This window comes from Shewanella sp. SM68, from assembly GCF_025653925.1.
Taxonomy (GTDB): domain Bacteria; phylum Pseudomonadota; class Gammaproteobacteria; order Enterobacterales; family Shewanellaceae; genus Shewanella; species Shewanella oncorhynchi.
The window spans coordinates 288358-341119 of record NZ_JAKKRU010000005.1 but is presented as its reverse complement, the minus strand read 5'-3'; the positions used below and the strand labels follow the sequence as shown (position 1 = coordinate 341119).

43 protein-coding genes and 1 tRNA gene are annotated in these 52762 nt (G+C 45.3%); 21 read left to right on the top strand and 23 right to left on the bottom strand.

The features are described from left to right. Nucleotides 1-754: 754 nt before the first annotated feature. Complete coding sequence (locus L5M40_RS11265; RefSeq protein ID WP_263256665.1) at nucleotides 755-5308, bottom strand: biotin carboxylase N-terminal domain-containing protein; 4554 nt, start codon at nucleotides 5306-5308, stop codon at nucleotides 755-757. Nucleotides 5309-5429: 121 nt separating this feature from the next. Here L5M40_RS11265 and L5M40_RS11260 point away from each other — a divergent pair, with 121 nt between their 5' ends. After that, nucleotides 5430-6341: a LysR family transcriptional regulator gene (locus tag L5M40_RS11260; protein ID WP_263256663.1), complete on the top strand. Its 912-nt coding sequence runs from the start codon at nucleotides 5430-5432 to the stop codon at nucleotides 6339-6341. Between the two features lie 163 nt (nucleotides 6342-6504). On the opposite strand, the gene blaOXA is transcribed toward L5M40_RS11260, so the two are convergent. Next, complete coding sequence (blaOXA, locus tag L5M40_RS11255; RefSeq protein WP_168826813.1) at nucleotides 6505-7329, bottom strand: class D beta-lactamase; 825 nt, start codon at nucleotides 7327-7329, stop codon at nucleotides 6505-6507. Nucleotides 7330-7659: 330 nt separating this feature from the next. Here blaOXA and L5M40_RS11250 point away from each other — a divergent pair, with 330 nt between their 5' ends. The 10 genes from L5M40_RS11250 (at nucleotide 7660) to L5M40_RS11205 (ending at nucleotide 19119) form a co-directional block, all read left to right on the top strand. Continuing rightward, entirely contained in the window at nucleotides 7660-8814 is a 1155-nt protein-coding gene (locus L5M40_RS11250; protein ID WP_263146804.1) for a hypothetical protein, read from the top strand. Between the two features lie 158 nt (nucleotides 8815-8972). Further along, nucleotides 8973-9632, top strand: coding sequence for a SprT family zinc-dependent metalloprotease (locus tag L5M40_RS11245; RefSeq protein ID WP_263146801.1), 660 nt, complete (start codon nucleotides 8973-8975; stop codon nucleotides 9630-9632). A gap of 129 nt (nucleotides 9633-9761) precedes the next feature. After that, a complete protein-coding gene (gene endA, locus L5M40_RS11240) occupies nucleotides 9762-10538 on the top strand; it encodes an endonuclease EndA (RefSeq protein WP_173913177.1) in 777 nt (258 codons plus the stop codon). An 8-nt stretch (nucleotides 10539-10546) separates the two neighbouring features. Next, a complete protein-coding gene (gene rsmE, locus L5M40_RS11235) occupies nucleotides 10547-11278 on the top strand; it encodes a 16S rRNA (uracil(1498)-N(3))-methyltransferase (protein WP_105251496.1) in 732 nt (243 codons plus the stop codon). Between the two features lie 93 nt (nucleotides 11279-11371). Beyond that, nucleotides 11372-12325 (top strand): glutathione synthase, encoded by a 954-nt coding sequence (gene gshB, locus L5M40_RS11230; protein ID WP_028759301.1) that lies wholly within the window; start codon nucleotides 11372-11374, stop codon nucleotides 12323-12325. 74 nt (nucleotides 12326-12399) lie between these two features. Next, nucleotides 12400-13722 (top strand): alkaline phosphatase, encoded by a 1323-nt coding sequence (locus L5M40_RS11225; protein ID WP_028759459.1) that lies wholly within the window; start codon nucleotides 12400-12402, stop codon nucleotides 13720-13722. A 183-nt stretch (nucleotides 13723-13905) separates the two neighbouring features. After that, nucleotides 13906-14949 (top strand): methyltransferase, encoded by a 1044-nt coding sequence (locus L5M40_RS11220; RefSeq protein WP_263176674.1) that lies wholly within the window; start codon nucleotides 13906-13908, stop codon nucleotides 14947-14949. 481 nt (nucleotides 14950-15430) lie between these two features. Continuing rightward, on the top strand, nucleotides 15431-17119 hold the full coding sequence (locus tag L5M40_RS11215) for a DUF342 domain-containing protein (RefSeq protein WP_263176673.1): 1689 nt from the start codon (nucleotides 15431-15433) through the stop codon (nucleotides 17117-17119). A 247-nt stretch (nucleotides 17120-17366) separates the two neighbouring features. Beyond that, on the top strand, nucleotides 17367-17744 hold the full coding sequence (locus L5M40_RS11210; RefSeq protein ID WP_028759298.1) for a DUF4144 family protein: 378 nt from the start codon (nucleotides 17367-17369) through the stop codon (nucleotides 17742-17744). A 232-nt stretch (nucleotides 17745-17976) separates the two neighbouring features. Next, on the top strand, nucleotides 17977-19119 hold the full coding sequence (locus tag L5M40_RS11205; RefSeq protein WP_263203707.1) for a site-2 protease family protein: 1143 nt from the start codon (nucleotides 17977-17979) through the stop codon (nucleotides 19117-19119). Nucleotides 19120-19233: 114 nt separating this feature from the next. Here L5M40_RS11205 and L5M40_RS11200 read toward each other — a convergent pair whose 3' ends face one another. From L5M40_RS11200 to L5M40_RS11185, 4 genes are all read right to left on the bottom strand, one after another. Beyond that, nucleotides 19234-20697: an efflux transporter outer membrane subunit gene (locus tag L5M40_RS11200; protein WP_173246784.1), complete on the bottom strand. Its 1464-nt coding sequence runs from the start codon at nucleotides 20695-20697 to the stop codon at nucleotides 19234-19236. A gap of 7 nt (nucleotides 20698-20704) precedes the next feature. After that, nucleotides 20705-22738: a MacB family efflux pump subunit gene (locus L5M40_RS11195; RefSeq protein ID WP_263176670.1), complete on the bottom strand. Its 2034-nt coding sequence runs from the start codon at nucleotides 22736-22738 to the stop codon at nucleotides 20705-20707. A 2-nt stretch (nucleotides 22739-22740) separates the two neighbouring features. Next, nucleotides 22741-23973 carry an efflux RND transporter periplasmic adaptor subunit gene (locus L5M40_RS11190; RefSeq protein ID WP_263256661.1) on the bottom strand — a complete coding sequence of 411 codons (1233 nt, stop codon included), beginning with the start codon at nucleotides 23971-23973 and terminating at the stop codon, nucleotides 22741-22743. A gap of 468 nt (nucleotides 23974-24441) precedes the next feature. Continuing rightward, nucleotides 24442-25221 carry a TOBE domain-containing protein gene (locus tag L5M40_RS11185; RefSeq protein ID WP_263176668.1) on the bottom strand — a complete coding sequence of 260 codons (780 nt, stop codon included), beginning with the start codon at nucleotides 25219-25221 and terminating at the stop codon, nucleotides 24442-24444. Between the two features lie 205 nt (nucleotides 25222-25426). On the opposite strand from L5M40_RS11185, the gene modA reads away from it, so the two are divergent. From modA to modC, 3 genes are read left to right on the top strand one after another with little or no spacing between them, the layout of a single operon-like run. Continuing rightward, nucleotides 25427-26218 (top strand): molybdate ABC transporter substrate-binding protein, encoded by a 792-nt coding sequence (gene modA, locus L5M40_RS11180; protein ID WP_263176667.1) that lies wholly within the window; start codon nucleotides 25427-25429, stop codon nucleotides 26216-26218. Nucleotide 26219: 1 nt separating this feature from the next. Further along, the gene (gene modB, locus L5M40_RS11175; protein ID WP_006083011.1) at nucleotides 26220-26957 is read left to right on the top strand and encodes a molybdate ABC transporter permease subunit; all 738 of its coding nucleotides are present in this window, start codon (nucleotides 26220-26222) and stop codon (nucleotides 26955-26957) included. Then, nucleotides 26951-28036 (top strand): molybdenum ABC transporter ATP-binding protein ModC, encoded by a 1086-nt coding sequence (modC, locus tag L5M40_RS11170; protein WP_263176665.1) that lies wholly within the window; start codon nucleotides 26951-26953, stop codon nucleotides 28034-28036. The genes modB and modC overlap by 7 nt, the downstream gene beginning before the upstream one ends. A gap of 87 nt (nucleotides 28037-28123) precedes the next feature. Here modC and L5M40_RS11165 read toward each other — a convergent pair. Beyond that, nucleotides 28124-28210, bottom strand: a tRNA-Leu gene (locus tag L5M40_RS11165). 146 nt (nucleotides 28211-28356) lie between these two features. Next, complete coding sequence (locus tag L5M40_RS11160; RefSeq protein ID WP_263176663.1) at nucleotides 28357-29946, bottom strand: bacteriohemerythrin; 1590 nt, start codon at nucleotides 29944-29946, stop codon at nucleotides 28357-28359. Between the two features lie 311 nt (nucleotides 29947-30257). Here L5M40_RS11160 and L5M40_RS11155 point away from each other — a divergent pair, with 311 nt between their 5' ends. Continuing rightward, nucleotides 30258-30389: a DUF3149 domain-containing protein gene (locus tag L5M40_RS11155; RefSeq protein ID WP_105251481.1), complete on the top strand. Its 132-nt coding sequence runs from the start codon at nucleotides 30258-30260 to the stop codon at nucleotides 30387-30389. Between the two features lie 141 nt (nucleotides 30390-30530). Here L5M40_RS11155 and L5M40_RS11150 read toward each other — a convergent pair whose 3' ends face one another. Next, nucleotides 30531-31142, bottom strand: a complete 612-nt coding sequence (locus tag L5M40_RS11150; RefSeq protein WP_105251480.1) for a superinfection exclusion B family protein — start codon at nucleotides 31140-31142, stop codon at nucleotides 30531-30533. A 168-nt stretch (nucleotides 31143-31310) separates the two neighbouring features. Here L5M40_RS11150 and L5M40_RS11145 point away from each other — a divergent pair, with 168 nt between their 5' ends. Then, nucleotides 31311-32936, top strand: a complete 1626-nt coding sequence (locus L5M40_RS11145; RefSeq protein ID WP_263256660.1) for an ATP-binding protein — start codon at nucleotides 31311-31313, stop codon at nucleotides 32934-32936. 85 nt (nucleotides 32937-33021) lie between these two features. Here L5M40_RS11145 and tcdA read toward each other — a convergent pair whose 3' ends face one another. Then, nucleotides 33022-33831, bottom strand: coding sequence for a tRNA cyclic N6-threonylcarbamoyladenosine(37) synthase TcdA (gene tcdA / locus L5M40_RS11140; RefSeq protein WP_263176661.1), 810 nt, complete (start codon nucleotides 33829-33831; stop codon nucleotides 33022-33024). Nucleotides 33832-34257: 426 nt separating this feature from the next. Between tcdA and L5M40_RS11135 the strand changes: the two genes are divergently transcribed. Both L5M40_RS11135 and L5M40_RS11130 read left to right on the top strand, forming a co-directional pair. After that, nucleotides 34258-35322: a porin gene (locus L5M40_RS11135; protein ID WP_263146725.1), complete on the top strand. Its 1065-nt coding sequence runs from the start codon at nucleotides 34258-34260 to the stop codon at nucleotides 35320-35322. Between the two features lie 435 nt (nucleotides 35323-35757). Beyond that, complete coding sequence (locus tag L5M40_RS11130) at nucleotides 35758-36816, top strand: porin (protein WP_105251476.1); 1059 nt, start codon at nucleotides 35758-35760, stop codon at nucleotides 36814-36816. 166 nt (nucleotides 36817-36982) lie between these two features. Here the strand turns inward: L5M40_RS11130 and parC are convergent, their stop codons facing one another. The 7 genes from parC to nudF are packed head-to-tail and all read right to left on the bottom strand — an operon-like array spanning nucleotide 36983 to nucleotide 44926. Beyond that, the gene (gene parC, locus L5M40_RS11125) at nucleotides 36983-39259 is read right to left on the bottom strand and encodes a DNA topoisomerase IV subunit A (protein ID WP_263176659.1); all 2277 of its coding nucleotides are present in this window, start codon (nucleotides 39257-39259) and stop codon (nucleotides 36983-36985) included. After that, on the bottom strand, nucleotides 39252-40424 hold the full coding sequence (locus tag L5M40_RS11120) for a PQQ-dependent sugar dehydrogenase (RefSeq protein WP_105251474.1): 1173 nt from the start codon (nucleotides 40422-40424) through the stop codon (nucleotides 39252-39254). The genes parC and L5M40_RS11120 overlap by 8 nt, the downstream gene beginning before the upstream one ends. A 52-nt stretch (nucleotides 40425-40476) precedes the next feature. Then, nucleotides 40477-42363 carry a DNA topoisomerase IV subunit B gene (parE, locus tag L5M40_RS11115; RefSeq protein ID WP_105251473.1) on the bottom strand — a complete coding sequence of 629 codons (1887 nt, stop codon included), beginning with the start codon at nucleotides 42361-42363 and terminating at the stop codon, nucleotides 40477-40479. Between the two features lie 56 nt (nucleotides 42364-42419). After that, a complete protein-coding gene (locus L5M40_RS11110; protein WP_105251472.1) occupies nucleotides 42420-42995 on the bottom strand; it encodes a YqiA/YcfP family alpha/beta fold hydrolase in 576 nt (191 codons plus the stop codon). A gap of 26 nt (nucleotides 42996-43021) precedes the next feature. After that, nucleotides 43022-43861 (bottom strand): 3',5'-cyclic-AMP phosphodiesterase, encoded by an 840-nt coding sequence (gene cpdA / locus L5M40_RS11105; RefSeq protein ID WP_263256659.1) that lies wholly within the window; start codon nucleotides 43859-43861, stop codon nucleotides 43022-43024. Nucleotides 43862-43876: 15 nt separating this feature from the next. Next, nucleotides 43877-44317 (bottom strand): DUF1249 domain-containing protein, encoded by a 441-nt coding sequence (locus tag L5M40_RS11100; RefSeq protein WP_105251470.1) that lies wholly within the window; start codon nucleotides 44315-44317, stop codon nucleotides 43877-43879. A gap of 6 nt (nucleotides 44318-44323) precedes the next feature. Beyond that, nucleotides 44324-44926, bottom strand: a complete 603-nt coding sequence (gene nudF / locus L5M40_RS11095; protein WP_028759445.1) for an ADP-ribose diphosphatase — start codon at nucleotides 44924-44926, stop codon at nucleotides 44324-44326. A 244-nt stretch (nucleotides 44927-45170) separates the two neighbouring features. On the opposite strand from nudF, the gene tolC reads away from it, so the two are divergent. Continuing rightward, nucleotides 45171-46478, top strand: a complete 1308-nt coding sequence (tolC, locus tag L5M40_RS11090) for an outer membrane channel protein TolC (RefSeq protein ID WP_105251469.1) — start codon at nucleotides 45171-45173, stop codon at nucleotides 46476-46478. Nucleotides 46479-46554: 76 nt separating this feature from the next. Here the strand turns inward: tolC and L5M40_RS11085 are convergent, their stop codons facing one another. Genes L5M40_RS11085 through L5M40_RS11075 form a run of 3 tightly spaced genes read right to left on the bottom strand, consistent with a single transcriptional unit; the run spans nucleotide 46555 to nucleotide 48757 of the window. Further along, entirely contained in the window at nucleotides 46555-47292 is a 738-nt protein-coding gene (locus L5M40_RS11085; protein ID WP_263176657.1) for a TIGR04219 family outer membrane beta-barrel protein, read from the bottom strand. A 2-nt stretch (nucleotides 47293-47294) separates the two neighbouring features. Then, a complete protein-coding gene (locus tag L5M40_RS11080; RefSeq protein WP_105251468.1) occupies nucleotides 47295-48263 on the bottom strand; it encodes a DUF2333 family protein in 969 nt (322 codons plus the stop codon). 11 nt (nucleotides 48264-48274) lie between these two features. Continuing rightward, entirely contained in the window at nucleotides 48275-48757 is a 483-nt protein-coding gene (locus L5M40_RS11075) for a copper chaperone PCu(A)C (protein WP_028761867.1), read from the bottom strand. 33 nt (nucleotides 48758-48790) lie between these two features. On the opposite strand from L5M40_RS11075, the gene L5M40_RS11070 reads away from it, so the two are divergent. Then, nucleotides 48791-49528 (top strand): enoyl-CoA hydratase, encoded by a 738-nt coding sequence (locus L5M40_RS11070; protein WP_028761866.1) that lies wholly within the window; start codon nucleotides 48791-48793, stop codon nucleotides 49526-49528. Between the two features lie 131 nt (nucleotides 49529-49659). Here L5M40_RS11070 and L5M40_RS11065 read toward each other — a convergent pair whose 3' ends face one another. The 3 genes from L5M40_RS11065 to dusA form a co-directional block, all read right to left on the bottom strand. Continuing rightward, nucleotides 49660-49860, bottom strand: a complete 201-nt coding sequence (locus L5M40_RS11065; RefSeq protein WP_113941528.1) for a PspC domain-containing protein — start codon at nucleotides 49858-49860, stop codon at nucleotides 49660-49662. A 151-nt stretch (nucleotides 49861-50011) separates the two neighbouring features. After that, entirely contained in the window at nucleotides 50012-50302 is a 291-nt protein-coding gene (locus L5M40_RS11060) for a hypothetical protein (RefSeq protein WP_263176655.1), read from the bottom strand. 209 nt (nucleotides 50303-50511) lie between these two features. Further along, nucleotides 50512-51531 carry a tRNA dihydrouridine(20/20a) synthase DusA gene (dusA, locus tag L5M40_RS11055; protein WP_411569083.1) on the bottom strand — a complete coding sequence of 340 codons (1020 nt, stop codon included), beginning with the start codon at nucleotides 51529-51531 and terminating at the stop codon, nucleotides 50512-50514. Between the two features lie 734 nt (nucleotides 51532-52265). Here dusA and L5M40_RS11050 point away from each other — a divergent pair. Further along, nucleotides 52266-52730 (top strand): chemotaxis protein CheX, encoded by a 465-nt coding sequence (locus tag L5M40_RS11050; RefSeq protein ID WP_105251417.1) that lies wholly within the window; start codon nucleotides 52266-52268, stop codon nucleotides 52728-52730. Nucleotides 52731-52762 lie beyond the last annotated feature (32 nt).

Genomic DNA, 52762 nt, shown 5'->3' with positions numbered 1-52762 from the left:
CACACAGATTTCTTGTTTTATCTTGTTAAAGAGCAACTCAATATTCGTAAGAGAACTTGAGTACCACACTGAGCGTCGAACGCTTCCAGTTGGCTAGGGCTGCGTATTCTACGCATTTCCCGTTTCGCGTCAAGGAGTTTTTTTCAACTTCTTGCTGCGATTGAATTAAGTGCTTAAAAGCGACTCAATTCAACCTAACCCGTCAGCTTGCTTTCGCTGTCTGCCGTGTCAGTGGATGCGCATTATAGGCAGCAGGAGATTTTGCGCAACCCCTATTTTCAGTAAATTTGCAGTTAATTCTAATTATCTAATCTAGCCACAAGATACCCACTACTTACCCCCAAAGTTATCCACGCTCCGCTCATTTTAGACTCAGTTTTAACTTAAAATGAGGTTTGATGAAACTCTATTACTACGAATAAAGCACGGAGATTCCGTTGATTCTCGAGGCCAGAGGTGGGTTCTTGATGCAGCTTGTTCTAATAAATGGGCAAACGACAGATTAAAGAAACTCTTTGCCGACTTAATCAGAGATACAGGTCGTATTGCACAAAGCTGATATTGGCCACTTGTTAGCGATGAGCTTATCTATTAAAGCTAAGTTGATTTATCAAAGACATCATGCACATTAAGAGTGTTATGTTCGCTTACCTATATTTAGTGACAGGATATTTAGTGGCAATAATTTAGAAGCAAAAAAATACCCGCCAATGGCGGGTATTTTCTCATTCAGCTATGGCGTTAAACGCTGAGCTTATTCTTCAACAGGAGAGACCACGAACAGTAAGTCGCCTTGAGACACTTGCTGACCATTGCTGTTCAGAATGCGCTCGATACGATACTTCTTATCTTCAGGGTACAGAATCGCACTCTGGCGGTTAAAGCCGGCTAAGGTCACTTGCGAGAACATCTTCATCGCTTCTGTTAGTGCTAGTGTTTGATCAACCGTGACTATGTCACCTTCTTTCACGAAGTCCGCTTCACCAGGTGCAGAAGAGGTATAGAAGATACCTGCGCCTTGGGCTAACACTTTCAGTTCGTTACTTTCGCCAACACGCAGTGACTCAGTGTCTACTTCCACAGTTTCAGCGGCAGCTTCCATTTCTGCTATCAACGCAGGAATGTCGAGCTCAGCCATTAAGCGTGGCAGATAGTTAGTGTCGTAAACACCTTCGTTGAAGGTACCATCTTTCAGGATCAGCTTGAGTAACGGAATGTTAGTCGCGATGCCTTTCAGCACTACACTGTCTAAGTATTCGTACAGTTTGGCAATCACATCTTCACGGTTTTCACCGCGCATGATGATTTGCGCAATCAAGCTATCGTAGTATGGCGATACTTCTTTACCTGGCGCAGCAATCGAAATGATTTCCACATCTGGATGATCTGGGAACACACACTCAGTGATCTTGCCTGGATTTGGAATCAGCTGCAGTATGCCATGGCTATCGAGCGCCGCTTTCTCAGCCGTCACACGTACTTCCATCGCATAACCAATTTCTTTAGGTTCTAACGCTGCAATTGAACGGCCAGCGGCAATATCAAACTGCGCACTAACGATATCAATACCTGAAGTCGCTTCCGTGACAGGATGTTCAACCTGCAGACGCGTGTTCATCTCCATAAAGTAGACTTCATTCGCATCTAAGTTATAGATAAACTCTACGGTACCTGCGCCCATGTAATCGGTCGCGTCGCCTAAGGCACGGGTATAGGCCAGCACTTGTCGCTTCAGCTCATCTGGCAACATAGTTGAGCCAGATTCTTCGACCACTTTTTGGTTATTACGTTGAACCGAACAGTCACGCAAACCTAATACTTTCGCATTACCGAACTTATCACGCAGTAACTGCACTTCGATGTGACGTAGTGATGTCACATACTTCTCTAAGTACAAGTCACCATTACCGAAGGCGGCAGCCGCTTCAGTTGCGGTTTTTTGGAATAAACCAATCATGTCTTCAGGACGTTTCACAACCTGAATACCTTTACCGCCACCACCTTGTACCGCTTTAAGAAGTACTGGATAGCCGATTTCGCTCGCCACATTTACGGCTTGTTCAGCATTGGTCAGAATACCGTGCGAACCAGGCACTACAGGTACGTTTTGCGCTTGCGATGTCTTAATTGCGTTCGACTTGTTACCCATAGTCGTCATTGAATGCACGCTAGGACCGACGAAGTTAACACCGTTATTCACACATAATGCAGCAAACTGCGGGCTTTCTGATAGGAAACCAATACCAGGATGCAATGCATCAACCTGTTCATATTCGGCCACTTTCAGCACTGAGTATGCGTTCAAGTAACTTTCGTCCGATGTGTTACCACCGAGACAAACTAACTTGTCGGTTTCTTTGAGCATGTCCGCTGGCACTGATGTCATATCAGGATCCGACGCCACTAATACCACATTGATATTATTGTCATGCGCCTTGCGAATAAGTTTCACCGCTGTACAACCACGGGCGTGAACCAATACTTTGTTAATTGGCTTCATTAACTTACGTGGATCGTTCTGCACGATCACTTCTTCTTCAACAGTAGCTTCAACCACTAAGGTCGACAGTGCATTGATGATCACGTCGTTAATTTTTGCCGAAGGCATTGGCATCAGAGGATCGATACCTGCTAACTGAGAGTCTAAATTGTCGCTGAATGGGTTATGGACTAAGCCCGCCATTGCGCCAGGTACTTTTGACAAGTAGTTAGACAGCGTTGCCGTTGATGGTAAGTAAGCTGGCACCACCATTTGACCTGCGAACGGCATGTTAGTACCAGACAGATAGTAAGTTTGCACCAATGGGTGAGTTACAAAACTCGCCTGCGCACCACCGGTACAGTCACCAAAACCAAACATCAGTACTGGCAATTCGTTATCACGAATAAAGCGCGTGATACGGTCGTTCACCACAGCCATAGAGAATAGCGCCGCAGCGCCTTCTTTAGTCTGCATACCACCTGAACTGATAAAGCACACAACGGGTAATTTACGCTTAGCACACTCGATCAATAGTGCAGAGAATTTCTCAGCACTAGCCATATCGAATGCACCCGCTTGGAATGCGGTGTTAGACACAGCCACACCCACACGCACTTTTTGACCTTTTTCTTTAAAGTCAGCAATACCTGTGATCAAACCACATGGGCGAATGCCTTTATCTAATGCGTCTTCAATCGATAAACGGAAGCCTGGGAAGTTGAGCAAGTTAGCCGACATTTTGTCGCCGTTGATCTCTTCGAAATGGGTAAAGAACTGCTTCACCACATTTTCCCAAGTCATGTTGCCTTTACGTTTTTCGTCACGTAGCACTTTTTGGATCAATAGATCTTGATAACCCATGGTCAAGCGGTTCCAGAAGTCCTTACGACGACCGATACGCACAGGGTTGATCGCACCAGTGTACTTGCTGGTATCGCTTTCACTATCGAAATACTCAGGCAGTAAACGCTCGAAGAAGTAAGTCAGTACCACGAATAGACTGTCGTTAAGTTGTGGGAAACCCACACTCTTCCACTGCTCTACTCGCACCAACAAATCGGCGCGGTTCGATTGACCCATAAAATACTTGAGCCACTTATAGAACTTAGCTTTGTCGTTCGAGGTATCTTGCGTCGACAATGCATGGTCAATTGACTTGTGCAACAGGTTGTTCACTGAGTTACGTGACAAACTCTTCGACATCATGGCTTCTTTCGCGATTGACGCTAAGCTGCCCACAACGTTGTCATACAAGGCATTAAAGATCAGAATGTTATGGCATTGCCAAATAAAGTCTTCACGCAGTTCTTCATTTACCACCACATCAAGCACAGTCAGCTGATTCAGCTCAGGCCATTTAGCTTGAGTCACAGACTTTGGCAAACTTTCTAAGTGCTGAATCAGCCCTTTAAAGTTGTTAGCCGCATTGCTCTTCCAGCGATGATACAAAGACCAGCTAATGTTGAATAACAACGCCTTACGTGCTTTTTTATAGTTCTCTTTTGGCTCACCCAAAATCAAACGTGTCAGCATGTTACGCTCGGTAGAGACTTCGTCACGTTTAGCGACAAAGTTAGTCCACAATTTATTCAAATCTTCGTCATAAACTAGCTTGTCAGGGTTAGACAACCAAGCTTGGAACACACGGTCTTGTTCCTGTTGAATACGTGCCAACAGATCACCTTCTGGCACGCTAGCACGTGACAGACGGCCATATTGCTCTTGAGAAATAGAATGGATACGGCTACGTAGCGTTAAATAACGCAAATAGCGATAGGCGCTACCGAACAAGTTATGGTGACTGGTCGGGCTCGTTGCCACAGCTAATTCTGCGTTCAGTTCCAAAGCCATCAAGTTTTTAGATGGATTAAGGAAACGAGTTAAACTGCGATCATAATGCTCACGTAAATCTTTAGATTCACGCACAAAACTCATCGCTGCACGCTCAACCGCTTCTACGCTGCTAATAATAGCGCGGCGCAGATTGTGCTGACGCTCGTCACGATCGCCCGGTGAAAAGTCGATGATACCGTCGATACAACCTGAGGTATAAAGCTCTTCTGGTGATACACCCACTGATTTCGCACATTCTTGCCAAGATAAGTTGTACTTACGGGCAATACTTTGCAGACCTTGTGGCTGGATCGTGTTGAAAATACCGTCACGCAACGACAACAGAATGTTCGCCGCCGCTAATGGAATTGCGCCACCAGAATAACCAGCACCAATTACGATACCGACTGTCGGTACGTCAACGTTGGCACTTTCTGCGATGGCTTTAGAAATTGAATGCGCTTGGTTTTGGCTGTTAGCGATTTCGCCAGCATCCGCCCCTGGGGTATCAATTAAATAGATAATAGGCATAGACAATTCGGCGAAATGACGAATTGCTTTACAAGCGGCGTAATGATGCTCAGGCATCCAAGCACCGTTAGCGGTAGTGCGTTCTTGGGCAATAAAGCCAATACGACGAGTGCGTGAACCAAAGTTCAGCTCGACCTCAGCACTGTAAAAAGAGCCCAAGTGAGTTTCCGTAATCAAACGACCTTTAAGATCGGCAATAATACGTTTTGCACCAGGACGACCTTTATCTTGGGTCGGCTGGATCACTTTAGCAACGTAACCGTCGACATCTAAAGATGCCAAGTCTTTTAAGTTTGCTTGAATAGCATCCTCATTTAAAAGACCTTTAATTTCTTCCGATAAACTCTGTTTACTGTGCTTAGGAAACAGAGAAAAATCTTTTGCCAAATGCTCGGCCTGTAAAAAAAGCGGATCGGGCGTTTGGGCTTGAGTCATGTGTTTGGGCTGATTATTGCTGGTCATCAAAAGATCCTCTGCTTAGCCTCTGAAAATTTTTAGCCAATAAATATAACTTTGTTATCCCGTCAAATGCCATTAAACTGCATAGGACGCTTTGTTCCAAATATGAGACAGTGGGAATAACATGCCAGATTTAAACGGTATGATGCTATTTGCAGCCGTAGTTAGAGCGAAGGGATTCTCCCAAGCTGCACGTGAAACCGGCCACCCAAAATCCACCATAAGTCGCAAAATCGCGCAGCTAGAAGAACAACTTGGCGTGCGATTACTACAGCGCGACACCCGTAATTTGAGTTTGACCCAAATCGGGGCACTCTTTTATCAACACTGTGATTCGATTCGCAATGAGGTAGAAGCGGCCAAGGCAGTTATCGAGAATACTCACGATGATGTGTCAGGATCATTACGCATTGCAATCCCAGTGTCATTTAGCCAAGAACTTATCGCTAACCTCTGTAGCGGATTTATGCGTTTATATCCCAATGTTGAATTGGATGTCCAGTTTACCGACAACGATATTGGTTTAGTCGGTGAAGGATATGACATAGCCATCAAATATGGCCCACTTCAATCGTCAGACTTAGTCGCAAGATTACTGTTTGAACGCCAGCCAATTTTGGTGGCAAGCCCTGCATACTTAAAACTCAAAGGCACCCCCGCGACCCCAAAGGAACTCAGCCTGCACAGTGGGATTTTATTGGGGACTTCTCGCTCAGCACCAATTTGGCCATTGGGTAAATGTTCGCGTAAAACCATGGCGAACTTTCAGCGTAAAGTGAGGGTCAACAGCCCGATAATGGTGAAGCAATTAGCCATAGATGATTTTGGCATCGCCATGTTATCCAATTCAGCCTGTAAGACTGAACTTGCTAATGGACAGCTAGTACCGATTTTACAAGAGTGGCCGATTGAACCTTTTAAGGTTTACGGGGTTTATTCGAGCAGACGCCAACTGGCCACCAACATCAGTGTCTTCTTAGATTTCTTTGTAAAACGCTTCAGCAGCCAAGAAAGCCTGCAATCCCTAATGGGTTAACGTTTCCCGTCGCATCAGGAAACCTGTTTCAAGAAAGTCCTATAAAAAAGCCTAGATCTGAGTCTAGGCTTTCAGTATCACGATTGATGTCAGCCAAGTAGGCCACTTCATACGCAATTCTCGCAAGGTTTAGATACGCTATGCTTACGCGACCTAGCATGGGCTAAGGAATAACGCGTTCCCGTTTTAAGATTTCCTTAGTAATGGCTTGACGCAATGGTAAACCTGCGGCGTCGGGAATATCCATATTCATCGCAAAAAACCATACATTATCATCGAGTTCAACCCAACCTACCCACCAGCCAATGCTTGGTTCTGCTCTGACTGCATAACCGGTTTTCGCACGGATAATATAGTCAGAATTCGCTTCAGTCAGCATGGCTTGCTTAACAATACGTAAACTGCGCTCAGAAGCGTGTATCTTGTTGTGATAAAGCTTACGTAGGAAATCGATTTGCTCCGTAGCCGAAATTCGTATGCCACCATCTAACCAAAAGCTATCCAAATTTCCCGAAATATCCTCATTACCATAATCAAACGAGGCGATCATCTTCGACATACGCGCCTCACCAATTTGGCGAGCAAACTCTTGGTAGACAGGCACAACCGAATACTTCATTGCAGTAATAAGGTTATGATCACGATTCCAAGTTGCGATATCTCGACTTTTACCATCCCAATTAAAGACTTGATGCTCATCCTTCACCACGCCAAGCTCTAGCGCGATCAAACTGTTAGGAATTTTAAACGTCGATGCAGGTAAAAAACCTTGATTGGCACGTTTAAGATTATTAGTGAATCCCTGTTGCTTGTTTTCATTCCATAACACCACTACGCCTTTAGTTTGGTGCTGAGTAAAACTAGCATCCCAACTGCGGGTTTCTTGCCACTCCTTAGCTGTAGTAGATGCAAAAGTCGGCGCCACTAAGCTTGACGACACTAAAATAGACGACATCACCAGCACAGCTGATATGGTGAACAAACGCATAAAGTCTCCTTGTAGAAAAACACACAATCCAATGAACTAAAAAAGTGATTAAGGCTATCACTTAGGGTTTTGGCATGCCCTAGCAAACTGCTGACCAATTGTGGCAAAAAAGAGGCAAACTAGACCCTATTGCACTGTTACAGATGGATTAATGCCAGCGCGACATGATTTGTGATAGAAGATATTGGCATAAGATGACAAAGATCACTGAGCTTAACTTTATTACCCTCAGCTTGTAGTGCATACTTTTTGGCATAAGAGACTATCCGCACGAAAAAAATAATCATTATTTCCAATGAATAACGTCTAATCACTACAGGGAAGCAAAACATGTTGAAGCCAGTGTTAACACTCATCCTCACCACCAGCTTAATGACTACAGCCAGTGCCGTGCAGTTATTTGGTGACGTTGAAGTTTCCCGCCTACCAGCAGCCGAAAAAACCATAGGCGACGTAGTCACTCGCTATCAAGCACTTGACGATGGTCTGGCTCAGCTGAGTTCAAAGAAAAACGAAGTTGACGCCACCCAATTAGCGGCGCGCCAAGGACACAGATTGTGGCAACAAGCTGTCCGCGATGTACAGTCAGGGCATTTTGATGACCGACCTTTATACTGGGCTCGCCTTGCCATGCTTAATAGTCTAAAAACCACCAGCGCCAACTTTAAAATGGCCGATTGGCAACAAGACATATTAATGAGTGCGGTTGAAAAGGCATCACGGGGTTTTAGCGATATTCAATATGGTGATGATGTCCAAATCAAAATATTCCTCACGGGTTTCGATCCTTTCTTCCTCGACAAAGATATCACCCAGAGTAATCCTTCCGGTCTAGTTGCCCTCGCCTTGGATGGTTTTCGCTTTGATATTAATGGTAAAACGGCGCAAATAGAAACCGCTATGGTGCCAGTACGTTTTGCAGATTTTGATCAAGGACTTATCGAGTCGCTATTGAGCCCGATTTATCGCGATCCCAAAACCCAATTTGTATTCACCGTTAGCATGGGCCGAACTGATTTTGATATCGAACGTTTCCCAGGGCGAAATCGCAGCGCAGCGGCGCCCGATAACCAAAACGTACTCACTGGCGGCACGAAAACCGCACCCGTTGCCCCAAAGCTTAATGGTAAAGATTTTATCGGCCCCGAATTTGTGGAATTTTCACTGCCTGTTTCGGCTATGCAAGTCAAAGATGGTCAATGGAAAGTCAATGATAACCATACTGTCACTACCCTTGCCCGCGGTGAATTTAGCGCGACCTCATTAAACGAACTGCAAAACGAAACCTCAGTCGAAGGCTCTGGCGGCGGTTATCTTTCTAATGAAATCTCCTATCGTGCCATAGTCTTGCAGCATAAGTTTAATAGCCATGCCAAGGTCGGCCACATTCACACCCCAAGAGTCAAAGGCTATGACGCCGATACTGAGCAAGCCATAGTCGAACAAGTACGCACTATGGTGATGCAAGCGACAGCGAGTTTATAGCCAAGTCACACTGGCTGAAACTGGCTGAAACTAGCATTGTCAGATAGCGTTCGCTATGATGCGAACGCTTCTGATGTGAACGCTTAGGCAGGCTTAATCACCGATAAGTTTTAAGCACTCAATTTTATCTTTAACCGACGAGATCCAACGCTAACCCTATGCTGAAACCCGCAGACTTACTCAATGCCTTACGCCGTCGCAGCAGTGAAGCACTTGCCCCGCTGACAAAATCGACGTACGCAGCCTTGGGCCAAAGCCAAGATAAGTCGCAGGTGATAACGAGTCCACCAGCACCAAATCCGGCTCAGGCACATATTTTCACCGGTTCATCACGCCCACTCTCGTCACTACAAATTCAAGTACTAGAGCGAATTGAAGCTTGTTATCAAGAGGCCGAGATATCGCTTAAGCGCACTTTTCCACGCCCTGTCACTCAATTTAGTTTAAGGGGTAAGAGTGCGGGTACAGCTCATCTGCAACAGAATCGCTTGCGATTCAATCCTGTATTGCTACGCGAAAACAGCGAGGCATTTCTGACTGAGGTCGTCCCCCACGAAATTTGTCATTTGCTGTGTTTTCAGCTTTTTGGCAAAACCAAGCCCCACGGTAAAGAATGGCAATCTTTGATGTTAACGGTATTTAAGGTCAATCCGAGTACCACACATAGCTTTAATACCACTTCAGTTACGAGTCGCGATGTTGAGTATCGCTGCGCCTGTGGACCGATTCGACTGAGTATTCGCCGCCATAACAAGGTGTTGCGTGGTGAAAGTCGTTATATTTGTAAACGCTGTAAGACCCATTTAACTGCGATCTAGCGACTTTCAGCAAACAAAACTCCCACCTAAGTACGACTCAATTTGCATAAACAGCGATATTTCCCTTACCATCACGCCATAAAAGACGAGCCAAAGGCTCGCGTAGTGTTTGTTATTTTGGGATAAATTTTGAACATAGCTTCTTTAACCGTTAATTCACGGCGACTTTTGTTGTGCCTAATCACTTGGGCGGCGACCTTATCTGTGCCCGCAAGTGCCTCAGTGTCACATCCCAGCAGTTTCAGCCAAGCGAAAACCAAGTCACAGGCGCTCTACGCAGGCAGTCGCCAAGGTACTCTGCCCGCAGTCAGCTTTTACTGTGGCTGTGAAATTCAGATCAAAGGCAAATCGTGGAAACCCGATCTCGCCAGCTGTGGTTATCAAGTCCGTAAACAGGAAACCCGCGCCAACCGTATCGAGTGGGAACACATAGTCCCCGCCTGGGAATTTGGCCATCAACTCCAATGCTGGCAAAAGGGCGGCCGTAAAAACTGTGCCGATAACAGTAATGAATTTAATAAGATGGAATCGGACATGCATAATTTGGTACCCGCAATTGGTGAGGTCAATGGCGATCGCAGCAACTTCCGATTTAGCCAATGGAACGGTAAGGCCGACCAATATGGCCAATGTGCTATGGTAGTCGACTTTAAGAATCGTCAAGCACAACCTCCCGCGAATACCCGCGGTAAGATAGCCAGAACCTACCTATATATGCAGCAGACCTATGGTCTTAAAATCGCCTCAAGCCAATTAAAATTATTTAAGGCATGGGATAAAACCTATCCAGTTGATACTATTGAGTGCAAACGTGATAACGCCATAGCGCAAACCCAAGGTAACCATAACCCCTTTGTGCAGAATGCCTGTAATGCGCCACCACAGCGTCAACAATTAGCCGAATAAGGTCGACAATGAGAGTCCCAAGAATTTATCAACCTCAGCCATTAGCCATCAATCAACAGTTGAACTTAGACGAAGATGGCGCGGCCCATATCGGCAAGGTGCTACGCATGGGCAACGGCGAACATATCAGTCTATTTAATGGCGATGGCAATGATTATCTTGCTGAAATTGTTGACGCAGGTAAGAAGCATGTCACAGTAAAGCTGCTCTCCTGTGAGGCCAATTTATCTGAGTCGCCACTCAACTTACACTTAGGCCAAGTGATTTCCCGTGGCGATAGAATGGAGTTCACCATTCAAAAATCAGTCGAGCTTGGCGTGAATACGATTACGCCGCTGTTTTCAGATCGCTGCGGTGTGAAACTTAACGGTGAACGCCTAGAAAAGAAAATTCAGCAATGGCAGAAGATCGTCGTGAGCGCCTGTGAGCAATCGGGACGCAGCCAAGTGCCCGTGGTTCGCCCAGCGATGGACTTACACGATTGGTGCAGTGAGCCGACCTCAGCGCTTAAACTCAATTTGCATCCACGTGCCGCACACGGCATCAATGGCTTAGATTTGGCGCATACCCGCGTGCGACTATTAATTGGCCCAGAAGGCGGTTTGTCGGCGGAAGAAATCGCCATGACAGAAACCTATCAGTTTACCGATGTGTTGCTTGGCCCCAGAGTGCTACGCACCGAAACCGCCTCGCTCACCGCCATTACGGCACTGCAACTCAGATTTGGTGATTTAGGCTAGACCGTCCACAACCGCACACAGCGGTGGTATGGCACCCCATTATCCAATAAATGCTTTTTTGCCTGCAAACGGCGACAAATAAGGAACAGATTAATGATAAAACTCGGCATAGTGATGGACCCCATCAGTGAGATCAACATTAAGAAAGACTCCAGTTTTGCCATGTTAATGGCCGCGCAGGAAAGAGGTTATCAGCTGTTTTATATGGAAATGGCCGATCTTGCCATGGTCAACGGTGTGGCTATGGCCAATATGCGTCCGTTAACTGTTTTCAATGATGCGAGCAAATGGTTTGAACTCGGCGAAGCTACAGACACGCCGATGAGCGAACTCGACGTGATCTTAATGCGTAAGGACCCGCCATTCGATACTGAGTTTATCTACGCAACTTACATGCTTGAACGCGCCGAAGAACAAGGCGTGTTGATCGTTAACAAGCCACAAAGCTTACGTGATGCTAACGAGAAACTATTTACCGCATGGTTTAGCGAATTCACGCCAGAAACGATCGTAACCCGTGATGCCAAACGTATCCGCGCTTTCCACCAAGCGAAGGGCGATATTATTCTTAAGCCACTTGATGGTATGGGCGGCACCTCGATTTTCCGCGTGAAGCAGGACGACCCAAACCTTGGGGTCATCATAGAAACCTTGACCAGCTATGGCCAACAATATGCCATGGCGCAAGCCTTTATCCCTGAGATAACCAAAGGCGATAAACGCATTTTAGTGGTCGATGGTGAGCCTGTGCCCTACGCCTTGGCGCGTATCCCAATGAAAGGCGAAACCCGTGGTAATTTAGCGGCAGGCGGAAGCGGTGTGGCTCAACCTTTATCCGACAGCGATTGGGCAATTGCCCGCGCCATTGGTCCAGAACTTAAAAAACGTGGACTGATTTTTGTCGGCCTCGATGTCATTGGTGACAAGCTGACTGAGATCAACGTAACCAGTCCAACTTGTATCCGTGAGATCCAAGCAGCATTTGATGTCGACATCACCGGCATGTTAATGGATGCTATTGAAGCACGCCTTAACACCAAAGCATAAAAATTTACCAACGAGTTTGTTGATTTAAGGCGCTTTGACATCACAAGCGCCTAGCCACTTTCTAGGGATGTGATATGAGTTTCACCAAAGCGCCATTCTTGTTACTCGGCATAGGTTTATTACTATCGACTCCGACTTGGGCCAACATAGAAACAGGTCCAACGAAAGCACCGTCGCGTCCCAAAAACATTGTCATCATGATAGGTGATGGTATGGGACCGTCTTACACTAGCGCTTACCGTTACTACAAAGATAATCCTGACACAGAGGAAGTCGAACAAACCGTATTCGACCGTTTACTTGTAGGTATGGCGAGCACTTATCCCGCCAGTGTCAGTGGTTATGTTACCGACTCAGCGGCGGCAGCAACAGCGCTCGCCACTGGCGTTAAATCTTACAATGGGGCGATCTCGGTCGATACCCAAAAGCAACCGCTGCCGACCATACTCGAAAAAGCCAAATCCCTTGGCCTCAGCACAGGTGTGGCTGTAACGTCGCAAATCAACCACGCCACGCCAGCCGCCTTTTTGGCCCACAACGAAAGCCGTAAAAACTACGATGCTTTGGCACTCAGCTATCTAGAAACTAACGCCGATGTATTCTTAGGCGGTGGTCAAAAATACTTTACCCCTGAACTATTAGCACAATTTAAAGCCAAGGGTTATCAACATATTACTCGTTTTGAAGATCTCGCCAGCATCACCCAACCTAAAGTGCTGGGACTGTTTGCCGAAGTCCAATTACCTTGGGCAATTGATGAAAAAGATGCGAAAAAACTCAGCACTTTAACCCAAAAAGCACTCAGTTTACTGTCGCAGAATGACCAAGGTTTTGTACTGTTAGTCGAAGGAAGTCTCATCGACTGGGCGGGTCACAATAACGACATAGCTACAGCCATGGGTGAAATGGATGAATTCTCCAATGCCATTGAGGTGGTTGAGCAATTCGTGCGTGAACATCCTGATACCCTGATGGTGATCACCGCCGACCATAACACCGGTGGCCTATCGATTGGCGTCGATGGAAAGTACAACTGGAACCCTGAAATCCTACGTAACATTTCAGCCAGTACCGACACATTAGCCTTAGCCGCCATCAGCGGTGAACAATGGCAGGCCGATCTTGCCCGCGGTTTAGGTTTTGAGCTCAACGAAGAAGAAATCGCAAAATTAACGGTCGCCAGAATGCAGGGGTTAGAAACCATCGCGGTTGCAATTCGCCATGTTATTGATAAGCGAACTGATACGGGTTGGACAACCGACGGCCATACAGGCACAGACGTACAAGTGTTTGCCGCAGGTCCAGCATCCGAGCTGTTTAACGGCCATCAAGACAATACCGATATCGCCAATAAGATTTTCAGCTTATTGCCAAAACCGAAGAAACCTAAAAGCTAAGCGTTAATCGATTCCGTTCATTAAAGACAATCACATAAGGCAACCGCATAATGCAGTTGCCTTTTTATTGGTTTTTTTTATTAGGGATTTTATTAGGTTTTAGCGCAGTGATTCCATGCAAACTGGCTCGGGCGTGAATAACGGGTATAATGCCCACACTTAAGTTTATAGGTGCCTGTAACTGTGTTAACTAATCCATCGCAAGTCATTATTCGTAATCAAGACAGCCTAAGCCAACATAAGGTGTTAGTGCTCAATCATGAAGCCGATCTACTGCCAAAAGCCCTGCTCGATGTCGCGGCCTCGGTCGATGCCCTCGCCTTGGATTATCACCATTATTTACACTTAGCGCCGCACGCGAATTCAAAACTGCGTTGCTACTTCGGCCACGAACTGCCACATCAAGACCCAATTAAACCTGAAAAGTACGATACGGTTATCGTTTATTTCCCCAAGGCTAAACCCCTCGCACCTTATCTATTTAACCTCGCCGCCAACCATCTTGTGCCTAACGGCCAACTGTTAGTGGTTGGGGAAAACAAAGGCGGCATTAAGTCTTTAGTTAAACTCTTGCCTGAGTATTTTGCGACGGGGATGAAGCTCGATAACGCCCGCCACTGCCTACTATTTGGTAGCCATTTAGAGGGCAGCGCCCCGACAATGAAACTTAGCGACTGGGTCAGTCAGTATCAACTCACAACGCCGCAAGGCGAGATCAGTATCTGTAATTTAGTCGGGGTATTTAGCGAAAAACGGTTAGATCTCGGCACTGAATTATTATTATCACACCTACCAACACTCTCGGGTCGAGTGCTCGATTTTGGTTGCGGCGCAGGCGTGATCACCGCAGCCCTACTAAAAGCACAACCGAGCCTATCCCTAGAATGCGTTGATATTAATGCCATGGCGTTAGCTTCTTGCGAACTCACCCTCGCGGCCAATGGCATGACAGCCAAAGTATATCCATCCGATGGGCTCGCACAAACCACAGGAAAATTTAACGGCATTATCTCTAATCCGCCGTTTCATGATGGCCTCGCCAGCACTACCAGCATAGCGCAGAACTTTGTCACCGATAGCGCTAAGCAATTACAGCATAATGGTATTTGGCAAATAGTCGCCAATCGCCACCTGCCCTATTCCGATATTATCGCCGCCGAATTTGGCCAATTGAAAGTGGTTGCCGATAACAACAAGTACAAGTTGTATTACTTCCAGCACAAATAGATGTTTGATTAATAACGCGCAGATGCTTTCGCTGAAGCGCGTTATTGGCAACACCAGCCACTCACTCTTATCCCAATCCCTGTTTGTTTTCAGATAAAACCTCCCTTTCATCGTGTTACAAAATTCAATATTGTGATCTGCCGCATGCCAGCGATTCTGACAATCCCCCACTTATAGTCACTCAACAGCCGTCCCTAACATAGGGATTCGATTTAAAACATCAAAATAATGGTTAAACCCAAAATCAATATAAGTTGTGGTTTATTCAGTAATTTTTGTTATAAAACCAGAGATAACACTGATTATAAGACTCAATTTTTTATAAAAAACTATTTTAAAATTCACTCATAGACCATTAACAACAAAATGACAACATTTGCTGATTTTGCAGCCAAAAAGGCTTCTTTACCCTAAGTTTCTACTGTTATACTCAAAACAGCTTCTTAAACAAGAATAAAACGCAATTACTAGGAATGCCCCTATGCTGGACCCTGAACTCATAGAGCTAAACAGCGATAAGACAAAAGCTGAATTGCGCCTGATCCCTAATGTCCATGGTCCAGTCACCCATGAAGACATAATGCGCCTGTTGTCTTTACCTGAATTCGCCGCTCTGTTTCCGCTAGAACCAGCCATTACTAAAACCGTCGCTAAAATCAACTCTCTTTGTAATCAAGACGATGGAAAATTTGAGCTCTATACTACTTTGGCCGAACGTCGCGATGGCAGCATAGCTATCGAGATTAGTCCCGATAAAATGCAAGCCAGTCTTAAACTTACCGCAGCATGGGGTGGTAAACAGATAGATTTGCCAGAGATCCTCACTCACCTCAAAAAAAACAACGTCTGCATGGGGCTAAGCAAACTCAAAATTCAAGCTCTACTAAAGCAACTCAGCACACTCAAGCCAGGGGAAATCTGCCAAAGTGAAATAGCCCAAGGCAAAGCCCCTGTTAATGGACTCAATGCGGTATTAGAACGCAAAGTATTCCTTGCGCGGGAGCGCTTGCTTCAGCCACAAGAGCGCGAAGATGGCAGTGTCGATATGCGCAATTTAGGCGCAATGATCGTTGTTAAAGCCAATGATCTCTTGATGGTTAAACATTTAGCCACCGAAGGCACTCCGGGCTACAACATCAAGGGCGAAGTCCTTAAACAAAAACCAGGTAAGGATGCCGTGCTTCAAGCGGGTACTGGCACAGCTTTTCATCCCAAAGATCCCAATAAGCTGATCGCCACAGTGCCAGGGCAACCCGTCGAAACCCGTACAGGTATGAATGTCGATGATGTACTGCAACTTAAAGACGTCGACATCAGCACAGGCCATGTTACCTTCAAGGGCAGTATTTTAATCACAGGTGATGTCCACGAGGGCATGATAGTTAAAAGCTCAGGCGATATTACCGTGATGGGGTTTGTAGACTCCGCCACCCTTGAAGCAGAAGGTGATGTCACTGTGAGTAAAGGCATCATTGGCCGCCAGATTAAAGCCAATGAATACTCTACCAATATCTATTCTCAAGGGCAGATCAGCGCCCAATTTGTGCAATATTCTCAATTAGTTGCCAAAGGAAATATCTTAGTCACTAAACAGTTGCTGCACAGTAATACCAAAACCGCCGGCAGTTTAACGGTCAGCGATTCTAGCGGTCGTCGTGGCGATCTGGTTGGCGGAGTCGCACACGCTGAAAAAGGCATCACGGCGGTTGTCATAGGTGCAACGGCAGGGACTAAAACTGACGTTTACTGCGCAATGGGACAGGCTGAACTCAAGCAAGATCTCAAGTTACTCGATGAGAGCGTTAAAGCTATGGTCGTCGCCAGTTTAGATATCGAGGCTCGCCTCAATAAACTGCCCCCCAAGTCAGAATGGCAAGCTGACGCGGTTATGATTGAGCAAATCAAGATGATGCTTGATGAAAAAAATCGCATCATGGATGAACGTACCCGTGAAGAGCTTGAATTCGATACCTTTAAACAAGAAGTCGAAGGCTACTACGAAAAATACCGTATCGAAGTGCTTAAACACGTATTCCTTAACGTTGAGCTGCATATAGGTCCAGCAAATCACCGTACGGCACGTGAACACGGCACTTGTTGTATTGCCAATGTTAATCAAGAGATTAACTTTGACTATAACGCCAAGGCCAAAGCTGCACCGAGCACATAAGGTTAACTAGGGTTCTTAACTTATTGCCCGCTCAGCCAGTGCTGAGGCGGCTTTCGCTCGGTAGCCAAACCTCTGAACTCGTTCTGGCCTCTATCTATCTTCTCCAAGCGTGGCATACTGCTCACAGATAAACGCACGCAGCAGTATGCCAAGTCACCTTCTTGCAAAATCCTAATCCTTGTCTACTGCCGCCGATTGATCTCAGAGAATACCTCAGAGCCCATTTTAAACTTCCTAAGGATCTGAAATGACTAGCGTTAAGATGTCGAGTATTGAATGGCCAGCGATTGTAAAACTGACTCAAAATGACGAATTACTTTACCTAGAACACCAAAGGGATTGGCTCGAACTGGCCTGTCTCTATCAGCATCACTTTATCGAAACCGATCAATTATTAGACTCCAAAGGGCAGCGATACCTTATCAGTGCCTGTCCACAAAAAATCCATGAAGATCCTGTTGGCGAATTACCTCGATTACTGCGCCAAAAACAGGATTTGCCACTCAATGAATTTATCAAATGGGTTCAAAATCATGCCCAAGCACTAGGACAATGTTGTGTCGCTAAACTGGCTTTCACGACAATTGCCCAAGGCATTGAAATTGTTCGTACCCTCGATGAATAAACAGCAAGCACATGATAAGCCATAATAAATGGCTATCAATAACTCAGTTAATCAATAAAAAAACAATATGACCTTAAAAGCTAATATCCTCACAATCAATTCACAGGCATAATTTGCCGCGGTGTAACAGCGCTAAGCCAGACGGTAAAGCGCTTAAGATGCACTCCAAAATAACCGTTTTCTGCGTCGACTCAAGGGATGACGTTTAAGTTGGCACTAAATATACAAACAGATGGAACCGAAATTGGAACTACTTAAGATTGACTGCTTAGGCAAACAACTGCGCTTAGAAGGCTCGCTCGCGGGCTGGCAACAACTCTACTGGGACAACACCTTAGTCTCACAAAAAGAAGCTTCCGTCGATAATGGCGGCCTTAAAGTCCATGTCTTTGAGCTCACTCACCACAATAGCCCGTTGGTGACAGAAAGTGGTGAGCAAGCCATCGCCATGACAGAAGCTAAAATCCAAGTTCGCCTCGAAACCGATCTCGTTTGGCAGCCTTTCCGCCTCGATTACTGCTTGCTGATGGATGACAAGATTATCGACCAAGGGCGACGGACAGAGAAAGATATCGAACGCCAAACACCAGAAACGCCCATCGTTAAGCAGCAAAAAATCAGCATGATAGGACTCGCCTCCCTCGGCTTTAAGCTGTTAAAAAGCGCTAAAGTCATAAAGGTAGTGTTAGCGGGCGCCAGTGTTGCCGCTTACTCTTGGCTATTCTCCTTCCAATTCGCCCTCGCACTTATCGCCTGTTTGGTATTTCACGAATATGGCCATATTCGCGCAATGAAATATTTTGGGATGAAAACCAAAGGGATTTACCTTATTCCCTTTATGGGCGGACTCGCGCTCTCCGATGAAAAAATTAATACACGTTGGCAAGATGTGGTGATTTCCATCATGGGACCGACCTTTGGGCTCTTGATGTCCATCGCTTCCTTGATTGCTTACCACGCAACAGGCAATGTGTTTTTTGCTGGCCTTGCCGCCTTTAATGCGCTGCTTAACCTATTTAATTTATTGCCTATTTTGCCACTCGATGGCGGCCATATTTTAAAGAGCATTAGTTTTTCGATGAACAGTATCATGGGGCTGGTCGCCTGCGCCGCCGGTGCCGCTTTCGGAGTGTATATCAGCTACACCTTAGGCTTAGCGCTATTGGGCTTCTTACTGTTGATTGGCAGCTTAGAAATCATTTTCGAATGGCGAACTCGTCATCAAAGCCATCTGCTGCCATTAGACAGATACGGGCAAATCTTCTCGGTTATTTGGTACTTGCTCACGGTTGGCGCCTTAGTCGGCATCATCTGGCACTTAGCCGGAACCGGCGATGATATGCTCAGCTTGCCGCTGCAAATATTACGCAGCTAATCCGCTTAACGGCTAAGCACAGATTCAAACACTCACCCTGAGCAATATAAAAAACCGCTATTAATAGCGGTTTTTTATTTTTCTGTCGCGCTGTGATGCTTTTACAAAAATGCGCTATTCCTTTGCCAAAGGAGGGGCGATATCGCTGCCGCCAAGGGCTTGATAAAGCGTCGCTTGGGCGGTGAGCTGGTTATAGCGATTCTCGAGTAAAGCCGCCTCGGCGCTGCGACGATTCTCTTGGGCATCAATCCAATTCTGAATACCGATAGCGCCATTGCGGTACTGGCTCTCATAAATGGCTTCAACGGCCGCCGCTGCGCTAAATTGCTGTGCCAACTTCTCCCCTTGATAACGATATTGCTGCTTAGCCGAAATCGCGTTATCGACATCCTCAAAGGCGGAATAAAGCGTCTTGCGATAATTCACCACTGCGGTTTGATAATCGATATCGGCAATGTCATTATTAATTTGCATTTGATTCCACTGCAAAAAGGGCAAGACTAGCCCTGCGCCTAAACTGCCAACGGGATTGCGTAACAACTCTTTTAACTCAGAGGTCGACTCCCCAACACCGCCGGTTAAACTCAGGCTTGGGAAATAACTCGCATAGGTCGCATCTTTACTCGCCAAGGCGGAGCGCAGTTGATACAAGGAGGCCTTCACATCTGGCCGTCTCACTAATAAATCTGCGGGTACACCCACGCTAACGTCCGGCACTGCTACGTCGGGGAGTTGCTTAATCTCAACCCAAGTTCCCCCTGAAGCTAAACTCTGCACTGGATCAGCGGCTGGCGCTTGATTGAGTAATATCGCGAGGGCGTTTTTAGCCACAGTTAATTGTTGAATAAGCTGGCTATGGGCTGCCTCTTGTCCCGCCATACTGCGCTGAGCTTCGAGCACATTCACTTGCGTCACGGCCCCAGAATCATACTGCCTTTGGGTTAATGCCAGCGTTTGCTGACTGTACTCGATACTCTTTTGGCTTAAATCAATCCGTTGATTTAAATAACCTATCTGCCAATACAAGGATGCAGTGGTCGCCACTAGGCTTTGGGTGGTACTTTCCCTATCTTCGGCGCTCGCCAGCGCCGCCCATTGAGCTTGGTCGATATTGGCCGACACTTTGCCCCACAAATCCACCTCATAACTCACGGACAATTTTGCTTGATAACTCTTAGTCGCATCGCCACCCTCAAGTGGCTGATTACGGGAAGCGTCAAGGTTTGCCGATAACTGTGGGTATAGATCATCCCGCGTTAGCCCTGCCTGCAAGCGTGCTTTAAGCAGCGTTAAGGTCGCCAGGGTTAAGTCATTGTTAGTGATCAACACTTGGCTGACCAGCTTATCGAGCTCGGGCTGATGAAACTGCTGCCACCAAGGGTCGACTTTTACTTGCTCGTTCACTGTGGTGTGTTGCCACTGTTCTGGAATTGCCAATGCAGGTGGTTCAAAGTCTGAACGCATAACACTGCCGCAGCCACTCAGTAGTGCTATGCACAGAGCTGATCCCAAAGCCGTGCAAACAGCAATAGCACAGCTACGAGGCGAAAATGGTCGATTAAATAGTTTATTATTCATGGTGTTATTACTCTCTGGCTAGTGCGTCAACGGGATCTAACTGCGCCGCATTGCGGGCGGGTAAGAAACCAAATAGCACACCAATTAAGGTCGAGCAGGCAAAGGCAGCAACGATGGAGGTGGTAGAATAAATCATTTGGAAACTGCCCCCCGTTTGAGCAAACACCACGCCAATTAAGTAGGACAAGGCGATGCCTAAGGTGCCACCACACAAACACACTAAAATGGCTTCGATAAGGAACTGGCGCAAAATATCGTTCTGGCGCGCACCCACGGCCATACGAACACCGATTTCACGGGTTCGCTCAGTCACAGACACTAACATAATGTTCATCACCCCAATTCCGCCAACGACAAGGGAAATCACCGCGATAGCCGAGATTAGTAAGGTCATGGTCGCAGTGGTTTTTTCGATGTTCTGCCTAATGGTATCGGTATTGATAGTGAAGAAATCTTGCGTGCCGTGGCGCATTTTAAGCAGCGCGATAATGCCCTGCTCCGCCGCGTTACTCGGCACAGTTTCATCGAGTCGAACTGTAATACCATCCAAATAATTTTTACCCACCATACGGCCAGAAACTGTGGTGTAAGGCACCCATACATTAAGCGCATCGCTGTTACCAAAAGCACTTTCTTTGGGTTGAGTCACACCTATGATACGTACGGGTAAATCTCCAAGGAAAATCACTTGCCCTATCGCCGAGTTATTGTCGGCAGCGCTGTTAGGGAAAAGCTCCTTACGGGTGTTGTCATCAATCACCGCATCTTGGGCGAGCGATGCGACACTGGCATCATCCCAAAATTGGCCCTGCGCTAACTCGTACCCTCTTACACGGAAAAACTCAGGTCCCACACCATTCACCGATGCCGATACCGCTTTATTACCAAAACGAACCGTTGCAGTAGAGCCAATGCTTGGCGTCACGCTATCAACATAGGGCAGATTTTTAAGGGCATTGGCGTCCGTTGCGGTTAAGGTGCGCACCCGCGCCGAGCGTCGATCGCCAAAACCAGAACCGGGGCGAATATCAATCGTGTTAGTCCCCATCGAACTGATACTTTTGAGGATGGCCTGCTGCGAGCCTTCACCTAAGGCCACTACAGAAACCACAGAGGCAATACCGATAATAATCCCGAGCATAGTCAAGAAGGTACGTAACCTGTGGGTCGACATCGCCACCAGCGCCATTTTAAGCGCTTCTACATATCTGTCCCACGAAGCCACCCGCGCACGCGAGCTGTCTTTTGCTGCCACTGTTTTTGCGACCACAGTGCCGCTAGGCTTTTGTGGCGCCATATTTTGTAACGTTGAGCTTTGCGACATCGAAGTTTGCGGCTTAGCCGTTTGTTTATCCAGACTGCGCTCATCGCTGATGATTACGCCGTCTTTGATTTCGATAATGCGGTCGGCATATTGGGCCACGTGCATATCGTGGGTCACGATAATGATGGTATGACCATCGCTGTGCAGCTCCTGCAACAACTGCATCATTTCTTCGCCGCTGTGACTATCCAGCGCACCCGTCGGCTCATCGGCAAGGATCACATCGCCGCCATTCATCAAAGCGCGTGCCACACTGACCCGCTGCTGTTGTCCGCCACTGAGCTGATTGGGTTTATGGTCAAGCCTGTCGCCAAGGCCTAAACGCGTTAACAAATGCTCGGCCCTGTCTTTACGAACCGTGCGTTCTTTACCCGCATACACAGCAGGTACTTCGACGTTGCCTATAGCGGTCAAATCACCCAGTAAATGATAACGCTGAAAGATAAAACCAAAGTGCTCGCGGCGCAGTTGCGCTAACTCATCAACGTCCATAGTCGAGGTATCTTGGCCGTTAATAAAATACGCGCCCTTTGACGGCTTATCTAAACAACCAAGAATGTTCATTAGGGTCGATTTACCCGAGCCAGAAGCACCTACTATCGCCACCATCTCGCCACGGCCAATCGACAAGTTCACATCTTTCAGCACAGTGAGTTGCTGCTCACCCGCCTGAAAAGTGCGATAACAACCTGAAATTTCAAGTAATGCCGTTGTCACTGTTAAAACCTCACGCTAGGTGGGCGACGTAATTTACTGCTGCCATCATCGGAAGACGGCATGCCAAGCACAACCTGATCGCCTTCCTTCAAACCCGCGGTGATTTCAGCATTGATTTTGTTGTTAATCCCCACAGTGACATCCACATATTGCACTTGGTTATCAACTAACACGGGCACTTGATATTGCGGGCCGCTGAGGGCTTTACGCTCGACAGACTTAGCCTCTGGCACCGCGGATTTCTCCCTCGGCTTTATACGCAATATCTGCGCAGGCACTAATAGCGCATCATCGGCCTTAGCTAACACTATAGACACCTGCGCCGTCATGCCGATACGCAAGGTGCGGTCAGGGTTTTCTACATCAAACAGACCATGGTAATAAATGGCGTCTGAGTCGCTAGAGCTCATATTGCTATCGTCGCCATCCATCGAAATCGGCCCAGGCTCAATCGCCCTCAAAACGCCACGGTAGGGATGATTCGGTTTTCCAAGAACCGTGAAATACACGGCTTGACCCGGATGGACATTGACAACATCCGCTTCAGAAATCTGCGCTTTAACTGTCATGGTATCCAGCTGCGCCATTTCAACTATGGTCGGTGTCGTTTGATTGGCGTTAACGGTTTGCCCCACTTCCACCGCGGAATACACCACAGTGCCATCCATCGGCGCGGTAATTTTGGTATAACCTAAATCGATTCTGGCACTGTCGACGTTAATCTCAGCCTGTTGTTTTTGCGCTTCTAATTGCTCAAGCTCGGCTTGATAAACCGTTAGATTAGCATCGGCCACTTCATAATCGGCGCGGGAACTGGCCTTATCGGCAAGCATTTGCTGCTGGCGGCTAAATTCCAACTTGGCTTGGCGGATCTGCGCCTGTTTAGCACGGAACTGAGCATTGATACTCTTGAGTGATGCGAGGGCATCCTTCAAATTATTCTGCTGCGCTAGGCTATCAATCTGAGCAATCAAATCGCCTTTCTTTACTTCATCACCCAGTGCCAGCGGCAAACTTAAGATTTGCCCCGATACCTGCGCACCTACACTCACCAGTTTGGATGCCTGCAACATGCCATTGGCAAGTACTGAGTTTTCGATATCGCCACGGCGCACCGCTTCAGTTACATAGGTAGGTGCCATTTCAGGCTTATGCCACATAAAATAAGCACCGCCACTCAGGAGGATTAAGCCGCTTAACGCGAGCAGCAATTTACGCTTTGAGGATTTTTTCATCGGTATTGTCGTGTCCATCAATGCTAAAGACAGCAAGCATTCATCTTGCTAAGGAACTGAAATTGTTCCAACAGTATATAGAGTTAGCCAAAGACAGTAGACGAAGGAAGTGTCGTTAACAGGTAAAGATTTGCAAATATCTGTGTAGAAATTGACAAGGAAAGCACGATTGAGTGGTGCTTAGGCTCAATGCCGATTTAGTACGATACCAAATCGTTAGGTGGTAAATTGTTGGTGTCTACATTCTATGACTGTGCCACTTGTGGTAGTTCAGCCATTCAAACGAATCTAGATACAGACTTCATTTGATTCTTTTTCAAGAAAAATCAACGTCGTGGGGTGAAGCCTTATGACTTTGATGTCGATTTAAATACAAAAACGACCAACCCGCTACGAAACATTCACGCCAAGTACTGGCCATTCTCAGTGAATAACCCAATGATTAATCGAATCAATCACTCAATTCGACTAATTCATGCTGGCGAGGATCACCTGCGTGGCATCAAAACAGGCGAAACATGATTCGCCGACAGCCAAACTCTGTATTTGGGTGAGTGGCATCACCGAATAGATGATGTCTTTGCCATCAATAGCTATGGCTAATTCGGCCTTATCGCCAAGTTCAGTCACGCTCAGCAAACAACCGCTTAAGCAATTTTGCCCATCCACTTCACAGACATGAGTCGTCGCCAATACAGCGGGGGCTTTAAACAGTAACAACACAGATTTATCCAGGGCTAACTGCAAGCGTTCGCGGCTCGAATGGGTCACTGAAATCTGAATCTGTTGTCCGCCCGCTAAGGTCACGCTGATTTTGTCATTTAATCCAAATGAATCAATGCTATTGATACGACCCGTTAACTGATTGCGGGCGCTGGTGTTGAGGGAGAAATGCGCCATCACATCCAATAAACTGTGCATATCGACGGACTCATCGAGCAAGGCAGCCAAAGCCATTTCTTGTACTTGGGAGGTGATGGAATACACCTTAAGCAACCGTTCGCCAAATTCGGTGAGTTTAGCGCCGCCACCGCCTTTGCCGCCCTTTTCGCTACACACTACGGGTTCGGGCATAGCGGTGTTCATCTCATTGATCGCGTCCCACGCCGCTTTATAACTGATCCCCGCAAGCTTGGCGCCTTGGCTGATCGAGCCTGTGTTGGCAACCTGCTCAAGCAGGCTTATCCGCCTAGGATTGGCGAAGGGCTTATCCCCGAGGGAAAGCGTAAGTAATGCATGTAAATCCATCGTTTATCCAGCACCCAAGTCTGACTTGAGTCCTATTGTCCTTCATCGTCTTGAGGATACCAATAAGATTGCCGAGATATTTCAGCGGATTAATGCCATTAATCAGCAAGAAACCGCACACAGATCACTAATTGATTGCTTAGGGCTTGAATGATCGATATATAGATTGGTATATAACGATCACTTTTTATCACGGAGGAACACAATGAAATCCATTCACCTTAAGCAATTACTGCGTTTTACCACGGCTTCGTTATTCACAATGGTACTGACATCTAGCCCTATTTTTGCGGCAGACAATGAGCAAGTGACTGTTTTTGCAGCGGCTTCGCTCACCAATGCCCTTAACGAAATCGGCCAGCAATATGAAAAAGAACACAATACTAAGGTGATATTCTCCTTCGCCTCTTCCTCAACACTGGCAAAACAAGTGGCCAATGGTGCGCCAGCCGATCTGTTTGTCTCGGCGAATCAAAAGTGGATGGATTATCTGATCGATGCTAAAGCGGTCGATGTTAACAGCCGAAAAACCTTGTTAAAAAATACCTTAGTCTTGATTGCCGAGAAAAATAGTCCCATCACAGAAGTCGTGCTCAATGGCGATTGGGATATTAAAGCCGCATTAAAAGGCAGTCGTATGGCTGTTGGCGATCCAGATCATGTGCCTGCTGGACAATATGCCAAACAAGCCCTCGAAAACCTCAAGCTGTGGCAAGCCGCTGAGCCCTTACTCGCCCGTGCTAACAATGTCCGTGCCGCCCTCGCTTTGGTTGAACAGGGTGAAGCGCCGCTTGGCATAGTGTATTCAACCGATGCGAAAGTCGCCCAAAAGATCAAAATCGTTGGCACCTTCCCAGAAACGAGTTACAGCCCAATTGAATACCCTGTCGCCTTAGTCAAACAAGAATCGACCGCAAGCGCCAAAGCGTTCAATGAGTATCTGCAGGGCCCAAGCGCAAAAAATGTGTTTGAGAAATATGGCTTTGGAGTGAATTAGGGTGCTGAGTGGTTCTTTGTTAAGCGGCTCTCTGCTAAGTGGCTCTCTTTTGAGCGACTATGAAATTGCCGCACTGCTGCTCAGCTTAAAGGTGTCATCCGTTGCCGTTATCGCCAGTTTACCCTTGGGTATTTTGTGCGCTTGGTTGCTGGCAAGGGTCGAGTTTCCTGGCAAGGCTATATTTGACAGTGTGCTCCATCTACCACTGGTGTTACCGCCCGTGGTAGTGGGTTACCTCTTGCTGATCAGCATGGGCCGCCAAGGTTTTATCGGACAGTGGTTATTTAATTGGTTTGGCATCAGTTTTAGCTTTAGTTGGCGCGGTGCGGCCCTCGCGGCGGCGATAGTGTCATTCCCGCTGATGGTCAGAGCCATACGCCAATCCTTTGAAACCGTTGATATTCGACTCGAGCAGGCCGCACGCACTTTAGGTAGCAGTCGATGGCGAGTATTTCTCACCATCACACTGCCGCTCACCTCTCCAGGGATAGTGTCAGGCATGATTATCGCCTTTGCCCGCAGCCTAGGGGAATTTGGCTCGACTATTACCTTCGTTTCTAATATCCCAGGTGAAACCCGTACGATTCCGCTCGCCATGTACTCTTTTATTGAAACCCCAGGGGCAGAATATCAGGCCATGCGTCTGTGCATTATCTCGATCGTTATCGCACTCGCGTCTTTACTTGCCTCCCAATGGCTGAGTAAAAAAGCCCTGCAGAGGACGGCAAGCGTATGTTAACAATCAATATTGAAAAACGACTCGGACAACTGCAACTGAAAGTCGATACCCAATTGCCATTGCAAGGCGTGACAGCCGTTTTTGGCCGATCGGGTGCGGGTAAGACCTCACTAGTGAACCTACTCGGTGGGCTTTCAACCCCAGATTGCGGTGAAATCCGCCTCGGCGACAAACTGCTTTATCAACAAGGCAAAGTGAACCTTCCCCCAGAAAAGCGCCATATTGGCTATGTATTTCAAGAGGCACGGCTGTTCCCGCACTATAGCGTGAAGGGCAATCTCAACTATGGTGTGCGTAAAGCCAACCCAGTCTTGTTCGATAGAATTGTGCAACTATTAGGGATTGAAAAACTCCTCAGTCGCTATCCCAGCACGCTATCGGGCGGTGAAAAACAACGGGTTGCCATTGGCCGTGCCCTGCTGACATCGCCCGATATGCTGTTGATGGATGAACCGCTAGCGTCACTCGATTTACCCCGTAAACGCGAGTTGCTGCCCTACCTGCAAACCTTATCGCAGGAACTAAAACTGCCGATAGTGTATGTGAGCCACAGCCTAGATGAGATCTTACAACTGGCGGATTATATGCTGGTGCTGCATCAGGGGAAATTGATCGCCCAAGGGGCCTTAAGTGAAGTGTGGAATAGCGAGCAAATGCGGCCTTGGGTGCCATTGCAGGAACTCAGCTCACTCCTCAGTGCAAAGGTCGCCGACAGACATCCCGACTACCCCATGACGCGACTCGTGATGGATGATGGAAACTATTTGTGGGTAAGTGGCTATCTGGCTGAAACGGCAAAGAAACTCAAAGTGCGTATTCAGGCAAATCATGTCTCGGTTTGCACTGAGATCCCCAAAGGCTCAAGTATCCGCAACCTGCTAAAGGGAGAAATTAAAGAGTTATACCCCAGTGATAACGGCGAGCAAATCCAATTAAAAATCGCCCTAGGCCGCGATGCACTTTGGGCCAACATCACCCCTTGGGCCTGCGACGAACTGCAACTCACTCATGGAAAAGCGATTTATGCACAAATCAAAGGCGTGACTATGACGCAAATGGATATCGCCGAATCCCACTAGCTCAACCTAGAGCACCGTTCGAAAACCAAATTTCAGGCACAAAAAAACCGACTCTAGGTCGGTTTTAGTTCCTTCATCAGAAGGATTTGGTACCAGTGGCCAGACTCGAACTGGCACGCTTTTAAGGGCGGGGGATTTTGAATCCCCTGTGTCTACCGATTTCACCACACTGGCATATCAAATATGCACTTAGAAGCAATCAAAACAACTGGCTGTCTCTAAGTGCTGGGAATTATACCTTTGCCCATGACAATGGCAAGTCTTTTGCCGCGACTTTAATACAAATTGCATTTAACCGCTCAAAAATCATGCTCTTGGGGTTATTCTGCGCCATGGGATAATAAAAAAGCGGTATATTCTTTATCACTTTTTTGAATATGGTTTACTAACCAAGCTTTCAAGAAAGCCATTAATTCGTCGGCAACATCTTCACCTCTAACAACCCGCTTTTGAAAATCAAGTACTTGCCCAACTAACTTGCCGTGCTTTTCCTTGTGACTGTCAGTTTGAGGATAACCAAAACGCGCAAAGAGTTCCTCTTCATAGGCAAAGTGATTGGCGGTGTAATCCACTAACCCTTGTACGATACGTTTGATGGCTTCAAGTCCATACTCTTCATTTAATGTGCGGTGTAATTCATTGATCAATGAGACTAAGCGCTGATGTTGACGATTGATCTCTGGCATCCCTATGTCTAACTCAGGCCCCCATTTCACAAAGAGTTTATTTTGTGCCTGACTCGAATTAAAAAATGCCGCATTCACATGGAATCGATGCAGCAAGGAGCCGATTTCCTGCGACATGTTATACACTTTCAAACTCGATAAGTTAGTGTTGTTGGTGTGGGAGGCATTACTGAGGGCTAGCTCAGCCATCACACTGATATTTTTATTAATCTCCTCTGCTACTGTATGTTGTTGTCCCGATGCCGTGGCGATTTGGTGGGACATATCGGTAATGGTCTCCACCTGAGCGACAATCTGCCCGAGTGCACTGTGAGCTTGATCAACCATATCAGCCGTTTCGTCGGCAATCGCCACGTTTTTCAACATGACTTCAACACCATGTTGTGCGCCTTTTTGTAATGCGGCGATTTGCTGCTGGATCTCAACCGTGGCTTCGGATGTTCGTTTAGCGAGATTACGTACTTCATCGGCGACTACAGCAAAACCGCGACCATGTTCACCCGCTCTCGCACTTTCAATGGCAGCATTTAAAGCGAGTAAATTGGTCTGTTCGGCCACCTGCGAAATGGTTTCAATAATGCTACTGATATTGTTGCTGTCGGCGGCCAAGTGCTCGATCACGGTTCGAGTATCATGGATCTGTTGCGACATAGCGCCAATTTTAGTGACTATGCCATTCATGATTTGATCGCCGCGCTTAGCAGAACTTTGGGCAATATCAGCTGCCTGCGCAGCAATCACCGCATTTTGCGATACGGCTTGTACACTTGAAACCATCTGTGTCATTGCACTGGCTGCCAGTTCAGTTTGATGCTCTTGCTCTAACACGCCTTGCTTTGCCTGTTCACTAATAACCTTGATATCCGAGGCGACTTTTTTCATCCCTTCACAGGTATCAGATAAAGACAAAATCGTACGGCTGACATCTTCGCCCATGCGATTAATGTTATGTACTACCTTAATGAACACACCCGCATCTTTCTCTTCCAATTGATAACTCAAATCTCCCTCGCCTAAGTGGTGTGCTGCACGCTCAAGTTGTCTCAAATTACGAATTAATTTATTGATGTTGAACATTAAAATGGCGGCGAGCACGCTTAAACACAAAATGGCAACAAAGTGCCCTGTGATCACCAAACAATAGAGGGGATAAATCAGCAACAATAGTGGCGCAAAGATAGAATTATATCCCATTGAATCCTTGTGACTTTTTTTAGAATCCATTTTTTACTCCTTTAAAAAACTGATATCGCGCCTTCATATAAAAACAAGAACGAATAAATGGAATAGCGCGTTAACTGAATATCGATCGAGTTGAATAGGTTAATCCTAGACGCTAACGGAAGAAGAAACAAAGCTAAATTATTTGAACTCGTCGCTGTTAAGCACATCCTTAAATTTGACCAAGATCACAGAGTTAACTAAGGGTTATGACTTTGTATTCCTATGTCGATTTTTTATTGATCGAGATCAGTATTTTAGCTATCGAATACCGCTAATTTAGCGAGGACTTCACAGGAAAGAGGATTTCAGTCATGGCATTTTGGTTAGATCTAATGTTTGGTAACCCCATAGGCTTACTTTCAATGATCGTTATCTTTAGCACAATAGGGATAGTGTCTTATATCACTTGGATGTTCATTGTGAAGTCGGCACCGAAACCATAGTTTTTGCTCCAGTTGTTCTTCATGTTTCTTGTATAAATGCAAAATCTAGGGGGTTTTATCACCCCCATTTTTTGTTGTCTCGCATGTTAAAAATGCTAACTAAACCATAGCTAGCACTCATCCGAGTGAGGTAGAACACGCCTATGCTGCGTGTTTTCTGTTTTGTACTAATCCATTCAAAAATTGCGGGCGCGCCTTAATCAACGACTGCATTTCTTCTTGGCTCGGCTCACCGGCAGGTAAACGCAGCACATCACGGTTGAGGTACATACGCGCTTTCATGGCAATCTTATAGTCAGCGGTCGGTCCCTGAATCGCATAATGGCGCTCGTTACCGAGCTTTTCTAAGATACAGGCATTCACTAGACTTTTTACAGCGGGTTCATTTTGCGGCAGAGTCAAAATCGTGGCGCCTTGAAGAAAGAATTCCCTCACTAAAGCTCGCTCAGCGGGATCAAGTAGATTCACTTTAGCTTCAATCGTCTCAATAACGCGCTTATCACTTAAATGACGGATAGACTCATCTAAGCCTAAGTTAATTAATTGACTCAAAAAATAAGCGATAGAAACGATTAGACCTAATCCAACAAACTGTGCATGTTCTGGCACAAATTTATCGAGCGCCAGCACTGCCAGCACATTAGGAGGAATAAGAAGTAAGACAGAACAACTCACCATAAGCCACAGCATGACTCTAAACATCATTTTCTTCGGGCTAAAAAACTTAACTGAATCCAGCTTGAGTTTAAACATAGTGCTATCCCAGTGACAAAAAATTGAACTTATCGGCTAATAAGCAAATTTAATGCCACAAATGAAGACATATTTCGTTGATTTTATCTGCGAGAAAATGCACTTTCTGGATCTGTAGGTCTATGCTTATAAGCATCTCAAGCCGCTATTGCATAAAGAAAATTTAAGATGCTGACATTCTTTAGCCAACTTATCAAAAGCCCCATAGGCAGGCACCTTACCCTGTCTATTGTACTTTTTAGTTCTGTTATCACCTTAATCACCACTGCGTATCAGTTGATCAGTGATTATCGCAATGATGTCGTGCGTATCGATAGAGTATTTTCCAACATGGAAAAGGTGAACTTAGATGTGCTCGCCGCCAGTATTTGGGTTATTGACGAGCGGCTCATTAACACTCAGCTCAATGGGCTAATTCAGCTGCCCGATATTAACTATATTTCGATTAAAGATGACAGCGGCCAAGCATGGAATGCAGGCGAGCAGAAACAAGAACACTCCTTAGATAAAACCTTTCCTTTAGTCTATAAATCACCGACTGAAAACATCAATGTCGGCACACTCGAAATACAAGTCGATGTCGATGCTATCTATCAACGCTTGTATGATAAGGCCATTATCATTCTGCTTTCTAATGCCATTAAAACCTTCTTAGTGGCTGGGTTTATTCTATTTTTAGTGTGGTTCAACATTACTAAACACTTAGATAAACTCAGCCAATACTGCAAAAATATCGACATAGACCATGAATATGAGCCACTACAATTTGACCGTCATGAAAAAATTGATGAATTCAAACAAGTCGCCGATTCCATCAATAGCATGCAAGTACAACTTAGAAGCTCATTTAGCGCCTTAAAGAATTCTAAGACGGAACTGCAAATAGCCTTAGAAGATAGAGAGCGGCTACTCAAGCTCGAACGTAGCTATAAAGAAGAGCTCGCAAGACAAGTCAAAGAAAGAACACTAGAGTTAGAACAATCCCTTAGCGCACTAAAACGAGCACAACAGGTTTTAGTTGAGCAAGAAAAAATGGCGGCCTTGGGTGGACTCGTGTCATGGGTTGCACATGAGATAAACACCCCAATTGGCATTTGTTTGACGGCGGCGAGTGCGCAGCTCAGCCATATTGAAGAACTGATCGATCTGATCCACAGCGATCAAGCTACATTAGATGAGATAAATGAAATACTTAATGAGTACCAAGAAAGCTGTGAACTCATTGTCCGTAATATCACTAAAGCCAGTAGTTTAATTCAAAAATTTAAAACGATCGCCATCGATCGCAGTCATGAAGAACACCAATGCTGTAATCTAAACCAGCAGCTACATGAAATCCTAGAGTCGACATTAATTATGCATCCCAATGTTAACGCCTCAACGGAGATCAACGTGGAGCCTACACTCAATATCAAAACCAATATCAGTTTGTTAAATCAAATTGTTAGTAATATTCTCTCGAACGCCTTTACCCATGCATTCCAAGGACATGAAGACAATCTTATCCACATTAGTGCGACTTTGGATGAAGAATCAATTCAAATCAGCATTCAAAATAATGGCTTAGCCATTCCAGCCGATGTTGCTGAGCACATGTTCGAACCCTTCTTTACTACAAATCGTAATAAAGGTGGTACTGGCTTAGGATTATCAGCGGCCTTTAATGCCGCAACACTGTTGAAAGGCACTATGAGTTATAGCGCAGACTCAAAACTAGGCGGCCCGCAATTTGATATTAAATTTCCATACACTCAATGTGAACCAGTCAATAATCAACAAGATTTTTATATCTAGGTATAACCAATGAAAATACATAATATTGAAGGGGTATCACCGCCCTTGAAAGCGGTGATATCTTGACTGAATCTAGGTTAAGAGTTTAAACCGCCTCTTGAGCCTGCAGTGCCAATCGCGCTAACACGCGACTTGCCGCTACAAAACCAAATGTCCCAGTTACCATAGTCACAGCCCCAAAACCAGAAGCACAATCCATCCTCATGCTGCCATCAGCCGCCGCTTTAGTACCGCACACTGAGCCATCGGCTTGGGGATACACTAACTGCTCACTGGAAAAAACAGCATCGATAGCAAACCGGCGTTGCACGTTTTTAGAGAAGTTATACTCGCGGCGCAAAATATTACGCACTTTGGCTAGCAAAGGATCTTGGTAGGTTTTAGCGAGATCAGTTAACTGAATTTGCGTCGGATCTGTCTGTCCACCCGCACCGCCCACTGTCACTATCTTAATTTTTTGACGTTTACACCAAGCAATTAACGCAGCCTTCTGCTTAACGGCATCAATACAATCAATAACATAATCAATATTGCCACCCTCTTTAGCTCCAAGCAAATACTCGCCTAGATTATCCAATGTAATAAAATCTTCAATTTCATTCACTTGGCAATCAGGATTAATTTCACGGATCCGTTGTGCCATCACAGCAACTTTAGAACCGCCGATGGTAGAGCTAAGAGCATGTATTTGTCGGTTAGTATTAGTGACGCAGATATCATCTAAATCCATCAAACTTATCTGCCCTAAGCCGCTCCGCGCTAAGGCTTCAGCCGCCCAAGTACCGACGCCACCAATACCAATTACCATCACATGGGATGTGGCAAATTTAGCCAACGCCTTTTGTCCATACAAACGGCCAATTCCGCCAAATCGATTTTGATAGGCCTCAGTCATAAATACTTACCTTATATTACCCAATAACAGCAGGAACGCTTGCCCCAGCATCCAGTAAACACCAGCTGGGACAGCTTAAAAGCAACACCAGAAATGTGCCGTGGATTCTAAACGATATCGACATAAACCGAAATCAGATCCTCAGCCACCAAACACCAGATGCAAAGGGATACGAATACTAAATGAGTGTAATAAAAGCAAAGGCCCATCATTTACAACCGAGTAATTTGGTAATCGACTTAATAAAAACATGTATTTCACTTGTAAAACAATATGTTGAATAAGCCATCCTTTATATGAAACATGATCAAGATCACACTTTATCATTTCAAGTCTGTGCAGACTTTGCCGCATAAAAGCTCAACAGCATGCATAGATACTGAAGTTATCAATGCATATAACAGCGATAAGCACAGGAAAATGAAGATGAAAAAGAATCTACTGACGACGGCTATTATTTCTAGCCTCACACTCTATTCATTCACAGCACTCGCCGATGGCCCTGAATTCTATGGTCATGCTGATCTTGCCATTACCAATTCAGACACAGGTTATGCAACTCAAAACCAAAAGGAGGGCACTGTTCTTGAAAACAACTTCTCTTGGTTAGGCGTAAAAGGTTCTGAAACTGTAAGCCCTTACTTTGACATCATTTATCAAATGGAATTTGGTGTCGAAAACTTTGACAACTCAAATAAAACCTTCAATGCCCGTAATACATTCCTAGGTATCAGAAGTGCCGCAGGTACGGCTTTAGTGGGTCGTAACGATACCGTATTTAAAGCAGCTGAAGGTAGCTTCGATCTTTTCGGTAATACCAATGCTGATATCGACTTACTGGTTGCAGGCCAAACACGCTCAGCCGATGGCATTTCTTACTATTCACCTAAAATTGCCGATCTCGTGACGCTTAATGCCACTTATCTGATGAGTGATAACTATGACCAAGTGGATAGCAATGGCAACGACGTGTATAGCAAAGATCAAATGTATGCTCTGAGCGCCACCTTAGGGGATAAAGCCTTTAAAGCACAAAACTACTATGTCGCTGCCGCCTATAGTGATGGTATTGATAACGTTGAAGCCTACCGTGGTGTGGCCCAAGCTAAATTCGGTGACGTAATCTTAGGTGCCTTATATCAACACAGTGAGCATGTAGATGATAAGTTTGCCAATCTCTCAGGCGATACCTATTTTGTCAACGCAGCCTACTTAATTGGCGACTTAAAACTAAAGATGATGTACGGCAAAGATGACTCAGGTCTAGGCAAGTACGTGAGCCGTTATGTTGGTGACCAAGACAACAGTGGCCTAGAACAGGTCCGTGATGTTGACCTGCAACAGTTCAGTGTGGGTGCAGATTACCGCCTGAGCACTAAGACTATGGTCTATGGTCACTACACACGCTTCGATGGTGATCTTATGTTGGCCGATGTAAAGCAAGACCTGAATGACAACATCTTTACTGTCGGTTTACGCGTTGATTTTTAAATAGATTAATCAACTAACCCCAAGGTTATTTATTGATAAAAAAGCGGCTTCGGCCGCTTTTTCTGCTTAGATATCGCCCCCAAACACAAATCTATAACCAATATGACAGACTTGCTACAGCATTAGTATATGCTACAGTTACCCTCGCCGACGCACTATCTAAGGCAATCCGCCTTACCTACCACTTAAGTAGTAAGTGAAAAATAGAGTTTTACCCCTTTCAGGTAAATTTGCAGTCAAGATATAAGGAAAGATCCCAGAAATGGCCCGAATATAGGCAAGGAGAGCCAAAAACATGATCTGCGCCACAGCCTGCGAGTCGTAAAACTGTAAAAATCGGCGGCAACTTTGTTACCGACTCAGGTAGCAAATGCGTTAAACCACACAAAAACCATGAAAAATGGATAAGAACTTAGGTTCGAGGGAGCACAAAACATGAAAAAGACATTCATCTCTGCATCAGTTGCATCAGTTTTAGCATTGGCTTCATTCGGTGCGCTAGCCGAAGGCCCAAGCTTCTATGGTCGTTTAGAGCTTGCTCTAACCCATACTGACACAGGTGCCACTCTACAATCTGGTACTAACGGCTTAGAAGCAAACTATGCCGATGAGAATAACGCAGGTACTTATTTAGAAAACAACTTCTCTCTATTAGGTGTTAAAGGTTCAGAAAAAATCGCTGATGGCTTTGACGTTATCTACCAAATGGAATTCCAAGTTGAAAACACTTCTGGTGCAGGTGATGTTTTCAAAGCACGTAACACTTTCTTAGGTTTAAAAACTAACGCTGGTACTGTGTTAGTGGGTCGTAATGACTCAGTATTCAAACAAGCCGAAGGTGCTGTGGATATTTTCGGTAACACTAACGCCGATATCGACCGTTTAGTCAGTGCCCAAACTCGTACTGCCGATGGTGCTTGGTACTATTCACCAAAAATTGCAGGCTTAGTGACATTAAACGCTAACTATCAATTTGATGATAACGACACTACAGCTAAGACTTCTGAAAGCCTATATGCATTAAGCGCAACTCTAGGTGACAGCAAGTTTAAAGAACAGAATTACTATGCTGCAGTAGCCTATAACAAAGGCATTGCTGGTGTTGATGCATACCGTTTAGTTGGCCAAGCAAAATTCGGTCAATTCAAAGTTGGTGGTTTATTCCAAAACTCTGAAGATGTTGTGAACAATGACATCGAAGGTAACACTTACTTTGTTAACGTTTCTTATGATCTGAACGGTGTAAACCTGAAGGCTGAATACGGCATTGATGAAGCTGGTTTAGGTGGTGCTTACACTAAACTGGGCGGCGTAAAAGGTGCTGATGACATCAATTTCCAAAACTTCAACATTGGTGCTGATTATCGCTTAGCGAAATCAACTATGATCTATGGTCAATACGCTATGTACCGTGGTGATTTTACTGTTGCTAATGCTAAAACAGATCTACAAGATGACAACGTATTCTCTGTAGGCGTACGTTACGACTTCTAATCTCTTACCTAAGAGATAATAGAAACCTACTGTAGTAATACAGTAGGTTTTTTTATGCCTCAAATCTAATCCAAAAGCGCCAAAAATAAAAAACCACCTAAGCCAAACTGAGGTGGTTTTAGTTAACCCATTTAATTCTTTACAGCATTGAAACCATTACAAAGCATTAGATGCTTGCTAAAGTATCACCACCGTCACCTAATTCAACGCTATCGACACGTTGTAATCCTCTAGGCAATTTTGCACCACGACGACCACGTTCACCTCTATAATGCTCAAGATCGCTTGGCTTCAGTGTGAGCTTGCGCTTACCTGCCCACAAGGTAACCGGCGTATCACTCGGCACTAATTGTAAATGCGTCATAAGTTCATCGCGACTCTTGGCCCTTTCGGTTGGTATGCCAATAATTTTATTACCTTTACCCTTGGATAATTGCGGTAACGCTTCTAGCGAAAACAGTAACATCCGCCCTTCGTTTGTAATCGCTAGCAGTGACATTTCTTTAGTGCGGTCGATCAACTTAGGCGTTAATGATTTAGCGTTTGTTGGTAGACTCAGCAAGGCTTTACCTGCCTTATTGCGCGACACCATATCGTTGTATGAACAAATAAAACCGTAACCCGCATCCGTAGCTAACAAGTAACATTGGTCTTCTTCACCCATCAACACATGCTGCATGGTTTCGCCAGGTGCCATATTGAAGCGAGTCGTAATAGGCTCACCTTGGCTACGGGCCGATGGCAGAGTATGGCTATCAGTCGCAAAAGCCCGCCCAGACGAATCAATAAACACTGCGGCCTGATTGCTACGTCCCATCGCGCTACATAGATATTGGTCGCCAGACTTATAGGAGAGCGACAAAGGATCGATATCGTGGCCCTTAGCACAACGCACCCAACCTTTTTCAGATAAGACAACAGTCACGGCTTCTGTCGGTGTTAACTCTTGTTCAGTTAATGCTTTGGACTCATTACGCAATACGATTGGCGAGCGACGATTATCGCCATAGGTTTCGGCATCTTGAATTAATTCTTTCTTGATCAACGTCTTCAAGCGACGCTCTGAGCCCAATAACTGCTCCAGTTTTTCGCGTTCGGCTTCAAGCTCATTTTGTTCGGCCGTTATCTTAAATTCTTCTAACTTAGCTAAATGCCGTAACTTTAACTCGAGGATCGATTCAGCTTGTTTATCACTGAGTGAAAAACGGGCCATCAACTCGGCTTTAGGATCATCGTGAAAACGAATAATCTCGATCACTTCATCAATGTTGAGGAAAGCGATCATTAGGGCTTCGAGTATATGTAACCGCGAGACCACCTTGTCTAAACGATATTCTAAACGACGTTTAACCGTATCAACGCGGAACTCTAACCACTCAGTTAATAAGGTTTTCAACCCTTTAACTCGCGGACGCCCATCGAGACCTAGCACATTTAAGTTAACTCTAAAGCTCTTTTCTAAATCTGTGGTGGCAAACAAATGCGCCATCAGTTGATCGCAATCGACGCGATTGGAGCGCGGCACCACCACAAGACGCACTGGGTTTTCATGATCCGACTCATCGCGTAAATCGGCCACCATAGGCAATTTCTTCGCCTGCATTTGACCGGCGATTTGCTCTAAGATTTTACCGCTACTGGCTTGATGCGGCAGCGCCGTTATAATGATTTCACCGCCATCGACAGTGTAAACCGCACGTGCTCTTAATGACCCACGGCCCGACTCATAAATTTTTGCAATATCGGCAGACGGGGTAATAATCTCGGCTTCAGTTGGATAATCAGGGCCTGGTACAAAGGCCATCAATTGCTCGAGTTCAAGCTTAGGATCATCGAGCAATGCTACGCAGGCGGAGACTAATTCTCTCACGTTATGCGGCGGAATATCCGTCGCCATACCTACGGCAATACCAGTAATACCATTGAGTAAGATATGCGGTAAACGTGCAGGCAGTACTTTAGGTTCCTTCAAAGTGCCATCGAAGTTAGCACCCCATTCAACCGTACCTTGTCCCAGTTCACTGAGTAACACTTCAGAGAATTTAGAGAGACGTGCTTCGGTATAACGCATAGCCGCAAATGACTTAGGATCATCGGGGGCACCCCAGTTACCTTGGCCATCGACTAACGGGTAGCGATATGAAAATGGCTGCGCCATCAATACCATAGCCTCATAACAGGCACTATCGCCGTGAGGATGGTATTTACCTAATACGTCACCAACCGTACGGGCCGACTTTTTATGCTTAGATTGAGCCGATAAACCTAACTCACTCATCGCATAGATAATTCGACGCTGTACCGGTTTAAGTCCATCACCAATGTGTGGCAGGGCTCGGTCCATAATGACGTACATGGAATAGTTCAGATAAGCCTCTTCGGTAAAGCGCCGCAATGGCATTTGCTCTACCCCATCGAGACTTAACTTGATAGCGTCACTCATTTTCTTCTAGTTCCTGTGTTTCTTCAGTACTATCGCCCTTATAAAACAAGCGATACACGTTACCTTTTAAATCATCGGAGATGTACATAGCACCATCGGATGCCGATAACAGCGCAAAGGGTCGAGCAACGGGAAATTCACCGTCAAGGAAACTAACAACCGTTTCACGACTCACCACTTTTTGATCTTCAATCTTAAGCATAACTACTTGATAGCCAACTTTACTCGAACGATTCCACGAGCCATTTTCGGCGACAAACAACTGATTATGGTAAATATCGGGAAATTGACTGCCGCGATAAAATGCAAGTCCCGTGGGTGCAACATGGGCTGGCAACTCATACATTGGCAGAGTGATTTTTAAGTTTTTCGGTTTTTCATAGGCAGGTTCGACAACACTACTGGCATGTAAATAAGGAAAGCCATAATGACTTCCTATCACATCGATGCGGTTAATCTCATCGGGTGGCAAGTTGTCCCCCATCCAATCACGGCCTTGATCGGCAAACCATAATTTTTTGTCTATTGGCGACCAATCAAATCCACTTGCATCACGCACACCAGCCGCAATCTGCTCACTCGCGCCAGTATCAACATTGATCGCTATGATACTACTGTAAGGCACTGGCGCTTCACAGACGTTACAGGGCGCACCAATAGACACATATAAACGGCCATCTGGGCCAAAATTAATTGCCCGAGAACTTTTCTTCTCTGAGTAAGGTAAGTCACTGTAAATCTCTTTGGGTCGACTCGGGCGGCGCAATCTTTGCTCAATATCAACAAAGCGCACTATTTGATTTTCAGTGGCGACAAACAAGTCACCATTGTGGAATGCAATCGCATCGGGTGATTCAAGCCCTTTGGCTATCACATAGCGCTTATCGACACGACCATCTTGATTACTATCAACGAGAGCATGGATAGTGCCGCTCTTATTGGAACCGACAAATAAAGTGCCATTAGCCCCCATCGCCATCTGCTTAGCATCGCCAATATCCGAGGCATAAAGCGATAAACCAAACCCCTTAGCGACGGTAATCATGATCGATTGGGAACCCGCAAAGGCGCTATTGCAGAGCAATAACGTCACACTCGCTAAGAGCGTAAAACCGGCAGAAAACACCTTTAAGCAATTATAATTATTAGTTTTAATATACAACATTGTAATTTTCTTTATGCCTATGTTTTATTGTTATCGGCAATAGTGCACAACATTAAAGTAAAGCCATGTCACCCTTATCTTCAAGCCAGTTTTTACGGTCCGGCGAACGCTTCTTAGCGAGCAACATATCCATCAAAGCATCCGTTTCTTCGATGTCATCTATCGTCAACTGTACTAAACGACGGGTGTTTGGATCCATCGTTGTTTCACGAAGTTGTAAAGGATTCATCTCACCCAAGCCCTTAAAGCGGGTGACTTGTACCTTACCCTTTTTATTCTCAGCGGCAATACGGTCTAAAATACCCGCTCTTTCTGCCTCATCTAAGGCGTAATAAACCTCTTTGCCGATATCAATACGGAACAACGGCGGCATAGCAATATACACATGACCCTGCTCAACTAAGATGCGGTAATGCTTCAAAAATAGCGCGCATAACAAGGTAGCAATGTGCAGTCCGTCTGAGTCGGCATCCGCAAGGATACAAATCTTGCCATAACGTAATTCAGAGATATCACTACTATCGGGATCGCAACCAATCGCGACCGAAATATCATGGACTTCCTGTGAAGCTAACACCTGTGAAGCATCTACTTCCCAGGTATTCAAGATTTTGCCACGCAGCGGCATGATGGCTTGAAACTCACGATCGCGGGCCTGTTTAGCACTACCACCCGCAGAATCCCCTTCCACGAGGAATAACTCTCCGCGCATCGGATCTTGGCCACTACAGTCTGTTAGCTTACCCGGCAGTGCAGGTCCCGAAGTCACCTTTTTGCGAGCCACTTTTTTAGCGGCCTTTAAGCGGCTCTGGGCATTATTAATGCACATTTCGGCTAAGGATTCAGCTAACTCGGTATTTGAGTTCAACCAGAGTGAGAATGCGTCACGCACAACGCCAGACACAAAAGCAGCACATTGGCGACTAGAAAGCTTTTCTTTTGTTTGACCAGCGAATTGCGGTTCTTGCATCTTCACCGACAATATAAACGCGGCGCGATCCCAGATATCTTCGGGTGAAAGTTTAATACCACGGGGGATTAAATTTCTGAACTCACAGAACTCCCGCATCGATTCCAATAAACCTTGGCGGAAACCATTCACATGGGTACCACCCAGTGGAGTCGGAATTAAATTAACATAACTCTCGCCAATGGATTCACCGCCTTCAGGCAACCAAGTAATGGCCCAATCTGCGGCTTCTAGTTGGCCTTTAAAGCAACCCACAAACGGCTCTTCTGGCAATCTTAAATTGTCACCGATAGCCGCCTTTAAATAATCAGTTAGGCCGCTTTCATAGAACCATTCATGGACTTCATTTGTCTGTTTATTGGTGAATTTGATCCGTAAACCTGGGCACAGTACCGCTTTAGCACGAAGCAAATAAATCAGTTTTGAATTTGAGAAGTTAGCTGAATCAAAATAGCTCGCATCGGGCCAAAAATGCACTCGAGTCCCCGTATTACGACGACCACAGGTCCCTGTTGGGCGTAAATCTTCAACCTTAAAGCCATTTTCAAAAGCGATGTCATACACTTGGCCATCACGGCGAACCGTGACTTCGACACGGCGCGACAAAGCGTTAACCACCGAAATACCGACACCGTGTAAACCACCGGAGAACTGGTAGTTTTTATTCGAAAATTTACCGCCAGCATGCAATTTGGTCAGAATTAACTCAACCCCAGGAATGCCTTCTTCTGGGTGGATATCCACCGGCATACCACGGCCATCATCAGTGACTTCGAGGGAGTTATCTGTATGTAGAACAACTTCAATTTTTGTCGCGTGACCTGCCAATGCCTCATCGACACTGTTATCTATGACCTCTTGGCCCAAATGGTTAGGTCTGGAGGTGTCGGTATACATACCTGGACGGCGTTTAACAGGATCGAGTCCGTTGAGAACTTCAATGGCGTCAGAGGTGTATTGATTTGTCATAGGGCACGCTATAGGTTGTTATATCCGGCCATGTTGCGGCTCGGCATGTCAGTTTGTCAAGGTAAGTGTAAAAATTGGCTTACAGTTTGCAGATGCGACTCATAACCAACAAAGCTGTGATCACCACCCGCTTCAACTCGCAATTGACAGTGATGATACTTATTGACCGCTTCGCGATAATCCAGCACATCATCACCTGTCTGCAATAATACCAAAAAACGATCCGGATTGCGGATCACAGCCGTATTAAATTCAGCGACTTCAGACTTATGCTCAGGTAAGACAAGATAATGCTGTTCAGTGTAAGGATTGAATTGCGGCCCCATAAACTCATCGAACAACTCAAAGGGTTTTACCGCAGGATTAACTAACACCGCTTTGCCACCGTAGGTTTCGGCTAAATAGCTGGCGAAATACCCACCTAAAGATGAGCCTATATAAGCTAATGGCTCTTTGGCATCAATCGCAGCCTCAACATAAGCGGTTAAGAGCACCATCGCAGCCTTAGGTGTATTAGGCAATTGGGGCTGATGGAAGGCCACACTAGGATGATGCCGCGCCATGTACTTAGCCGTCATCACAGCTTTATCTGAAAATGGAGAGCTATTAAAACCGTGAATATAAAGCAGCATATTTCCTCAGGCTGCGGCTATTCGCGTTAATAACCGCTAGAGTTGTTGTCGGGGGAAAAATGGTTACCCGGTACGCGATACACTTTAGTGTTGATGCTACCATCGGCTTTCAACTCCAGCAAACGATAACCCGGTTGAACGCCATCCAAGGCAAAATAAGGCGATAACGGCTTAAATTGAATACAAGTGGAAGGTGTCGCCATCAACTGCAACGTGCCATGGGGCCCATTATGATGGGTATCAATACATTGGTGCACATGTCCCCAGAGCAATCCTTTGACCTGCGGATACTTTGCCACTCGCGCGATAAACTCGGCGCCATTGTCCATGCAGTGCTGATCCAACCAAGTACAATTCACAACGATGGGATTGTGATGCATCACCAGTAAAGTATGGCATTCAGGATGTGCGGCAATGGCTTCATCAATTAATTCGAACTGAGTCTCGGCCATATTGCCGCTAGGCTTTCCCCGCACGGTTGAATCCAACATGAGGATTTGCCAGTTTCCCGCCAGAATACGCTGCTGCCCAAAAATCTGTTCACCCTGCATGTGCAGATACATGATCCGTGGATCGTCATGATTTCCAGGAAGATAATGGCAAGGTAAGCCAACGGGGGTGACTGCTTTCACAAATTGCTGATAGGACTCAGCCGAATAGTCTTGACTCAAATCGCCCGTGGCGAGCATCAAGTGAGCAGGATAGTCCACAGCTCTAATCGTATTTAATACGGCAGCAAAACTTTTGCTAGTATTAACTCCTAATAGCTGAGCTTCAGGATCGGCAAAAAGATGCGGATCTGTGACTTGCACGATACGCACGCTTTCCCCTTCAGCTATGGAGTAAGAGACAGCCTCTTTCAGCACATTGAATACCCAATTCTAAGACTGGCACACGACACTGTGTTGGTAACCAATCTTTAATAACTCTTCCAGGAATGCATTCACCTGGTACTTTTCATCACTTTGATACATGCGTACATTGGGATAATCATACACTGGGCGTAATTGGTAAATCTGTTGGCCAGTTAACACTTCTGCTAATTTAGCATCGTGATAAATTCTCACTAACACCTTGGGAGTATTGATAAACTCCTTTATTTCGATGGGACGAGATATCTCAACTAGCTGAGTATATTTGGTATTTTCTAAAATTCGCACTACTAATATACCAAACTCACCTTCGAGTCGCCATGACTCACCGATAGCTATCTCTAACGGTAACCATTTCAACATGTAGCCATAATTACGCCCGCACAGTGCTAAAAAATCACTGACGTTGGGTTTATAGCGCCGTTTTAGACTCGAAGTAGCCAAATTCATCCCAACTTAAACCAGTTGCTGATAGTTTAATTGTAACCATTGTAATCCAATAACGGTCGACGCATTATCAATCTCGCCCGCAACCACTCGCTCATAAGCTTGCTCGCGGCTCATGACATGCAATCGAATATCTTCGTGCTCTTCAGCTAATCCATGCAATCCACGGGCGTCGTTTGAATCGACATCAGCCCAATAGAAATAGAAACGTTCTGTACTACCACCTGGGCTCGCTAAATAGCTATTTACACTGTGTATTTGCTTAGCCATTAAGCCAGTTTCTTCCATTAATTCTCGGTGTGCAACATCCAGAGGCGTTTCTGCGGGCGCAATCATACCCGCGACTAACTCAAGAAGCCAAGGAGATTTAGCGGTTGCTAATGCAGGAAAGCGTACCTGTTCAATGAGTACGACTTTATCTTGCTTGGCATCATAGGGAAGGACGACCACAGCATGACCCCGTTCAAACACTTCGCGAGTGACAGGCTTACTCCAGCCACCAGCGAATAATTTATGCTTGAAAGTGTATTCGTCCATTGAGAAAAAACCTTGATAAAGGGATTTTTTTCCTAAGATCTCAATATCCGTTTGCGAAAAAACAGGGGGTTTCATACTCTATCCTTAAAAGTTAAATTTGCGCCTACAATCAAGGCAATTTGAGCACATTTTTAAAATAAAATCTGTTACACTTCGAATTTGACTTGAAAGTGTCAGAGTTCTTAGACTCTAGGTCATTAAGTTTTAGCTGTATCGGGAAGCGTCGGGAAGCGCAAACCGCCTTGGTAAAGGCATTACTTAGTCTAAACGAAGTTAAAATATTCCTCCGTGGGGGGATTTTGTCTAATAAGGACAGCAAATGAAATTTAAGATCCATAATTTATGCGCAGCATTAACACTTGCGGCTTCCGCTTCAGCGGTGCAAGCAGATGATTTGTTGCAAATTTATCAGCAAGCACTGACCAGCGACCCGCTCGTATTGCAAGCCCAAGCCCAGCGTAATGGTTTGTTTGAGAAAATCGAGCAAAACCGCGCTCCGCTGTTGCCAACCATTAGTGCAAACGTCGGTTATGACAAAGCTTGGAATGATCCGAAGGATGATGCAAGTGGTCTAGTAGGTAGCCTGAAATTAAATCAAGTCATCTATGATCACAGTGCTTGGGTTGGTTTAAGTCTTGCTGAGAAAGCCGCTTCTCAAGCTGATTCCGCTTATGCTTCCGCATTACAAAACTTGATTACTCGTATCACTAAAGCCTATTTCGATGTATTAACGGCGAAAGACAACTACGAGTTCCAAGGTGCAGAAAAACGCGCCATCGAGCGTCAACTTGAACAAACTAAACAACGTTTCGCAGTGGGTTTAACCGCGATTACCGATGTGCATGAAGCTCAAGCGCAATATGACTTAGCCTCAGCCACTGAAATTTTAGCCGAAAACACGCTCGCCAATAGTTATGAAGCCTTACGTGAAATCACCGGCATCGATCACAAGACGATTAATGTGCTAGATACCAACCGTTTCTCAGCCGTTACGCCAGCGCCAACGTCATCTAGCGAATGGTTAAAAATTGCTGAAACCAATAGTGTTGATTTAATGACTCAACGTATTGGTAAAGATATTGCCCAAGAGACTATTAAGCTTTATCAAGCAGGCCACATGCCGTCTTTAAGCTTAAATGCCGGTTACAACAAAGGTCTTGAGCAAAAAATGGGTAATCTCAACGAACCTGATTTTGATAATGTCAGCGTTGGTGTCAACTTAAGCATTCCGATTTTCGAAGGTTTTAAAGTCAGCTCACAAGTTAATGAAGCACAATTCCAGTATGTTGAAGCAAGTGAAAAGCTTGAGCAAATTTACCGTGGTGTAGTGAAAAACGTTCGTAATAACTACAACAACGTAGGTGCTTCTATCAGCTCAATCAAAGCTTATGAGCAATCTGTTATTTCATCAGAAAGTGCCCTAAAAGCCACTCAAGCGGGTTTCGAAGTGGGTACTCGTACTATCGTTGATGTTTTGAACCGTACCCGTGACTTGTACGACTCAAAACGTAAATTATCCGATGCGCGCTATAGCTACATCAACTCAGTTGTTGCACTAAAGCAAGCTGCGGGTACATTGAATGAAGATGATGTTATCGCCATCAATAATGGCTTGATTGCACAGTAACAACGCTCTCAGTCATTAAATATAAAAAACCGCCATTTGGCGGTTTTTTTATGCTTAGAAGTTAAAATCAACAAAATTAGAAATTGATTTCAACACCCGCAAAATAACCTTTAAATTTAGTATCAGCACTCACCCCCGAGAAATTACTCACATCGAATAAAAATTCACGGTAGCCTACACGTACACGCGTATCGACGGCCAAACCATCAAATTGCCAACCTAAACCAATTGCATAGTCGTGCACGCTTGACTCATTGACGCCCTGCATCAAATCAGCAAAACCGTACAAGCCTAAGCCAGGCATACCTACATGCGTACTGGCGTAACCCATCACAATACCGCTATCGACATCTTTCTCTTCTGGATGGCCAGGATCTTGAACACGCAGTGAACCATTCATTAACTTGTATGCTGCACCGAGATCCAACGACACTATGTCGTTGTCCAATATTTCGTAGTACAGCACGAAGTCTGTGTTACTCAAATCAGTATAAGCAGTCACATTACCTTTAAAATCATGACCATTGAAGTTGAAATCAGCATCCGACATGCCGCCTTTCTGATCTAAGCTATTTTCACGGATTTTAATGTTAGGGACAAATGGCAATGGGTGCTCAACTGCAATCCAATAACTGCCTTGAGCAGATGAACTGTAATCAAATGTTTGTTGTGGTTGACCTTTATCAGCAAAAGTACCGCTAGTATCGGCGCGCCAGTAATCACCACCAATCGTAAAACCAACCACAGTTGCCGCTTGGACAGATGAGGCCATACAGAATCCTAATACCGCACTGGCGAGGAGAGTTTTTTTCATAATTAACCTTGAGATAGCAAGTTCGTTAAATCAATCACCGCGGCATTCGCACGCGACACATAGTTAGCCATAACCAATGAATGATTAGCGACTAAGCCAAAACCGCTGCCATTCAGCACAACAGGGCTCCAGACAGTTTGCTGAGTCGCCTCCAGCTCACGAATGATCTGTCTTAGGCTTACTTCAGCATTTTTCTTCTTCAATACGTCAGCAAAGTCAACTTCAACTGCGCGCATAAAGTTCAACAACGCCCATGAAGCACCACGGCTCTCATAGAAGACATCATCAATTTTCCACCAACTGGTTTTTACCTGATGGCTGGTCAAATTTGGAGTTGATTGACGCGCCGAATTATCACCGGCTAGGTCTGTATTTAAGCGCTCTTGGCCAACGCTGGCAGATAAACGCTGCGACATACTGCCCAGACGTTTCTGCACTTCTTTCAACCATTCATTAAGGTTGTCAGCACGGGCATAAAACTGTGCATCTTGATTATTTGGGTCCATCATGCGGGCACGATAAAGCTTCAGCAATTTGATTGCATCGCGATATTCGCTTTCGGCACTGGGTACTAACCAGCTTGTGTGGTCAATATTGAGCTTAGATTGGGCTTCGCCTAAATCTTTGTCCGCCGCAGATTGTGACTGTGAGCGGCTAAACTCTTTACGCATAATCAAGGCTAAATCACGGGCTTGCTCCAAAGCACCATATTCAAATGCGGGCATGTTATCCATGAAGATGGAAGGTGGCATCACATCGTTTGATAGCCAACCACCTTGCTTATCGAGTAAATTTTCGACTGTGAGGATTAGCGATGTAGTAGTAGCGTACCCAACAATATTCTTATTGGATGCTGTTAATTGTTGAGGGCTAATTGGATCCGGTTCGATACTCCACCATACACTCACGCCATAACCGATTAATACTAAAAATAAACCGACCCCGGTAACTTTTTTCCATGTAATTTGCATCAAGCGACTCCTTAATGATGGTGATGATGCTCTTGCTCTGCGGCGTTTTCTGCTGCTTTACTAACAGGCAGGGTAATTGCCATTTTCTCGCCACCGTCAAACTCTAATTGCAGTTCAACTTGTTGCTCTAACACCAATGGCGCTTTTAAGCCAAGCAACATGACGTGATCCCCTGACGGCGTTAACGTTAATGTGCCATGGGAGGGGATGTCAAAACCTTCAACATGGCGCATCTTCACCATGCCTTGGTCTTCGATAATCGTGTGTAATTGGGCATCCTTTGCCACAGTCGTACTGACACCGATAAGACGAATCGCTTTATCTGTGTGGTTTTCAAGCGTAAAGTAAGCGGCAGTATTTGGTACTGTCTCAGGCATGGCGCGTATATGACCTTCAGTCATGACTACATTCGCCAACGCTGAAAATGATGCACAAGATAAAACTAGACAATTAAACAGCTGTTTGAATATTGGTTTCAATGTCTTAAACTCCATGTCTACCCAATGTCGTCGTAAAGGAAACAACCCATGAGTCATATACAGGTTCAGGATGATCAGGGCGTGCGTATTATTAGCTTTAATCGCCCTGATAAACGCAATGCACTTGATCTTAATATGTATAAACAACTGACAGAATACCTGATCGAAGGTGAAGCAGACAACGACATTCGTGCCTTTATGCTCCATGGCCAAGATAATTGTTTCACCTCAGGCAATGATGTTGCTGACTTTTTGAAAAATAGTGACTTAGGGCCAAATCATCCCGCAGTACGTTTCTTATTTTGTCTGCTCGAACTCAAAAAACCTCTGGTGGCTGCCGTTTCTGGTGCCGCCGTCGGTATTGGTACAACCGTACTGCTACATTGCGATCTGGTATACGCTGACAACACGGCGAAATTTCAACTTCCCTTCGTCAACTTGGCTCTCGTGCCGGAAGCGGGGGCTAGCCTACTCTTACCTGAACTCATTGGTTATCAAAAAGCGGCTGAGTTACTGCTACTTGGTGAAAGCTTTAATGCCGAGACGGCCCATAGACTCAATATGATCAACGAAATTGTGGCCCATGAAGATTTACTCAGTTATGCACTATCTCAGGCAAAAAAATTGGCAAATCAACCGCCACAAGCCCTACAAATCACACGTCAATTAATGCGTCCGCATAAAAATCGTGTACAACACCAAATGCACCAAGAACTTGAACAATTTAGCGCTAGGCTAAAAAGTGATGAAGCCAAAAGCAGATTTCAGGCTTTTTTGAAAAAGTAGCCTACAAGGCAGTATGCACATACATGTCGCATGAGGGTCAAAGTGCCCTCTTGTTGATAGGTTTAATTGCAACATTTTAAATCAAAACAAGCCATTTATGAGCTCATCGAACGCCAGCCATCACTGCATGCTTAGGCTGGTTTTTTCCATTGATCAACTAACAGTGCTAAAACAAAGTAAATCAACAAACTCACACCCGGCATAAATACAACTGCACCAGCCCACACCGCACGAGTCCAAAAACAAGACCAATCAAATTTCCACGCCATGCCTGCAGCAACACCACACACTAACCGCTCTGGACTCTCCATACGCACTTTTAATCGTTTCATCTAAAACCTCGGCTCAGTTGATCGCTAACTTATTTATCACTAACACTATGCCACTGAAACCAGCAAATAATGCCTGAAAACAACGCAAGACTAATTACAGGTAACAGTAGCAATGTCATCAAAGGTGCTACAAACCACATAAGCAGATCCTTTACTTAGCGCTATATTCATCGGCACTTGCCGATTCACCTTTATTTTCAGCGTTTAAGCTAAGTTGACTGTTGAAGTCATAAATACTTTCAGCCAGTTGTGTTTGCAATGACATCACAAATTCACGCTTTACACTGACGAACAATTCTTGTGTCTGCGCAGTTAATGTTTGCTCAATAGTTCCCACAACATCTGATATTGGTGCGGCTTCTGCGTGTGCTGCAACGCTACCGACTAACGCGCCTAATAACACACTCATTTGTACTGATTTTTTAATGGTTAACATAAACATGATGGCATCCCTTTCGATTAATTAACTTGACGAAAGGAGTATTACAAACTGCGTGCCAACTTATAAAAATATTCTTAAGATTATGATTTTAATCATTTTAAAAAATTTTATGTGGACAAGATGAGATATAGGGATGGATTGGAAAATAACAAGTGGTGAAAAATACTACTCAAATTAGTAAATTTCACCATCTTTTAAGTTGAGTGGAATTACTCTACAACTTCAGCCTGAATATTCTGAAAAGCCTGCATTACCATTTCTATCCCAGCGCCGTTTTTATGGGCATTTTCGCTCAAATAACGACGCCACGCACGGGCACCCGGTAAGCCTTGGAATAACCCGATCATATGGCGAGTAATATGATTAAGTCGCCCACCAGACTGCAAATGCGCTTCAATATAAGGCAACATAGCCTCAATCACAGCCTCGCGGCTAATCACTGCTTTTTGACTGCCACACAATATTTGATCCACCTGCGCCAGAATATAAGGATTCTGATAAGCCTCGCGCCCCATCATTACTCCATCGAGCTGCACTAAATGCATTTGTGCTTGCTCGAGAGTTGTTACGCCGCCATTAATACCAATATTAAGTGCAGGATAATCACGCTTAAGTTGATACACACGCTCATAATCGAGCGGCGGGATCTCGCGATTCTCTTTTGGGCTTAATCCTTGAAGCCACGCCTTACGCGCATGGATAGTAAAATCCGTACACCCTTTTGCACTGACCACATCAATAAACTGGGTTAAAAACGCATAACTATCTTGTTCATCAATTCCGATACGCGTTTTCACAGTCACAGGAATATCAACGACTTGTTTCATGGCGTCAACACACTCAGCCACTAACTCAGGTTCCGCCATCAGACACGCGCCAAAGCGACCATTCTGCACTCGATCGGAAGGACAACCCACATTGAGGTTAACTTCATCGTAGCCTCGCTCAGCAGCGAGTTTAGCGCAACGAGCCAAATCTAAGGGATTAGAGCCACCTAACTGCAACGCCAAAGGATGTTCTTCTTGGTTATACGCCAAGTAATCACCGCGACCATGCAATATCGCTCCTGTTGTCACCATCTCCGTATATAACAAAGCATTAGCCGACATCAAACGTGCAAAATAACGATAATGACGGTCCGTCAAGTCCAACATGGGCGCAATGGAAAAGGTCCTAACGATTGGAATAGCTGATATAACAGGGTTTTTACTCATTTTAGATTGAATCATCACGCTCACATTTTAAGCTGTTTTTACACATTTGTGCATTTGTCTAATTGCCGGGCATCCTGTGAGGTATCCCAAATTATAAGATTGAGCGCTCAAGATGGTGTTCCCAGTAATTGACCTGAAAACACGTACTGAACAACACACTACAAATGCGTCGTTAGGGTGAAGCAAAAAGTGAGACAGTTTACAGCGAACATCGTACTTTTACAAAGTCAGCTAAGACACTCAAGGCCAAGACGCCTTTTTGATAGCACTCCACAATGCCGAAAATAGCCATATAAAATGGGATTACGTAAGACGCGATGGGATAGAGAGTTGAGTAGCAACGCCTTCTCACAAGTTCAAGTACTAATAAAAGTCGAGTTACTCCATAAAAAGGCTAAAAAACTTTGCAGCATCGGCACTCATGAGCCACTATGAATGGGGCTAATGCAGCCCATTTTTGTATATATGAGACGTAAAACAACGCTATTTGACGATAAGCGTCTTCCAAGCAAACTTATGAACCATCATACAAAACTGTCTAAACAATAAAGGACACGGTTATATGGAGCTTTAACTGCCTATAACTCAGATAAATGATAAGAATATCTTTAAATTAGCCTCACATTTATAGCTGTCTCATCTAAGCTGATAGAGTGTGATCAAGATTGCTGTCGATAAGCAACTTTTCTAATAGCCTTAAGCAATGCCATTACTCCATGGTTTAGGCTCAAAAGAGGACAAACTTAGGCATGAACGTTAATTTTATTAATCCTTTCCTCCAATCTTTGCTCAATGTCATATCTACGATGGCGAGCATGGATTTGACGCCGGGCAAACCCCAAATCAAAGTAGATAACTTAGCTAAGGGTGATGTGTCCGGTCTAATCGGTCTTGTAGGACCCCAAACAAAAGGATCACTGTCGATTACCTTCGAACAAAAGCTTGTTTTGCAGATAATGCAGAATATGCTGGGCGAAAACCCGGGTAAAATTAACGAGGAAGTGACTGACTTAGTAGGCGAAATTACGAATATGGTGACTGGTGGCGCAAAAAATCTTTTGGGTCAAAAAGGCTATGAATTTGAAATGGCCACTCCTATGGTCGTATCAGGAAAAGGCCATACTATTTCCCATAAAGCTAATGGCACTAAGATTATCATGCCATTTACAAGCCCGCATGGTACTGCTTATATTGAAATATGTTTTGAAAACTAACAGCTAAAATGCATCAAGCCAGTCAGCTCAAA

What these genes read in the sequence shown, in the direction of transcription:
- parE (WP_105251473.1), bottom strand. Translation starts at nt 42,363, where the DNA reads ATGACAAATCAATACACCTCTGACGCCATTGAAGTTCTCAACGGACTC.
- L5M40_RS11135 (WP_263146725.1), top strand. Translation starts at nt 34,258, where the DNA reads ATGAAAAAGAATCTACTGACGACGGCTATTATTTCTAGCCTCACACTC.
- L5M40_RS11250 (WP_263146804.1), top strand. Translation starts at nt 7,660, where the DNA reads ATGTTGAAGCCAGTGTTAACACTCATCCTCACCACCAGCTTAATGACT.
- L5M40_RS11100 (WP_105251470.1), bottom strand. Translation starts at nt 44,317, where the DNA reads ATGAATTTGGCTACTTCGAGTCTAAAACGGCGCTATAAACCCAACGTC.
- L5M40_RS11110 (WP_105251472.1), bottom strand. Translation starts at nt 42,995, where the DNA reads ATGCTGCTTTATATTCACGGTTTTAATAGCTCTCCATTTTCAGATAAA.
- L5M40_RS11185 (WP_263176668.1), bottom strand. Translation starts at nt 25,221, where the DNA reads ATGGATTTACATGCATTACTTACGCTTTCCCTCGGGGATAAGCCCTTC.
- L5M40_RS11260 (WP_263256663.1), top strand. Translation starts at nt 5,430, where the DNA reads ATGCCAGATTTAAACGGTATGATGCTATTTGCAGCCGTAGTTAGAGCG.
- L5M40_RS11060 (WP_263176655.1), bottom strand. Translation starts at nt 50,302, where the DNA reads ATGTTTATGTTAACCATTAAAAAATCAGTACAAATGAGTGTGTTATTA.
- L5M40_RS11155 (WP_105251481.1), top strand. Translation starts at nt 30,258, where the DNA reads ATGGCATTTTGGTTAGATCTAATGTTTGGTAACCCCATAGGCTTACTT.
- L5M40_RS11080 (WP_105251468.1), bottom strand. Translation starts at nt 48,263, where the DNA reads ATGCAAATTACATGGAAAAAAGTTACCGGGGTCGGTTTATTTTTAGTA.
- L5M40_RS11160 (WP_263176663.1), bottom strand. Translation starts at nt 29,946, where the DNA reads ATGGATTCTAAAAAAAGTCACAAGGATTCAATGGGATATAATTCTATC.
- parC (WP_263176659.1), bottom strand. Translation starts at nt 39,259, where the DNA reads ATGAGTGACGCTATCAAGTTAAGTCTCGATGGGGTAGAGCAAATGCCA.
- L5M40_RS11085 (WP_263176657.1), bottom strand. Translation starts at nt 47,292, where the DNA reads ATGAAAAAAACTCTCCTCGCCAGTGCGGTATTAGGATTCTGTATGGCC.
- L5M40_RS11215 (WP_263176673.1), top strand. Translation starts at nt 15,431, where the DNA reads ATGCTGGACCCTGAACTCATAGAGCTAAACAGCGATAAGACAAAAGCT.
- L5M40_RS11150 (WP_105251480.1), bottom strand. Translation starts at nt 31,142, where the DNA reads ATGTTTAAACTCAAGCTGGATTCAGTTAAGTTTTTTAGCCCGAAGAAA.
- modA (WP_263176667.1), top strand. Translation starts at nt 25,427, where the DNA reads ATGAAATCCATTCACCTTAAGCAATTACTGCGTTTTACCACGGCTTCG.
- L5M40_RS11070 (WP_028761866.1), top strand. Translation starts at nt 48,791, where the DNA reads ATGAGTCATATACAGGTTCAGGATGATCAGGGCGTGCGTATTATTAGC.
- nudF (WP_028759445.1), bottom strand. Translation starts at nt 44,926, where the DNA reads ATGAAACCCCCTGTTTTTTCGCAAACGGATATTGAGATCTTAGGAAAA.
- gshB (WP_028759301.1), top strand. Translation starts at nt 11,372, where the DNA reads ATGATAAAACTCGGCATAGTGATGGACCCCATCAGTGAGATCAACATT.
- L5M40_RS11210 (WP_028759298.1), top strand. Translation starts at nt 17,367, where the DNA reads ATGACTAGCGTTAAGATGTCGAGTATTGAATGGCCAGCGATTGTAAAA.
- L5M40_RS11245 (WP_263146801.1), top strand. Translation starts at nt 8,973, where the DNA reads ATGCTGAAACCCGCAGACTTACTCAATGCCTTACGCCGTCGCAGCAGT.
- L5M40_RS11225 (WP_028759459.1), top strand. Translation starts at nt 12,400, where the DNA reads ATGAGTTTCACCAAAGCGCCATTCTTGTTACTCGGCATAGGTTTATTA.
- L5M40_RS11205 (WP_263203707.1), top strand. Translation starts at nt 17,977, where the DNA reads ATGGAACCGAAATTGGAACTACTTAAGATTGACTGCTTAGGCAAACAA.
- L5M40_RS11120 (WP_105251474.1), bottom strand. Translation starts at nt 40,424, where the DNA reads ATGTTGTATATTAAAACTAATAATTATAATTGCTTAAAGGTGTTTTCT.
- L5M40_RS11145 (WP_263256660.1), top strand. Translation starts at nt 31,311, where the DNA reads ATGCTGACATTCTTTAGCCAACTTATCAAAAGCCCCATAGGCAGGCAC.
- L5M40_RS11190 (WP_263256661.1), bottom strand. Translation starts at nt 23,973, where the DNA reads ATGAAAAAATCCTCAAAGCGTAAATTGCTGCTCGCGTTAAGCGGCTTA.
- tolC (WP_105251469.1), top strand. Translation starts at nt 45,171, where the DNA reads ATGAAATTTAAGATCCATAATTTATGCGCAGCATTAACACTTGCGGCT.
- tcdA (WP_263176661.1), bottom strand. Translation starts at nt 33,831, where the DNA reads ATGACTGAGGCCTATCAAAATCGATTTGGCGGAATTGGCCGTTTGTAT.
- L5M40_RS11050 (WP_105251417.1), top strand. Translation starts at nt 52,266, where the DNA reads ATGAACGTTAATTTTATTAATCCTTTCCTCCAATCTTTGCTCAATGTC.
- dusA (WP_411569083.1), bottom strand. Translation starts at nt 51,531, where the DNA reads ATGATTCAATCTAAAATGAGTAAAAACCCTGTTATATCAGCTATTCCA.
- blaOXA (WP_168826813.1), bottom strand. Translation starts at nt 7,329, where the DNA reads ATGCGTTTGTTCACCATATCAGCTGTGCTGGTGATGTCGTCTATTTTA.
- L5M40_RS11075 (WP_028761867.1), bottom strand. Translation starts at nt 48,757, where the DNA reads ATGGAGTTTAAGACATTGAAACCAATATTCAAACAGCTGTTTAATTGT.
- L5M40_RS11200 (WP_173246784.1), bottom strand. Translation starts at nt 20,697, where the DNA reads ATGAATAATAAACTATTTAATCGACCATTTTCGCCTCGTAGCTGTGCT.
- L5M40_RS11065 (WP_113941528.1), bottom strand. Translation starts at nt 49,860, where the DNA reads ATGAAACGATTAAAAGTGCGTATGGAGAGTCCAGAGCGGTTAGTGTGT.
- L5M40_RS11130 (WP_105251476.1), top strand. Translation starts at nt 35,758, where the DNA reads ATGAAAAAGACATTCATCTCTGCATCAGTTGCATCAGTTTTAGCATTG.
- L5M40_RS11265 (WP_263256665.1), bottom strand. Translation starts at nt 5,308, where the DNA reads ATGACCAGCAATAATCAGCCCAAACACATGACTCAAGCCCAAACGCCC.
- modC (WP_263176665.1), top strand. Translation starts at nt 26,951, where the DNA reads ATGTTAACAATCAATATTGAAAAACGACTCGGACAACTGCAACTGAAA.
- rsmE (WP_105251496.1), top strand. Translation starts at nt 10,547, where the DNA reads ATGAGAGTCCCAAGAATTTATCAACCTCAGCCATTAGCCATCAATCAA.